Below are 57,671 nucleotides of genomic sequence, written 5' to 3'. Positions count from 1 at the left end.
TGAAGATGCCATCCATGGCGACCGCGCCCGTCTAAATCGCAGGGTGGATCCGCTTCCGGTAGACCCCCTCCGTTCCGCGACGCAGCCAGTACAGCTCTCTGAGCGGCGTCATTGGAGTCCCGGAGGGGTGTCTCTGGCCAGTCAAGGCGACGTTTTCTTGGACACCCGCTCTTGTACAGACAGAAGGTCATGCGCAGATCATCTGGCAGACGCCGGGATCCGCGGTGTGGTCATCCCGCAGACCCCGGCGCTCTCATCTCATCCGGTCGTCACTCAAAGCTGGCTGTCATACGTCAGCACTCAACCGGTGACGCTGCCCCCTCGCTTCAGACGTCCGCCCAAGCGAATGGCGGATCGTTCCTCGCGTCGTAGACCCTGATCACCTCGTCCACGAACCCGTCGAACGTCACCACCTCGTCTGGTGTTGGACGCCTCCCGAACGGCGGCTTGGGACGATCGACGTCATAGAAGTCCACCTTCCCCCGCTCAGGCCCCGAGTGCTCGTACAACGCGATGTAGAACTTCTCGAAGAGGTCCGCTGGCGCGTTGACCTGAGTCCGTCCCGCGCGGTTGCGAAAGTAGCGAACAGCCGCTCCGAAGGATGACGGGTCGTTCTTGTCTCCACAGTCGTCGGCGGCGTCGTAGGGGAGGAAGAGGACTCCGATCATGACTGCGTACGGCTGTCGCTCGTGGTAGTCCATAGCCTCGGAGCGAAGCTCGTTGTCGTTCCGGCTGTAGTTCTTGGTGTACCGCTTCGTCTTCGCGTCACGCTGGTGAATGTGTTTGAGAGAGACACCCAGTCCAAGGCCAAGCTCGGGAGTGGAGTAGTTCACATCCAGCTTCTTGAACCCCTTGGCGGTCCGGGCCCGCGACTCCTGTCCGGTCCCGTCGGCATGGGGCAGGATGCCAACGAACGTGGCCCTCAGGCGGTTGGCGAAGAGCAGTGCAAGCTTGTTGGCGAACTGTGTCGCGTACTTGGTGCGGGTGCCCTGTGCCGCGTCCTCTGCTGGACGCGGCACAGCATCCAATATGTCCGCGAAGGTTGTGAACTCTGCCGTCATGCCCTTGCCCCTCCTGATGGGATGTGGACACGACCTTATAGACGCAGTCTGACAACCCCTCACGTCCATGCGTCCCCGGGCAGGCCAACCCTCTTGCGGGGACGCCATGCGGCCCGGCTGCCGAACGTGACAGCCGGGCAGGAGACGGGATCCCCCGCCCCTGCCCGGCTGTCTTTGTGCTCAGGCTGCGTTGGTCAGGGAACGCCCGTTACCGACCGAGCTCGGCCCGTCCGTACTGAGGCCGCGCTCAGGGTCCATCCACTCAACGTGCTGCTTCATGTCGACGAGGAAGTCCTCATCGAACTTCAGCTTTGCCTTCTGAGTGCGTGAGTAGAACCCAGCGGCGGCGCGGTGGCTAAGCGGCGTGAGGCCGTTGCGCTCAACCAGATCCATGAGGTGTGTGTACGGACGATGCTGGGGCCACATGGTGGCGTAGGAGCGCCACCTCTTGCCCTTGCTGCCCCAGGCGGCCGTAGGCCACCGAGCGCTGTCCGACAGTCTGTCGGCTTCGGATTCGTCGTACTCGTCTGGGTTCAGCAGTCGCTCGCCTAGCCACTGCGAGACGCCGACCGTGACCGCGTTACCGACCAGCTTCCAGCGGTCACGCCCGCTCTTCTTGTCAGCCGTCGCGTCGGTCAAGGTCCAGTCCCTGTCGAAGCCCTGTAGCTGCTCGACGTCCGTGATCGAAGGCGTCACGATCCGGTGTCCAGCGGGATTCCCGGGAACCCAGATCCCTGGCGGTGACGGAATACTCAGGGCCGAACCGCCCTTGACCGTCGGAACTGCATCCCGTGCCCAGCCCAGGCCACGGAGGCCCTCGGTCCAATAAAATCCGTGCGTATCCTTGGCGCGGTTGCTCTCATCCGGTTCGCCGGCGTCCTCAGCAAGGAGAACAGCACGCGGATCTTCGGTGAGGCTGGCAACGAAGAGGACGCGCTGGCGGCGCTGCGGCACACCGGTGAATCGCGAGTCGACGAGTCGGTACGCCCAGGAGTAACCAAGCGCTTCAAGCTCCTGCACGAGGTGGAGCATCGCTTTGCCCTTGTCGAGCACCAGCATGTTCCGCACGTTCTCAAGGACGAGCCACCGCGGGTGATGCTTCTGGAGGAGCCGGAAGACGTGGGAAACGAGGCCAGACTGTTCGCCCTCGATGCCAGCCGTACGGCCGGCCTGCGAGAGGTCCTGGCAGGGAAAACCTGCGGTGACGACGTCCACGTCACCAGGTAGGGCCTTGAGGTGCTGTACGTCAGGCTCAAGCGGGATGTCGGGGAACTGTTTGGTGAGAACGGCCTGGGCAGGTGCCCACACCTCACAGAGCATGGCCGTTTCGAGCCCAGCCCGCTTAAGGCCGAGCTCAAGCCCGCCGATGCCCGCGAACAGACCCGCGACTCGGAGGGGCCTTTGGCTCATGTCTTTCTGACTGCTCACGGCGAGATCCTGTCATATAGGTCCGTCACAGCTGGTCCGTACGCATCGGCTCTGCAATCACAGTGCCGTCTCTACAGGCCACCCGCCTGGCGCAGGCTCAGCGAACGAGAGCGGCATCACATCGAAGACATCGCCCGCTGGCCTGACGCGGCAGCAGCCGGTCGGGCACCTACTGGCGCAGTAGGTGCCCGACCCATTTCTGTACGTAGTCATCGGGGTGGCTAGGGCCTCGGGTCGATCTTGAAGATGCCGTCCATGGCGACCGCTCCCGTCTGGATTACGGGACGGATCTGCTTCCGGTAGACCGCCTCGGTGACGGCCGTCCCGGAGTGGCCGACGAGCCGGGAGATCTCTTCGAGCGGGACCCCGTTGTCGGAGAGCAGCGAGACGAAGCTGTGCCGGAGCTCCCGCGGGGTCCACTCCTTCGCGTCGACTCCCTCGGCGCCGGTGATCGCCTGCCGGAAGGCGCGCCGGACGTTGGTGGAGTCCAGCTCATTCCCCGTCGCGGAGGAGAAGACGAGCCCGTTCTCCGTCCACTGATCACCGGCGGCGAGCCGGTCCCATCCCTGCTCTTCGAACTGCTGCCAGAGCGCGTCCACGCATCGCGCCGGCAGAGCGAGCGTCCGGCGCGACTTCTTGGTCTTGGTGTCCCCGGTGGAGCGGACCGACCGCCATACCGCGATGTGCGGCGGTACGGGCAGTACCGAGGTGGGGTCCCCCTTCAGGAAGACGTGATCCCAGGTGAGCGCCCGCATCTCCTCGGTCCGGGCACCGGTGAGGAGGGCCACCACGATGTACGCGTACGCGGACGTCCCCGCAGCCGCCTTGAGCACCGCTTCGGCCTCGGCCAGCCTGAGCGCCTTCGACGGACGGCCCGGCTGGCCGGTCGGGATGGCGCACAGCTCCACGATGTTCCGCTTCACCTTGTCCCGCACCATGGCGCGCTTAACGGCTCGGTTCAGGCACGAGTGCACCGCCTGAAGCGTCCGTGTGCTGAGCGTCTTGGCCTTCTCTGCCAGCCACTTGTCTACGTCCTCCCCACTCAGCTCACGCAGCTTTCTGGCTCCGAGGGCAGGGATGACGTGGTTCCGGCTGAGGGACGTGGCGGTGTTCACGGTGCGTGCGTCGCGTCCGGCCAACCCGTACATCAGCCAGTCGTTCACCGCGTCGGCCACTGTGTAGTTGGTGGGAGCGATGGCGAGGCCGTCCTCGTGGTCCCGCAGAACCTCCTTCAGCTTGTTCTTGGCTTCGGTCTTGGTCTGGCCACTCCCCCGACGCACGATGCGCTTGCCGCTTGCGTCGAAGCCAAGCTGCGCAGTGGCGATCCAACGCTGACGACGCTCATCCCAGTGGAGACCGCCGTCCCCTCGGCTACGCCTCTTCGTCACGGTCGAGCCACCGCTTCGCGCTCCAGAAGATCGACATATTCGGTGATCGCCGACGCGGGAACGAGCCGGGCGCGGCCCTGCGTGACGGTCCGGAGGCGTCCCGAACGAATCAGCTCGTAGACGACCGTCCGACTCAATCCCAACAGTCCAGTCGCATCAGCGACTCGATAGAGAACCGGCTGGTGCACCATCATGGTCATCGCTCCCCCTCATACTCTTCGGGCAGGTCCGCCAGCGCTTCACGGGCGGTCTCGCGGTTGTGCTGGATGTCGCGGCGGATGTTGGCGGCGAGCCAGGACTCACCGGAGGTGGAGCCGTGGCCGGCGTAGGACCAGTGGGCGATGACGAGGAGGGTGGCCTCCGGGTTGTCATCGGGGTCGGACAGGCCAAGTGAGGCGCGCTGCTGGGCCGCGCGGTAGTCGGCACGGACCTGACGCAAGGCGCCGAGGGTGGTCGAGTAGCGGCGGGACTTGGTGGAGAAGTGCCCGCGGAAGCCGAGCATGTGAGCCCAGGCCCGCAGACGCCGGTCCGGGTAGGCCCGGTCGAGGTCCATGCAGGCTTCCATGAGCCGCCGGGGGTGATCGGGCACGCCGAGGAGGAGTAGGGCTTCCTTGTTGCCCACGGGGTGGTCCACGGTCCCGGTGGTCTCAGCGGCTTTGGTGGCGTACTTGGCGACGTAGGAGGCGACCGCTTGTTCCGTCAGGTCCTCCCCATTACCGAAGGCGCCGATGGGCTGGACGTCGATCTGCTCGCCCCACTGGAGCACCCAGTCCTTCTCGAACCCGTGCTCTAGGTAGGCGGGTACGACGACGCGGACGCGGGCGGCGGCAGCCCGGATGGCGTCGGTGAGTAGGTCGAGGGTGGCCCACATAGGAGGCGGGCTGTCGGGCCCGTCCGGTCCATCGAAGCGGACCACGGCGTGGAAGTGGACGGCGCCGCGCTTTTGGTACTCGGCGACCTTGCCAAAGGAGACGCGGGACTGTTCGCGGGCGGCTTTCTGGGTGAGGCCGGCGTGGGCGGCGATCTCCCGGCGGAGGTAGATCGTGAAGTAGCGCCACAGCTCGGAGGCGTGGTTGTTCCACAGCACAGCGCCCGCGTAGTCGTACGTGGTCGGATCGAGCGGGGTGCCCAGCTCCCCGGCGTCCTCGGGGTGCCGGACGCCACACCGGCAGGGCCGGGTACCGGGGCGGTTGTGGACCGGGCCGAACGACGGGGCGGTCAGGGTGGCGAAGACGCGGGGGTGATCGCGGATCGTTTCGGGGGTGCCTTTGGCGGGGTCGCCAACCAGCCCGGCGCGGATCAGGTGGTAGGTGTCGCCGGCGTAGGTCCAGGCGCAGGCGGGGCAGCGGGAGGCGCGGCGATTACCGCAGGCGACCCGGAGGACGCCGCCGGGTTCGGTGTCGGTGTTGTAGGCGTGGATCACGGTCCGGGTGGCCGGGTCGAGGAGCTTGGTCCCGCCGGAGAGACGGATCGGGGCGGCGCATCCTCCGGTGCGGCGGATCTGTTCGTGGAGGCGGTCGAAGCCGGGGGCCCCGGCCACTCGGAGCAGATCGCTCAGGGTGGCTGGGTCCAGGCCCGCCAGGGTGGCGGCGTCAGTCACGCGGCTACCTCCAGCAGGGAGGCGTACAGCGCGCTACCGATGTACTTCGTGTAGGCCGGCGGGATGCACTCGCGGATGCCGTCCCGGCTCATCCAGGGCACGTGCATGTCGTTGCGGGCGTCCTGGACGCCAGAGAAGTTGCCGACGTAGTGGGCAAAGTGCCCTTCGGCTCGGGGGCGCCCCATCTTGGTCAGCGGCGCGGTGTGCGGCTGGTGCAGGGGCGGTGCGAGCGTGAAGCCGCCTCCTGTCTCGAAGAGCCTGTGGCGGTAGGTGCGCATCCCAAAGGTGGCGGCGCACAGCGTGACCGGGGAGTGCAGTTCGGCGACTGCCTCTTCGACGTTCTCGATCACCCAAGGGCGGCCCGTGGCTTCGAGTGCCTCACGGATGGGACCGATCAGATCGGGGTGTTCGCGGTTCTGGATGCGCTGGGCGAGGGAGTACCGCTGGCAGGGCGGTGACGCGTGGATGAAGTCAAAGTCAGCCCCGTGCTCGCGGACGACGCTGACGGCATCGGCCTGAACGAACCGGAACGGGTACCGGGGCTGCGGGGAGAGGTCGACACCGACGACATCGAACCCGGCGAGGCGGTAGCCCATGCTCGCTCCGCCCTGGCAGCAGAACAGGTCCAGGACCCTCAGCCCGTTCCAGAGCATCGTGTTCACAACCGGCCTCCCTTGCCGTGGGCGGTGCCGTGGTTGGCGTTCCAACCCGCGACCAGGGCGCCGACGTGGCTGTCTCCCGTGGCCGTAGCGGAGGCGCCGCAGTGGCAGACGGCGGAGGCCTCGGCGGGTGCGTTGGGGGACGGCTTGCTGATGTGGAGACCGGGACGGTCGGAGGAGGGGGTGAGGCTCATGCCGGTCACCGCCCGGCCGTGATCTGCGGGGTGCGCACGAGGCGGGTGCCGGTGCCGTGGCAGGCGGGGCAGTGGGCGGTGATCGTGCGGAGGAGTCCGGCACGGTCGCGGCCGCCAACGGTGACGGCAACGGAGGGGTGGCCGTCGCAGTGCGGGCATACCGGACGCAGGGCAGGCGTGTGCTGGGTCATGATGGTGCTTCCTTCCGGATCGTTTGGTTCGGGCAGGAGCACGGCGCCGGGACGGCGGAGACTTGGCGGTTTAGGCCGTCCCGGGGCCGGTCAACGGTGGTTCTGGCCGTTGAGGAGTGAGCGCAGGACGACGGCGCAGACAGCGACCGAGGCGCCCGTGATGGCGACGGCGAGCAGCATGGAGACCAGGACCGCGCCGACGACAAGGACGAGTCCGGCGCCACCGGCGACGACGGCGACGAGGCCGGCCGGGGTGAGGCGGACCGCGGGGAGCTGGACGCGGGGCTGGTCGGTCAGAGCGGCAGGCGCGTGGTTGCAGGCGCACTCCGGGAGAGCGGTGGCGCCGTAGGTGACGTCCCCCGTGGTCGGGTGGACGAGCGGGGCGACGAGGCCGGTCGGGGCAGGGTTGACCGGGACGCGGGGGCGGAGCATGGCGGGGCCTTCCTACTTGGCGAGCGGGTCGATGAGCGGGGCCATGAAGCTGTGCGCGAGCAGGTATCCGCCGAGGAGGATCACTGCGACGAGCCACAGCGGCGGGCGGATGAGCTTGTAGCCGAGGGCGCCGACGACGATCAGCGCGAGCCAGAGCGGTACGTCCATGACGCGGATCTCCTCGTGGTCAGCGCGGGTTGCAGCGGTGGGTACGGGCGGCGAGTTCGGCGGCGGCGCGGGTGAGGTAGTCGGCGGAGAAGTCGCAGCCGGGGGCGGTGCACACGGCGGTGTGGCGGGTACGGCCCCGGCCGTCGTTGTGGGTGCCGACCTGCACCGGGCCGATGCGTATGACGTTGTGGAAGCGGTTCGGTCGCACGGGTCTGCCTTCCTGTCAGGTGAGTTGGAGGGTGATCGCGTCTGCGAGCGCGGGCGGTACGCCGAGGTGGCTCCGCAGGGTGGCGGTGTCGATCGGGGCACCGGTCCGGGCCTGATGGGCGTTCGCGATCTTCTGGGCGTGGTCGAGCAGGGCGGGCGGCACCGATACCGCCGGCGCGGGCGGTGCGGCAGGTGGGGCTTCGTGCTCGGGCGCAGGTTCCGCAGGCGGCAGCTCGGGAGCCGGATCAGGTGTGCGCTCCACGGTGACGTCCGGGATGGGTTCCACCTCGGCCTGCTCTACGTGCTCGGGTACTCCCGCCGGGGCGGGCGCATGGGCCAAGAGCGTGCCGCCGAGGAAGGCGAGAGCGGGCCAGCCTGCGACGAGGATGCGCAGCCAGGGCGGTACGTCGGTCAGGTCGAGTAGGCCTGCGGTGGCGACGTTGGCCCCGAGGGATGCCACGAGGGCGATGGCGAACCACAGCCAGGCATCGCGGTTCTCCGTGTCCGTACGCATCCGGCGCCATGCGGCGACCAACAGCAGGTCGACGCTGACCGGGTAGGCCCAGGCCTTCCAGCCGTCCTGTCCGGCTGCCGCTGCCAGGTCGTGGAGATGGGCGAAGGACAGGGCTCCGGCGATGACGGCTTGGATGAGCACGGGGTCGATGCGGAGAGTGCGGGACACCGGGTTACCTCCTTTCGGGGAGACCGGCGCCGATTCCTGTGCTCCGGCACCGGCAGGTTCGGGGAAGGGTCAGGCCGTCCCGGCGCCGAGGCAGGTCGGGCACAGACCGGTCTGCGTGGCGCCGATCTCGCGGCGCTTGCGGCCGACCCGGACGGTCGTGGTGGTCTCGCCCGATCCGGCGCAGGTGCCGCACTTCTCAGGGGCCGGGGCGGGCTTGGGCGAGCGGCCCCGTCGGGTCGGGGTCTTCTGCTCGGGGGTCATGGCGGTTCCCTTCGGCTTCGGGCATGGGTCGGGTAGGGACCTGGCGCGAGGCGGTCGCGCCGACCGAGGAGAGGGAGGTACTACTCCGTGGCCGGGATCGGCTTCACGAGCGGAGCGGATCCGGTGGCCGGGACCACGGTGCGGATCACAGGCCGATACGGGGCGAGAGCGGGAAGAGCCGGGGTCAGGTGCGCGAACTGCGCGCAGATCTCGCCCGCCTCCTCGGCGCTCAACTCGGGAGTGCGGATCCGGGACCAGCCGCCGGAGGAGTCGCCGGCCACCGCGACACCGGGCCGGTCGGGCGGGATCGCCGTCACGGCCACGACCGCATCCGGGGCGATGTCACCCAAGCCCATGTCAGCGGTCTGCTTGTCGTTGACGCGGTGGACCACGCGACCGGTGAGCTGAGCGCGGAGCGTGGTGGCGCCCTTGCCGAGTTCGGAGCCGAAGCGCTGGCCGCAGATCTCCAAGTAGATGCCGGCGGCGCGAGCCATCTGCCCCAGGCGGATCAACTGCGTGACCATCCGATCCCGGCGCTCCTCATCCTTCTTGCCCGTCACGAGGAACAGCTCAGCGACCTCATCCACGAGCAGCACGATCGGCACCGGCCGCACCTCGGCGGGCAGGGCCCACAGATCGGCGACCTCGTAGTCGCTCAGCAGGTCGAAGCGGTCTTCCATCTCGTTCACGAGCGCGTCCAGGACGCCGGATGCCTCCTCCGGAGTGACGGCGAGCGCCGACAGGCGCGGCGCATACCGGCGTTGCTCGACCCCCCGTTTGCAGTCGATCCCGACCAGGGCGACCCGCAGGCGGGCGAGCCCGGCGATCAGGTTGCGCAGGTACATCGACTTGCCCGACTGGTTGGCACCGAGCGTCAATGCGTGCGGGACCTTGAGGTAGTCCCGTACGAACGCGGTGCCGTCGTCCCGGAGCGCGACCGGGACCACCATCCGACCGGACGGGCGCCGACGCGGCATCTTCACCCGGCGCAACACGTCGTAGCCGGTCATCCGCAGTTCTACGAACCCCGGCTTGATCTCGACCACGTGGACGGAGTGGACACCCCAGGCGTGCCTCAGCCGCTCAGAAGCCGCGATCACGTCGGAGGGTTCCAGCCCGGCCGGCAGGCGCAGGGTGACCCGCATCCCGGTCGAGGAACCCCGTACGCGGCGGACCTTGGGTGGAACGGGCTGGACGTCGCTTCGGCGGGCGACGTTGCGGACCAGGAACGCCCGCAGGCGGGACGGCTGCACCGTCAACCCGCACACGTCCATCGTGGCCCGGTAGGTCACCGCGAACCGCACACGCGCCACGGGCAGACCGGCCACGGTCCAGAACACGCGCGGGGCGCGGACCTTCGCGTATCCGAGACCACCGCCCGCTCCGGCGAGGGGGAGGCCGACCTCCCATAAGGTCGTCAGGTCGGCCATGGTCAGACCCCGGCCGTGAGGGCGACGGCGCGGAACGAGATGCCGTGGCGGGTCTGGCCGTTGAACGTGTTCTCCCAGTCGCGGGCCTTGAGGCCGATCACCGACACCGGCATGCCCGGCATCAGGCCCTCGGGGAGACCGGTCTCCGGGACGGTCACCTGGTAGAGGTTGCCCTCCCCCTCGTCCGAGATCAGCAGGCCCACCGTGGACAGACCGGCGCCGGTCTCCCGGTCCACCGCCCGCTCACCGGTCTGCTTGCTCACGAGCTTCGGGGTCGGAGCCGTGGCAACGAACACCACGGCGGTCGACGTGTCCACCTTGAACGACGGCATGGAAGTCTCCTTCAGAGATGCCAGCAGGAAGCTAGGTGACCAACTAGGCTAGCCAGGTTGCCCACATCTCGAAGTTAGGGGACTTGGCTAGCCATGTCAACAACATGACTGGCATGACTGTCCTGCCTCGCAGTGGTCGCCTACGATCGACCCATGACCTTCGTCCCCGAGCCCCTAGACCCAGACGACGACCGAGCCCCGTACGAGCAGGTGGCCAGCAGCCTCAGCGCGGCCATCCGCACCAGGAGGTTGGGCCCCGGTGAGAAGCTGCCGTCCCACGCCAAGCTGACGGAGCTGTACGGGTTCGCGCGTGCGACGATCCAGCGGGCGCTACGCGACCTGGAGGACGAAGGGCTCGTGGTCTCCCGCAAGGGCAGCGGGGTCTACGTCCGCAACCGGACGGAGCGGCCGGCGGGCCTGCGCCCGTACGTGGAGCAGGCCTTCGCGAAGGAGCACGTAACCATCGACTTCGCGGGCTTCTCCAGCGAGACGCTGCACGGCGCGCTTCAGGAACCGCTGGACAAGATCCGAGTTGGTCGGCTCACCCCGTCGAGCATCACCATGCGGATACTCGTCCCCGACATGTCCGTTCCGCAGGCCGCGCCAGTGCGCATGGTCGACGGAGCAGACGACGAGCGGCTCCGCGACCGCATGCACGACATCATGGTCAACTACACGCGCAGCATCCGAGATGCCATCGCGGAGTTGGGCCACCTCGGTCTCGTCCCCGAGACGCGGATCGACGTACGTGTCCACAGCGGCACGCAGTTCTTCAAGCTCTACGTGATCAACAACGAGGACTCGTTTTTCGGGTACTACCCGATCCGCCCGAACAAGGTCGTCGCCAAGGGCGAGACGATCGAGATCTACGACCTGGTGGGCAAGGACACGACGCTTTTCCACCACTCGGTCAACGACGGCGAGTCCTCCAGCGGAGCGCAGCAGGTCCAACAAGCCCGCATGTGGTTCGACAGCGTGTGGGACACCATCGGAAGGGACTACGACCTTGACTCACGATGACCGCCTCTCAGGGGTTCTCGCGAACACGCGCGTGGTTTTCTTCGACTTCGACGGGCCCATGTGCGACGTGTTCGCCGGGTTGCCTGCCCCCAAGGTCGCCGAGCAGCTCACGGCCCTGCTGTTTTCCTATGACGAAGCCGCGGGCGCCAAGGCCGCCGAGACCGACGATCCGATCGAGGTCTTGCGCATCGCCCACGAAGCGGATGCCGCCATCGGCCAGGTAGTCGAGCGCGCTCTCACGGCGGCCGAGGTCGAAGCCGTTGCTCTGGCCGGCCCGCCGACTCCGGGGGCAGCAGAAGCGCTCCAGGCGGTGCGGACATCGGGGCGGGTCGCGGTGGTGGTGAGCAACAACTCTGCCGACTGCGTCGGGCGTTTCGTGGAGTTGCACGGCTTGGGTGAGTACGTGGCGTTGGTCGTCGGGCGACCTTCCGGCCAGCCCCACCTGATGAAGCCGAACCCCTACCCGCTCATCACGGCGGCCGAGCAGGCACACATGGATGTCACGCACTGCACCCTGATCGGTGACTCACTCACGGACATCCAGGCCGCCCAGGCAGCCGGCGCAACGGTCATCGGCTACGCCAACAAGCCTCACAAGGCGGCCCTGTTCGCCGACGCGGGAGCTAACGCCGTTACCGACGATATGCACGCCATCGCCGAGGCCCTCATCACGGCGTAGCCGGAGGAGCAGCGCGGACCTGTTACAGGTTTCTCTACCTCATCAAGGCACCCGGCTGCGCTCCGCTCCGCCGGGCGGGCTTCCCGGCTCCGCTCCGCGCGACGCTCCTGCCTGCGGCCCGCTCCGCGCGCGCTGCGCCGACGCCCGCCCATGCAATGCGGGTAGGCCCAAGGGCATGAGTCGAGCCCTACGGGCCGGCAGTGCCATCACTCACCGACATGCCTCCGGCGGGGGCGCTCCGACTCCGGGATGTCTGGGGCACCGTTGGCGCGTGCCGGCCCGTGGAGGGTTGAGGCGGGGAACTCCCATCCCATCTGCCATCGACCCAGGCAAGCCGAGCAGACACGGCACCGGGCGTCCAGGTCGTTCGTCCAGTTGGGCGCTCCACCTGGACGCCCGGCACCGCGTCCGCTCCACGTACGTGTGGGCCGACGGCAGACGGGATGGGAGTTGGGGTGGCTGGTGAGCGAGGCAAGGCCCAAGCAAGACCTCCACCGCATCTCCCAGCAATGGCTACTCTTCTGCGAACTACTCCAGCGACGCTCACCGGAGAGCAGTGGAATACATAACGGCTACCTTCATCGTGAAGATCACCGACCACCCCACATCGGAGCCAGACGAGGTTTGGGTTCTCAGCCTCAGCAGCTTCCAAATGTCGGCCGACGATGTCATCAAGGAGCTTCAGGCTCTGACGTGGCTTCGTGGCGCCGAATACCCAGCCATGAGTCAGATCAGCTCTCGGCAGGGGATCACCAACTGGGGCGCGTCCTCCTCGTCCATAGAGTTTGTTCTTGAGATGAGCTCCAACGGAGCCGGAGGCGTCGCAACCGTAGTTGTCTCCGGGGCAGTCAAAGCGCTCTACGCAAAGTTTCGGGAACGCTCTCAGGGCGATCGCTGGGGAAGCATGGTCTCAGAGGAGACCGCTGCTGCTGTGGCGAAGCAGCGAATCGCGAGTCAGTACAGCGTAGAGGGCGATAGCTTGACGCTTTCTCGGTCTGAGACTGACGCGGCAACCAGAAGTTTCCACTTCGCTTTCAGCCATCCGGATGGACGATCGTTCGGCGCCGAGGTAGGCATCGTGAAAGAAGCTCCCACCTGCATGCGAATCTGGCGCCAGGTTGCGCCTGAGTGATCAGTCCCTGGACCAGACTCCACATGAGTGACTAACTGAGTGACAACCAGGGTGTACATCAGCGGACTACTGCGGACCCCGACAGCTTGTCAGCCGAGGTCAGGACACCTACCTGCTCTGGTCTACGTGGGGTCAAAGTTGCTTCGGGACGAAGAGGTCGTGGGTTCAAATCCCGCCACCCCGACTTCGTAAGACAGGAAGGGCCTGATCCGCATCGCGGATCGGGCCCTTCTTGCGTCAGCGGGTCACTGGCCGGGCGGGGGCTGCTGCATCCATGCGTCCGGGCCGGGGTCGCCGCCTTCGGCGCGGAGCGCGAGGCGGTCGACGTAGTGCTGCCAGCCCTCCGCGTGCGCCTCGCAGGCCTCGGGGGACGGCAGGCCGCTGTGGACCAGGCGGAGCAGGGTGCCCTCGGGGGTGGGTTCGAGGGTGATCTCCACCGTGGTGGAGCCGGCCGCCACGGGCATCCCGCCCTCCTCCCAACCCCAGGTGAAGACGAGCCGCTTGGGCGGGTCCATGGTGAGGAAGCGGCCTGAGGCCACGTTCTCTCCGGTGACCCGGGTGCGGTACGCGCCGCCGGGCTCGAAGGAGAACGTGCCGTCGGCGCCCATCCAGGACAGCCGCTTCTCCCGGTCGGCGAAGAAGCCGAAGACGGTTTCGGGGCGGGCCGCGATGCGGCGCTCCAGCGTGACGGTGTCCATCGGGGTCGCGGGGGTCGCGGGGCTGGTCATGGGGTGCTCTCGCTCCGTTCGGCCTCTTCGGCCAGCCGGGCCAGGGTGTCGAGCCTGGCGCTCCACATGCTCTGGAGGTACTCGGCGAGGGGGCCCGGCGCCTCCCGGTCCGCGCGGTGGAACCGCTTCGTCCCGTCCTTCCGCAGCGTAACCAGGCCGGTGTTCCTCAGCACCTTCAGATGCGGGGAGACGGCCCCGAAGGTGGCCTCGAAGCGGGCCGCGATCTCGCCCGCGGACAGCTCGTCGTCCCAGATCAGCCGCAGGATGCGCAGCCGGCCATGCGTCGGGCGCAGCACAGGGACCTGGCGGCGCTCAAGGCGGGTTCGGGTCGCTGCGACGGCTGCGGGCATGGCTGGATCCTGCAGAAGGGTGTCATTGCAGACAGGCGTTCGGGGGACGGATATTGGGGGCATGAACTCAGCTCTCGCCGGGCCCCACGTGGTCGTGTTCGCGATGTTCCCCGGTATCGACGCACTCGATGTGACCGGTCCCGCCGAAGTCTTCGCGATGACGAACCACGTGCTGGCGGGACGCCACCCCGGCTACGAGGTGCACTTCGCCGGGGAGGAGGTCGGGCCGGTCCGTACGTCCGCGGGGGTGCGGCTGCACGTGGAGGAAGCGTTCTGCGCGCAGGGGCCGATCGACACCCTGGTCGTTCCGGGCCGGATCCGGGTGGGCCCGGACGGGCCGGAGCCGCACGTCGACCCCGCGGTGGTCGCGTGGGTGGGCCGGGCGGGGGCCTCGGCCGGGCGCGTGGCCTCGGTGTGCGTGGGCGCCCATGTGACGGCGGCGGCCGGACTGCTCGACGGGCACCGCGCGACGACCCACTGGGCGACGGCCGGACGGCTCGCGGCCGATCATCCGGCCGTGGAGGTCGACCCCGATCCCATCTTCATCAGGTCGGGGCGGATGTGGACGAGCGCGGGCATCACCTCGTCCATGGACCTGGCCCTGGCGCTGGTGGCCGAGGACCACGGCGACGAAACGGCGCTGCGCGTCGCCCGCGTCATGGTCATGTACCTCCAGCGGCCCGGCAGCCAGAGCCAGTTCAGCGTTCCCTTGTCCACGCCAGCCGGCAGTCGTGAGGACCTGCGGGAGCTGCGCCGCTGGATCGGGGAGCACCTGGACTCCGATCTGTCGGTGCCCGCGCTCGCCCTGCGGATGTCGATGAGCGAGCGGCACTTCGCCCGGGTCTTCCGCGCCGAGACGGGCTCCACGCCGGGGGCCTTCGTCGAAAGCATGCGGCTGGAGGCGGCCCGGCGGCTCCTGGAGCGCACCTCGCGGCTGGCCCCCGACATCGCCCGTGCCTGCGGGTTCGGCTCCGTGGAGTCCCTGCACCGCGCCTTCCGCGACCGCCTGAACACCTCTCCCGGCGAGTACCGGAGCCGGTTCCGCACCGCCGCCTGACCATCCGGACTGCTGCACTCAACAAGGCCTTTTTCAAGCTGACTTGGAGCACCCCGTGAAGTTCACCGCCACCCACATCGGCACCGCCACCGTCCTGCTGGAGATCGGCGGGCTGCGACTGCTGACCGACCCGGCCTTCGATCCCGCGCCCGCCGAGTACCGCATGGGCCCGGTCGTCCTGCAGTCCACCGCGGGTCCGGCGGTCGCCATCGAGGACCTTCCGGAGATCGACGCGGTCCTGCTCAGCCACGACGACCACCCCGACAACCTGGACGCCACCGGGCGCACCCTGCTCCCCGGCCGCCCCGTCCTGACCACGGAGAGCGGCGCCGGCCGGCTGGGCGGGCAGGCGGTCGGGCTCGCGCCCTGGGCCACGTACGAACTGACCGTGCGCGGGACCACCCTGCGGATCACCGCCACCCCGGGGGTGCACGGCCCGGTCGGCGACGTCATCGGCTTCGTGATCGAGACGGAGGGCGAGGACGAGGCCCTCTACATCTCCGGGGACACCGTCTACACCGCCGAACTCGACGAGATAGCACGCCGGTTCACCATCGGCACCGCCCTGCTCCACCTCGGCGCCGCCCGCATCGACGCCTTCGGGGGCGGCCGGCTCATCACCATGGACGCCGACCAGGGCGCGGCCCTGACCCGCTCGCTCGGCGCCCACACCGCCGTCCCCCTCCACTACACCTCGTGGGAGCACTTCACCGAGGACCGCGACCAGGTCACCGCCGCCTTCGAAGCCGCCGGCCTCGCCGCCCACCTCCAGTGGCTGACCCCGGGGGCCCGGCGGACCCTGGGCTGATCCGGTGCGCGGGAACCGCGCCCGCACGGCCGGAGGTTGATTGGCCGGGGCGGGCGGGGGTTCCGGACAATGCGGCGGGCGCTTCCAATGAGGGCGTCGGGGCGTACTGGGATGGGGTGTGCCATGCGGGTGACCGTGGTGGGCGGTGGAGCGGTCGCGCTGATCACCGCCGTGGAGTGCGTGCTCTCCGGACACCAGGTCGCCGTCGTGGATCAGGGGCCGCTGCCCGCCGTTCGGGGGGCCTCCTCCGGGCGCCGCCGCATCACCGCCGCCCTTGATCCCGCCGACCCCGCGGCCACCTCGGACGGGGTACGGGCCCAGGAGCGGTGGGGAGTGCTCGAAGGACTCCTCGGTACGCGGTTCCACGAGCGGACGGGCGCCCTGACCCTGCTGCCGGAACCCGCGGTGGGGGCGGCCGCGCAGAGCGTCGGATCAGCCGGCGGGGCGGTACGGGCGCTCGCCGCGGACGAGCTGGCCCAGCGGTGTCCCCAGCTTCGCCTCGACGGCGGGCTGGGCGGGGTGCTGGAGGAACGCGCCGGGGTACTGCTCACCGACCGGGTGGCGGCCGCCGCCGTCGGATGGCTGCGCTGGCAGCCCGGGGTGGAACTGCACCCGTACCGTCCCGTGGCCTCCGTGGACGGCGAGAGCGCGAGCGTCCGGCTGGTCAACGGCGACGTGCTGCGCGGTGACGCCGTGCTGGTGGTCGCCGGGGCCCGGTCCCGGGGGCTGCTGCCGCCGGTGTTGAGCGAGGGGACGACCCTGCGCCGTCGGACCCTGATCTCCTGTCGCGTCCCGCGCGGCCAGGCCGCCGCCTGGGCGCGCGGCCCCGCGGTCCTCGTACCGGGCCTGGGCATCGGGCTCGTCCCGCCGGTGGCAGGCTCCGCGCTCCTGGTGGACGCCGACGGGGCTCCGGAGCGTGCGGACGGCGGGCTGCTGCCCGGGTTCGGGCCGGACTGGATCGCCGCGACGGAGTACCGCCACACCCTGTCGTTCGCCGCGCCCGGCGGGCCGGGGCCGGGGCCGGTGGAGCTGGGGGGCCGGGGGCGCGCCCTTGCCTACGCGGTCTGCGATTCCTCGGTGCTGTCCGCGCCGCTCGTCGCGCGTGAGCTGGTGGATCGGCTCGCCGGGCATGCCGGGCACTCCCGGCTCGCCGTTCCCGTTCCTGTTCCCGCTTCCGTTCCCGCTTCCGTTCCCGTTCCCGTTCTTCGCTGACTCGTCCCGCATCAGGCCGTCACCAGGCGGAGCGGGCGTTCCTGCGTACGGTCGTACCGCCGGGTGGTGAGCTTGCTCGAGCCCGTGCCCGTACCCGCTTCCCGGGGGCCCGTGCTCGCCGCCAGGGTGAAGGCGCGGACCAGGGGCGCCATGGCGTACTGGCCGGGCAGGCGGGTGCGTTCCAGGAGGCCGGTTTCGGCGAGCTGGTCGAGCTCGTCCAGTTCGTCGAACTCCTCCAGTTCTTCCAGGAGCTCCTCCAGCGACGCGTCCTGCGCCGCCGCGAAGCGGTGGAGGAGCGGGCGGGCGTGCGCGGGCAGGGCTCCGTAGGCCTCCTCGATGCGGCTGCGCATGCTCTCGTCTCCGACCCTCAGGCGCTTCAGGAGGCGGGTCGGCTCCGTGCCGGTGTCGCCGATCAGCTCGGTCACGGCCTCGTCCAGCAGCCATTCGGGGCGCCCCGCGATGCGGCGGCCCGCCAGGTTGAGGGCGAGCGGCAGGTCTCCGCAGGCCTCCGCCAGGCGCAGGGCGGCGGCCGGGGCCGCGCCGAGGCGGTCGGCGCCGATCAGCTCGGCGAGGAGTTCCACCGACTCGTCCCGGTCGAGCGCCGGGAGCCGCAGGCCGCGGGTTCCGTCCAGGCCGAGCAGCCGGGAGCGGCTGGTGAGGACGATCCGGCTCTCGGAGCCGATGTCGAGCAGTTCCCGTACCTGTCCCTCGTGGCGTACGCCGTCCAGCAGGATCAGCACCCGCCGCCGGGCCAGGACCGAGCGGTACAGCCCGAACCGCTGCCCGGCGTCCTCGGGAACGGCGTCCGCGGGGATGCCCAGCGCGCTGAGGAATCCGGCCGCGATGTCGGAGGCGCCCCGGCCCTGCGCCTCGGCCAGGGCGAAGTCGGCGTAGAGCTGCCCGTCGGGCAGGCCGGCGGCCAGTTCGTGGGCCAGGCGCAGCGCGAAGCGGGAGGCGCCCGCGCCGAGCTGCCCGCTGATCACCAGCGGGGCCACCGGGTCCGCGCCGGGTGCCGTGAGCACCCTGGCCTCCTGGAGCAGCCGGGTCCGTCCGGCCAGCGGCCTTATTTCCCGGGGGAGTTGGGTGGGTACCGGGGTCAGGGAACGGACGGCCGCCGCGTGCAGTTCGGCTTCCTGGCGCTGTGCGGCCTTGGCGGCCGTCGGCCGGGCAGGGGAAGTCTGCGGCTCGGCGCCCTCGGCTTCGGCCACCTCCCGCCAGCGGCGTTCCCAGGCGAGGCGGTCGCCGCCGCAGGCCTCCGCGAAGGCCAGGGCGACCTGGAGGGTCGGCAGGCGGTATCCGGCCGCCGCGTCGGAGAGCACGGTCGAGGAGAACAGCGCGGTTCTGGCCATCTCGCGATAGCTGGGACTGCCTGCTGCGGCCCTGAGCCGGCGTAGCTCACGGGCGAAGGCGGTCGCCGGTCCGGCATCCGGATCCAGCGGCTTTTCCGGTCTGCCCACGCTGTCCTCCTTATGCGGTGGAGAGGGAAGCTGATGTACTCCTGCACTGTGTCCGCGGCCCTTCCCGATCCCCTCCCGCCCCGGTACCGCCCACAGGGGAACGGGCTATGATCCCCGAGGGTCAAGGCTTCGACCTGGGGTTTTGCATTGGGGGCGCCGAAGTTGGCGGCGGGGAGCTAGGGGTGCAATGGGCGAAAGCATCGGAAATCATCCACGTTTCAACATCCTCGGTCCACTAGAGGGCTGGGACGAGGAAACGAGGCTTCGGCTCGGGGGGGCCATCCAGGAACGCATCCTGGGAACACTGCTGCTCGAACCGGGCAAAGTACTGACGGTTTCCCGTCTCGTGGAAGCCGCTTGGGAAGAAGACCCGCCAGCCACGGCCATGCACCAGGTGCGCAAGGCCGTGGCCGATCTGCGTAGGCGCATCCCCGACGGCGCGGCCGTCATCGTCACCGACGGGCCCGGATACCGGGTGGCCGTCTCGGACGGGCAGCTGGACCTGACGGACTTCTCGACCGGAGTGCGCGAGGCCAAGGCAGCCGCCGCCGAAGGCCGGACCGCCGAAGCCGCGGAGCTGCTGCGCTCCGCCCTCGCCCTGTGGCGCGGCCCGGTCCTGGCCGGCGCCGGCGGCCCGGTCATCGAAGCGGCGGCGGCAGCCCTGGAGGAACGCCGGCTGACGGCGGCCGAGCAGCTGTGCGAGCTGCGCCTCGCCCTGGGCGAGAGCGCCGAGCTCGTCGTCGACCTGCGCGGGCTGGTATCCCAGTACCCGCTGCGGGAAACCCTGCGCTGCCAGCTGATGCTCGCGCTGTACCGCTCGGGACGCCAGGCCGAGGCGCTGGAGGAGTACGGGAAGGTCCGCGAGCTGCTCGTCGAGGAGCTCGGAATCGATCCGGGCCCCCAGCTGACCAAGGTGTACGAGGGCATCCTGCGGGAGAGCCCCGAGCTGGCCGCACCCGCCGTGGCCGCCCCGGCTCCGGCCCCCGCACCGCCGGCCTCCGCGCCGGCCGAGCCGCCCTGCACCCTGCCGTACGACCTCTCCGACTTCACCGGCCGCGACAAGGAACTCGCCCAGCTGCTCGCATGCAGGGCCGAGACCGCCGGGCAGCGCACCCGGGTCGTGGCGATCGACGGCATGGGCGGCAGCGGTAAGACCGCGCTGGCGGTACGGGCCGCGCACCGGCTGGCCTCCGACTATCCGGACGGGCAGCTCCACATCGACCTGCGCGGGTTCACCTCCGGCGAGCAGCCCGTCACGGCGGGCACGGCCCTCGACAGCCTGCTGCGCTCGCTGGGCATCCCCGGCGAGCGGATCCCCGACGACGCCGAGGCCCGCAGCGCCCTGTGGCGGGCGACCCTCGCCAACAAACGGCTGCTGCTCCTCCTCGACAACACCGTCGACGCGGCCGAGATCAGGCCGCTGCTCCCGGCGTCACCCGGCTGCCTGGTGCTGATCACCAGCCGGGCCCGCCTCGTGGACCTGGACGGGGCCGAGTGGATCTCCATCGGCCTGATGCCGCCCGAGGAGAGCGGCCGGCTGATCGCGGAGACCCTCGGCGAGCAGCGGGTCGAGGCCGAACCGGAGGCGGCGGCCGAACTGGCCCAGCTGTGCGGCCACCTGCCGCTCGCGCTGCGGATCGCCACCGCCCGGCTGCGCAACCGGCCGCGGTGGACCCTGCAGTACCTGGTCACCCGGCTCCAGGACGAGACCCGCCGGCTCGACGAGCTGAGCGCGGGCGAGCGGAGCGTGGCCGCGACCCTGCGGCTGTCCTACCAGGTGATGGACGAGGACTGCCGCACGGCCTTCCGGGTCCTGGCCCTTTACCCGGGCACGGCCCTCGACGTGCATTCGGCGGCGGCCCTGACCGGGACGGACACCCGGGACGCCGAGGACCTGCTGGAATTCATGCTGGACATGCACCTGCTCCAGCAGCCCGAGATCGGGCTCTACGGATTCCACGACCTGGTACGGAGCTTCGCGCACAGCCTGCGCAGCCCCGACACCGAGCGGGACGACGCCTCCGCCTATGTGCGGCTGCTCGACTACTACGTGCTGGGCACCAACGCGGCGTGCTCGGTGCTGTTCGCGGGCCGCCGGGAACACGATCCCGGCTTCGTGCCCCACCCGGCCGAACTGCCGCTGCTGGACGACGCCCGGCTCGCTCGCACCTGGTTCGCACGGGAACACGCCGGGCTGCTGGGCGCCGTGTCGGCGGCGGACCGGATGCGCCTGGACCGGCACGTCGTCCATCTGACCCGCAACTTCATCTTCGCCCTGTACGAGAGCGGGCGGTTCAATGATTTCAAGGCGGTCGGACACGTGTCGGTCGGCGCCGCACGGCGGATCGGGGACCCCGTCCTGCTGGGCGTGGCGCTGTCCAACGTCGGGATCGCCTGCACCAGGCTGGGGAACTTCTGCGAGGGCGTCGAGGTCACCGAGGAGGGCCTGGAGCTCGCGGTGCGCCGCGGCGACCGGTACACCGAGGCCCACTGCGAGGGCACCCTCGGCCTGCTCAAACTGCTGCTCGGGCGCTTGCCGGAGGCCGTCGTCCACCTGGAGCGGGCGGTCGCGCTCGAACGGGAAGTGGGGGCCAAGCGGCAGGAAGCGGAGAGCCTGAGCGTACTGAGCACCGTGTTCACGGAGTGGGGCCGCTACCAGGAGGCCGTGGAGACGGGGCGCAGGGCGGTCGCGCTCAACCGCGAGGTAGGCAACCGGCATCACGAATCGGGGGCTCTGGTCGACGTGGCCTTCGGCTACGCGGGCCTCGGCGAGGGTGAACGCGCACTGGACGTACTGACCCAGGCGCGGGAGCTCTACGATCCCGATGCCGGGGCGGAGGAGCTGGCGCTGCTGCTGGCGCTCTCGGCAGAAGTCACGTACCGGCTCGGCCAGGAGGAGCGGTCCGCGCGGGACGCGGAGCAGGCGCTGGAACTGATCCACTCGACCGCCGTACCGATCCGGCAGGCGAAGACGGAGAACATCCTGGGCGCCCTGCAACGCCGCAGGCTGGCGTACGACGCGGCGATGGAGCTGCACTCGAGCGCGTACCGGATCGCGTCGGCGATCAACTACCGCGCCGAGGAGGCGCACGCCCTGTACGGAATGGCGGAGGCCGCGCAGGGACTGGGTGACAAGGATGCCGCCTTAAGGCATCGGGCGGCGGCCATCGAGCTGTTCGACGCCATGGGCCTGCCCGCCCACCGTCGCAACCGCTGAAAACGCCGCCGCCCCCGTACCGGCGTGCGGTACGGGGGGCGGCGGCGAGTCTTCGGAGCCGTGTCGGCTCAGGGGGTGGGGACCGGCGAGGGGGCGGGGCTCGGGGAGCCCGGTCCCTTGCTGTCGGCGAGGATCTGCTGAGAGACGTGGCCGTCGGCCGCGCCGTCGTCGGATCCGACCATCCCGCCCAGGCCCAGCGTCAGTGCCATCGCGAAGATCCCACCCAGTACCGCCAGCTTGCCGCGCATTTCCCGCCCCGTTCGTTCGTTTTCGTGCCGTCGTCTTGACAGGACTGACTCTGTCCGCGGCCGTTCCCGAACGGTTCCCCCCGCGTTACCGGGCTGACGGTAACGCGGGAACAACGGTGACTACCATGCGTCACGAAGCCAATTGCCGTTCGTTTCAAGCCAGTTGATGGCAGCTATGTGTCATCCAGATGGCTTGATCAAGGCGTACGTGCCACTCGGCAGGAAGTGATCTGCGGACCCCGCGGGGTCAGGACCACCCGGGTGTGCACGGTTCCCGCGTCGTGACCTGCGAGATCGAGCAGGGCCCGGACCACCGACCGCAGGAGCACCCGCTCCTCCTCGCTGGGCGGGGTGTCGGCGGCGATGCCCACGACCGTGTGCATACCGGCCTCCGTGCGGGTCTCTATCTCGTAGCCGGGCCCGTCCAGCGGCTCCGGCACGTGGTACGGCCCCGGGTGGCCGCCGTCCGCGAGGCGCTCGGCCGACGGCTCGACGGTGGACAGCTCGCGCAGCAGCCGGGACAGCTCCCGCTGGTCGTTCAGGTCCAGGTCATGGTTCACAGAAGACTCCTCAGTCGATCAACTGTGCCGAGAGTCCCGCTCCGTCCTCCCGTTCCTGTCCCGTCACGTTCCCGCGCGAGACCACAGCGCCGACCGCCGTGTCAAGGGGGCACCCCGGGCACGGCGGGCCTCCGGGCCGGCCCGGGGGTGCCCTCAGTGCTCGCGCTCCATCGCGTCCAGCACCTCGGCCACCACCGACTCCGGTACACCGGAGACCAGTTCGGCACCGTGGGGTCCGTCCAGGACGAAGGCCAGCCCGCTCGTGGCCTTCTTGTCCAGCCGCATCAGGGCGATGAGTTCCGCCGTTCCCGCCCCGGCGGGAAGCCGGTACGGGAGGTCGTAGGAACGGACGACTTCGAGGTGCTCGGCGACCCGCTCCGGACTGATCCGGCCCAGCGCCCCGGCCAGCCGGCCCGCGAACACCGTGCCGATGGCCACGCCTTCGCCGTGACGCAGGGCGAAGTCGGTCGCCCGCTCCAGGGCGTGGCCGAGGGTGTGGCCGTAGTTGAGGATGTGGCGCAGCCCGGTGTCGCGCTCGTCCGCGGCGACGATCTCGGCCTTGCGGGCCACGCTCGCCGCGATCTGCTCCTCCAGCGGCAGCCCGCGCAGGTCACCGGCGCCGATGAAGTTGGCCCGGGCGATCTCGCCGTAGCCGTTGGTCCACTCCCGCTTCGGCAGGGTGTCCAGGTAGTCGGTGTCGCAGAGCACCGCGGAAGGCTGCCAGTACTGCCCGACCAGGTTCTTGCCCTGGGGCAGGTTGACGGCCGTCTTCCCGCCGACGCTCGCGTCCACCTGCGCCAGCAGGGTCGTGGGCAGGTGGATCACCGGAAGGCCCCGGTGGTAGAGCGCGGCCGCGAGGCCCACCGAGTCGGTGGTGGTGCCTCCGCCCACGGACACGATGGCGTCCGCGCGGCTCAGGCCGAACTCCGCGAAGGCCTGGCACATCCGGTCCACGGTGGCGAGGTTCTTGTCCTCCTCACCGTCGCGCGCCTCCAGGTACAGGGTGGGCACCCCCGTCTCGGGGAGGGTGTCGCGGGGCCGGGCCGAGACCACGGCCACCCGCTGCGCCCCGATCTCGGCGATCTTCTCGGCGAGCAGGTGCCGTACGCCGGAACCGATGTGCACCGGGTACGAACGGTCGCCGAGCTCCACGTCGATCCGTCTGTGGATCCGCGTGTCCGTGGCTGTCACGGTGATTCCCTTTCCGATGGGTCAGTGGGGTCGGACCGGCTGTCAGACCGACTGGAGGACCGGAGTCCTGAGGTCCGCGGCGAACTCGGGCAGGGTGGCCCCCGCCGACAGCGCGGCGCGCAGCGCCCGGGCGCCCAGTGCGGCGGTCTCCGTCGGGATGCCGAGCCGGTCGTGGGTGAGCTGGGCGTGGTCGTACAGCAGGAAGTTGACGGGAACGCCGCTGTCCCGCTGGCCCTCGATCACGGAGCGCACGGCGGGCAGGTACTCCTCCCAGACGCCCCCGTCCACAGCGGGAAGGCCGTTGAGGAGGGTGACGGCGTACCCGTCGGCCTCGGAGGCCAGCTGGACGCGGCCGGCCGGGCTCAGCTCCTCGGTGCCGAACTGCCAGAAGTGGAACAGGAACGCGCCCCGGTCCGCGGGAGCCATCAGGGCGCACAGGTGCCACAGGTGCAGGGTCGCCAGCGTGAGGCGGTCCCGCGGGTCCAGCCCGCCCTCCTGGAGCAGCGCCAGGGCGAACTCGCTGGACTCGGTGGCGAGCCGGTCGGCCAGCCGGATGGTCTGGCTGGTGCAGTACTTGGCGGTCGGCGGGTCGTACTGGTCGGTGACGACCGGCCAGTCGTGGGCGGCGGTGTGGGTCCGCAGCCGGTGCTCCAGCTCCTTGAGGACCTCGTGGGTGGAGTGGAACCACAGACCCAGGTTGGAGCCGGCGTTCTCGTCGGGGCGACGGAACTGCCAGTTGCCTTCCGGGTCGGCCGCACGCAGGTGGCCGGCGAGATCGGCCACCGCGGCCCCGACCACCCGCGAGGAGTGGTCCTCGCTCCGGTTCCTCAGCGGATTCGGTATGCGGACGAAGAGCCAGTCACGACTCACTTCGGATCACCTCGCGGAGGGAGAATTCGAATATGCGTGGACCGCCGAGAGTAATGCGCCCGCCTCCCACTGTCCGGGGGCCTGACCAAAGAATTCGAGCCACCCGGAAGAATAGGGATGGATTAGGGGGTGGCCAGGGTGCCTGCCGACGGATCTTGGGTGAATTACCACGGACCGACCGGGAAATGGCCGAACAATGGGCCGCCCTGAGTAAATCTCGCGGAATGACGCGATACCTCGGATTGGACGTGGGTGGCACCAAGGTCGCCGTGCGCCTGGAAGGCGGGGAGGGCGACGCCGACGCTCCGTACGAGACCGCCTTCCGGTGGACCCGGGGCGCCGACGTACGGGAGGACATGGCGGCCCTCGCCGCCTGCCTGGACCGGGTACGGCTCCACGCGGGCGCCCCGGTGACCGCTGCCGGCCTCGCCCTGCCCGTCACCCTCGACCCTTCGGGAACCGTACTGGCCTGGCCCAACCGGCCCGGCTGGACCGGCCTGGACCTGCGTTCCGAACTGCACCGGATGCTGCCCGGCACCGTCATCTGCCACGCCGACGACGGAGACCTGGCCGCCCTGGCCGAGGCCCGCGCCATCGGCTGCGAGAACCTGGTCTACCTGGGCGTCGGCACCGGGATCGGCGGCGGCGTGGTCCTGGGCGGCCGGCTCTGCCCCGGCCCCGCCCGGGGCTCCTGCGAACTGGGCCACCTCGTGGTCGACCGCACCGGCGCCGTGTGCGACTGCGGCCGCCGCGGCTGCGTCCAGGCCTCGGCCTCCGGCCCCGCGATCCTGCGCCGGGCGGCCGTGCTGCGCGGTGCGCCGGTGGAGTACGCCGAACTGTGCGAAGCCTGGGCGGCGGGAACCTCCTGGGCCGAGGCCGCGGTCGACGAGGGCTGCGCCGTACTCGCCGCAGCCGCGGCCGGCACCGCCGAGCTCTTCCACCAGGAGGTCACCGTGATCGGCGGCGGCTTCGCGGAGGGCCTGCCCGGCTTCGTGGAACGCGTGGAACGCCATGCCCGCGGGCTCGTCCGCCCGGGCGGACCGCAGCCCCGGATCGCCGCTGCCCGCCCGGGCGGACTGTCCTCCCTCGACGGAGCCGTCCTGCTGGCCCGGGACTCGGCCGAGCGGGCCGACTCCGCGGTCGTCTGGTCGCGGACGGCCGCGGCCGCCTGACCAGCCCCCTGACCGAAGACCCCCCTGGACAGCCGCCCCCGCGGTCCAGGGGGGTCTTCCCACCTGAGCTCCTGCCACCTGCCACCTGCCACCTGCCACCCATCAACGCAACGCGAAGGCTGTGAAGAAGAAGATGAACACGATGCGGGCCCTGCTCCGCGCCGACGCCCCCCTGATCGCCGTCAGCTTCGGCGACACCGACAACGACCGCAACGCCCGGGAGGCGAAGGAGGCCGGCATCGACATCGCCGAGCTGCGCATCGACGGCTTCTCGCGCACCGACGAGGACCACGTCTTCACCCAGGTCCGCGCCTTCGTCTCCGTACCCCTCCTGGCCACGATCCGCTCGGCGGCCGAGGGCGGTGCGTGGGAGGGGACCGAGGAGGAGCGCCTCGCGCTCTTCCGGGCGGTGGCCCCGCACGTCCACGCGGTGGACGTGGAGCTCTCCTCCCGGGAGATCCTGGCCGAGGTCATCGCCGCGGCGCACGAGCACGACACCCTGGCCCTGGTCTCGTTCCACGACTTCGACCGCACTCCGGGGACCGCCGAGCTCGAAGCGGTGGTCGCCGACGCGAAGGCGGCCGGCGCCGACCTCGTCAAGGTGTCCACGATGGCGCGCTCCCCCGAGGACCTCAGGCGGCTCGCCGCGCTGCTGCTGACGGCGGGCGCCGACATCCCCCTGACCGTCATCGCCATGGGCACGGAGGGCAGCGCCTCGCGCGTGTTCTTCCCCGGTCTCGGTTCGCGGATCACCTACTCCTTCTTCGGCGAGAGCTTCGCCCCGGGCCAGCTCGACTTCGCCGAGACCAGCCGGCTGCTGCGCGCCTTCTCCCCCGCCTACGACCGGCGCAGGACCGCACGGGGCTGACCCCGGCGCACCACCCCCGCAAGGGGGGAACGGAAACGGGAGCGGGGCGCACCGGCCAGTCCAGGCCGGTGCGCCCCGCTCCTTCTTCGCCCTCGGTCAGGCGCCCTCGGTCAGGCGGCCTTGCGCAGGATGGTGTCGACGACGGAGTCGAAGTCGTCGGCCTTGACCAGGACGCGGAACTTCTCGTGCCCGTCCTCGACGGTCAGGCAGCGGCGGCCGACCAGCATGACCGAGCCGTTCTCCAGGGCGCGGGCGCGGATGACGGTGCGGTTGGAGACCAGCTCGCCCGCCCAGTTCCACTCGGGGCTGACCGGCACCGGCTGGGAGGGGTCGCGGTTCCACTCCGAGAGGCTGCGGGCGGTCTGCTTGAAGCGGTAGACGTGGTGCCAGTCGCTCTCGCGGGTCTTGCGCTGGAGGACCTGGTAGCCCTCGTCCTCGACGACGCGGTAGGCGCAGCCGTACTGCTCCTGGACCTCCGGGCTGACCTTGACCGGGTCGATGAACGAGGGGCCGGCGAAGCCGGTGTCGGCCAGCCAGACGTCGCCGTCGATGTTCACGCCGATGAAGAGGTGCTCCAGGTCCGGGCCGAACCCGCCGTCCGGGCCGCGCACGCCCGCCGCGAGGATGTCCACGTCGAAGCCCAGGTCCGTGAGGAGCTTGCGGAACAGGCCGCTGAGCTCGAAGCACGTACCGCCGGCGCCGCCGGTGACGATCTCGTCGAAGGACTTGTCCACGTCGATCTCGACGTAGTCCCAGATGTAGTCGCCGCGTTCGGCGTTCACGGAGTTGTCGAACGGGACCGTACGCAGGTGCGCGCTGTGCAGGCTTCGGAGGGTCTCCACGGTGGGCTCAAGGGACCCGGTGTGGCCGAGGTGCGCCAGGTATGCCTCGACGTTATACATGTGCGGCGTCCTTCATTCGTCGATTGATTCCGGCCGAGTGCGACGGCCCTTTGCCTTCGCCAGCAATATTTCCATTCACCAGCACACGGACGACACCCCGCACAACCCCCTATTCGGAAAATCCCGCACGGAATCGGAATGCAATTCGCCCCGCCGGAATACCCGGCGGGGCGAATTGCGGATCAGCGGTTTCCCACCGCGGAGGGGGTTGCGCGCGTCAGGACGCGGTGACCTTCTCCTTCTCGGGGGCGGCCGCGGCGGCGGGCTCGGCCGCTTCGGCCGGGGCGGCCTGCGTCTTGAGGAAGAAGGCCAGGAACGAACCGGCGATGGCGGCGATGCCGCCGACGAGCGCCGAGTTCTGCAGGCCGTTCAGGACGTCACCGGCCGCGTTCGAGGCACCCTCGCCGAGGTCGAGGCCCGAGTTGGCGACCGCGATCAGCGCGGCCATGCCCATGCCGCCGCCCAGCTGGGCGATGGTCTGGGTCAGGCCGGAGGCGACACCCTGCTCGTGCGGGGCGGCGTTGGAACCGGCCGCCATGAAGATCGCCGGGTAGAGCATGCCCGCGAACAGGCCCCAGATCAGGACGCCGGGGAGCAGCGGCCAGAAGCTGGTGCTCTCGGACATCGTGAAGGCCAGCACGATCATGGAAGCACCGAGGCCGGAGAGGCCGCCGAACAGGGCGTAGCGCACGCCCCACTTCTGGACGACGAACGGCAGCAGCTTGCCCGAGCCGAGCATCGCGACGGCGCTCATCGGCAGGAAGGCGAGACCCGCCTGGAGCGGGGAGTAGCCGATGACGGTCTGCAGGTGCACGAAGAAGAGGTAGTTCAGGGTGTTGATGACGCCCTGGAAGACGAAGACGACCAGGATCGCGGTCACCAGGCCGCGGTAGCTCCACATGTGCGCGGGGGCCAGCGGGTCCTTGGTCTTGGCCTCGACGAGGAAGAACAGGACGCCGAGCGCGGCGCCGACGCCGAGCGTGGTGATGGTGCTGGCGGAGGTCCAGCCGGCCTCGGGGCCGCTGATGAGGCCGTAGACGAGCAGGGTCGAGGCACCGGTGGCGATGAGCGCGCCGGGGATGTCGAACTTGCCGCCGTCACCGGAGCGGACGTCGGGGGCGACGAAGGCGAAGATGCCGACGATCGCGAGGACGCAGAGCGGGATGTTCACGTAGAACACGGAGGCCCAGCCGAGGTAGTCGGTGAGCACGCCGCCGGCCAGGGAGCCGATGATCGAGCCGGAGGCGCCGGCCGAACCCCACAGGGCGTAGGCCTTGTTGCGCTCGGCGCCTTCCTTGAAGGAGCTGTTGATCAGCGACAGGGTCGCGGGGAAGAGCAGCGCGCCGCCCAGGCCCTGGACCACGCGCATCGCGATGAGCAGACCGGGGCTGCCGGCGAGGCCGCCGACCGCGGAGGCGCCGCCGTACAGGGCGAGCGCGAGGACGAGCATGACGCGGGCGCCGAGGCGGTCAACGGCGCGGCCGCCGAAGAGGATCGCACCGCCGAGGCCGACGGCGTAGGCGCTGACGACCCACTGGAGCGACTGGGCGGTGAAGCCGAGGTCCTTGCCGATCTCCGGCAGGGCCACGTAGACGATGTTGTAGTCGATCGAGAAGATCAGCATGCAGAACGCGATGAGGGCCATCGCGATCCCAGGCCGTCCGGTGGACGCCTGGGGAGAGGTGGAAGTCACTTCCATACCCATTTCTGTGTAACTGGCGGGGGTTGGTGCACGGGGGGTGCGTGCGCGGGGTCGAGCCGGCGCCCGGGGAACTACTGGCCGAGGCTGCCGATGCTGCGGGGGTGGCGGAAGAAGTTGTTCGGGTCGTAGGCCTTCTTCACCTTCTTCAGGCGGAGGTAGTTGTCGCCGTAGTACTGCGTCGCCCAGTCCGGAAGGCTGGAGCCGGGGAAGTTGACGTAGGCGCCGTTGCTGATCGGGTTGAGGACGTCCGCACCGGTCTGCACGAAGGCCGAGGCGGCGGCCTCGGACTCCGGGGTCGGCGCGTCGAGCTGGCCGACGTAGCCGATGACGAAGTTGGCCTGGCGGTGTACGTACGCGGTCGCCGTCGGGGAGACGTTGTTCGCGTTGCCGCCCACCGCCATGCAGTGCACGACGCGGCGCTGGCCGGCCACCCGGTTGGAGTCCAGGGTGCTGAGCACGGTGGAGATCTGGGAGGGCGTGAAGGGCTGGTTGAACATGCGGTACGCGTCGCGCTGGAAGGCCGTGCGGTGCAGGTGCGCCTCGGCGCCGGTGCCCTCGCGGTGGCACTGCTCCTGGGTGAGGTCGCCGCAGCCGTACGCGGTCTTCATGGCGTCCGCGTAGGGCAGGTCGCTCGCGAAGGTGCTCGTCGGCTGCGCGCCGACCAGCGAGGTCAGCTGCGCGAGCGCGGCCTGGGCCTCGGACTCGGGGCCGTGGTAGCCGCCGGTGATGATCACCATCGGGACGTTGCCGGGAGCGGCGTCGGGCAGGTTGTAGATCAGCGCGGAGCCGAGGTTGACGGAAGCGTTGAGCTGCCAGGTCTGCCAGGCCGCAAAGACCTGCTCGGCCTTGTCCCAGGCCCACATGGTGGAGAAGAAGACCATGCGCGGCGCGTCGATCGGGGCGACCTCGAACTCGGTGACGACGCCGAAGTTGCCGCCGCCGCTGCCCCGCAGGGCCCAGAACAGGTCGGAGTACGAGGTCTCCGAGGCGCGGATCAGCCGGCCGTCGGCCAGGACGATCTGAGCCGAGCGCAGCCGGTCGCTGCCCAGGCCGAACTTCCTCGTCTGGAAGCCGATGCCACCGCCGGAGATGAACCCGCCGGGGGCCACCGTCGGGCAGGTGCCCGCGATGACCTGCTTGTTGTACGGGGCCAGGGCGTGCAGCGCGTCGATGGACTGCAGACCCGGACCGATCTTGACGGTGGAGGTGCCGACCGTGGCGTGGTTGAGACGGGAGGTGTCGATGACGAGGCCCTCGCCGGTGGACCAGCCGTTGAAGTTGTGGCCACCGCTGCGGACCCGCACGGAGATGCCGTTGGTACGGGCGTAGTTCACCAGCGCCTGGACGTCCTGGGGCGTCTCGGGGTAGGCGATGGCCTGCGGGTGGACCGCGTCGAATGCCGCGATCTGCAGTTCCTTCGCCGCGTTGTAGCCGGAGTCGACGGGGAGCACGATGTCACCCTGGATCCGCGCCGCGAGGCCGGCCCATCCGGTACCGGAACCGGTGGCGTCGGCAAATACCGGCAGAGTGCCGACGCCCACGGCCGTTGCCGTGAGTGCCAGTCCTGCACCGGCACGGAGGATGGTTCGCCTGCTCTGCATGTGGGCACTCCCAAGTAGCCAACGGTGACGGCGGATACCGCGCCCCCGATTAACTCAGCGACCGGTAATCGTCCGCCCATCGCGCGGTATGCGGGCGATGGGTATGCGGGCCATTGGCGTGCGGGCCGCGGGAGCGCCGGTCCGGCGCATTACCCGACCGGCTGCGCCACACATTCCTTGGCGACCGTGCGGCGAATGATGTCCAGGACCTCGTTCTGGTGCCGGGTCAGATAGAAGTGGCCGCCCTTGAAGGTGTGCAGGGAGAAGTCCACGGAGGTGTGCGCGGACCAGGCCTGCGCCTCGTCCGCCGTCACCTGGGGGTCGTCGTCCCCGGTGAGGACCACGAGCGGGGTGGACAGCGGCGGGCGCGGGCGGTGCCGGTAGGTCTCGATGGCCTCGTAGTCGCTGCGCAGCGCCGGAAGGATCATCTCGAGCAGCTCCTCGTCCATGAGCATCCCGGAATCGGTGCCGTCCAGGAGCTTCAGCTCCGCGATCACCCCGGCGTCCGAGCGCAGGTGGACGGATTCCTCGCGGTGGCGGGAGGGCGCCCGGCGCGCGGAGGCGAACAGGGCGGCCGGGGCGGTGCCCGCGTCCTCCAGCCGGGCCGCGACCTCGTAGCCGAGGAGTCCGCCCATGCTGTGGCCGAACAGGGCGAGCGGGCGGTCGGCCCAGGGCAGCAGGGCTTCGGTGATCCGGTCGGCGAGCTCGTCGAGCCGGGTGATGCCCGGCTCGTGCCGGCGGTCCTGGCGGCCGGGGTACTGGACGGCCAGTACGTCCATCGCGGGCGCGAGCGCGCGGGCGACGGGGAAGTAGAAGCTCGCCGAACCGCCTGCGTGCGGGAGGCAGACCAGCCGGACGGGCGCCTCGGGGGCGGGCTGGAACCTGCGGAGCCAGGGGTCTTCGTGCGTCATCGGGGGCCTCGATCCATTCTCTGGTCATCGGACGGGAATTCGTTCCGGCTTTTTCGCGGCCTTTTCGCGTCGTGCGGCGGACCGCCCTCGGAGTGCGGTTCCGCAACGGCAGCGCATTTACCGGGAAAGCTACAACACTCTTCCAACGGCCTTGGGGGCAAGCCTTTATGGGGCTTTCCGCAAGGGCTCTATAGGGGGATCCATAGGGGGATGACGCTCCCGCCGTCAGCCAGTAAATTTCCGCCCAGCATTTGACTCACAGGGAGCAGAGAAAAATGAGCCAGCTTTCCCGGCAGACTCCGGACTTCCCCGTTTGGCCCCAATTCGGGGACGAGGAGCGCACCGGACTGATCCGTGCCCTCGAGCAGGGTCAGTGGTGGCGCATGGGTGGCAGCGAGGTCACCACCTTCGAGCGCGAGTTCGGCGACTACCACGGCGCCGAGTACGCCCTGGCGGTGACGAACGGCACCCACGCGCTGGAGCTCGCCCTCCAGGTGCTCGGCGTCGGCCCGGGCACCGAGGTCATCGTGCCCGCGTTCACCTTCATCTCGTCCTCGCAGGCGGCGCAGCGGCTCGGTGCCGTGGCCGTCCCCGTCGACGTGGACCCCTTCACCTACAACATCGACCCGGCCGCCGTCGCCGCCGCGATCACCCCGCGCACCGCGGCGATCATGCCGGTGCACATGGCCGGTCAGATCGCGGACATGGACGCGCTGGGCAAGCTGTCCGCGGACAGCGGTGTCCCGCTGATCCAGGACGCCGCGCACGGGCACGGCGCCGAGTGGGACGGCAAGAAGGTCGGCGAGTTCGGCGCCGTCGCGGCGTTCAGCTTCCAGAACGGCAAGCTGATGACCGCGGGCGAGGGCGGCCTGGTCACCTTCAACGACGCGGAGCAGTTCGAGACCGCGTTCCTGCGCCACAGCTGCGGCCGTCCGCACAGTGACCGCTACTACTTCCACAAGACGTCCGGCTCCAACTTCCGGATGAACGAGTTCTCGGCGGGCGTGCTCCGCGCCCAGCTGGCCCGCCTCGGCGGCCAGATCGACACCCGCGAGCACAACTGGCCGATCCTGTCCGGGCTGCTCTCGGAGATCCCCGGCGTGGTGCCGCAGCACATCGACCCGCGCATCACCCGCAACCCGCACTACATGGCGATGTTCCGCCTCCCGGGCTGGACCGCCGAGCGCCGCAATGCGCTCGTCGACCGTCTGATCGCCCGCGGTCTGCCGGCCTTCGCCGCCTTCCGCGCGATCTACCGCTCGGACGGCTTCTGGGAGACCGGCGCCCCCGCGGAGACGGTCGACCAGATCGCCGCCCGCTGCCCCAACACCGAGGCGATCTACGCGGACGCCATCTGGCTGCACCACCGCACCCTGCTCGGCACCGAGGCGCAGATGCACGAGATCGCGAACATCCTCTCCGACGAACTGGCCGCCGAGTGAGCTCCCCGCTCCGGGTGGCCGTGGTGGGCCTCGGCTGGGCGGGACGGTCCATCTGGCTGTCCCGCCTGGCCGCCCACCCGGCGTTCGAGGTGACCGCGGTGGTGGACCCCTCCCCCATCGCGGCGGAGATCGCCGCCGAGACCGGTCCGGGCGTGCTCGCCCTGTCCGACATCGACGAGCTGACCCCCGCCCTTGCGGACCTCGCGGTCGTCGCCGTCCCCAACCACCTGCACGCCAAGGTGGCCTGCCGGCTGCTGGAGCGCGGCATCCCGGTCTTCCTGGAGAAGCCGGTCTGCCTGAACTCGGCCGAGGCGGACGAACTCGCCGCCGCCGAACTCGCCGGCGGAGCCGTCCTGCTGGCCGGCAGTGCGGCCCGCTACCGCGCCGACGTGATGGCGCTGCGCGAGGCCGCGGCCGGGCTGGGGCCGCTGCGGCACATCGACATCTCCTGGGTCCGCGCCCGGGGCGTCCCGGACGCCGGCGGCTGGTTCACCCAGAGCCAGTTGTCGGGCGGCGGCGCCCTGGTCGACCTCGGCTGGCACCTGCTGGACACGGTGTCGCCGCTGATCGGCCCGGCCGAGTACGAGGAGGTCGTCGGGTCCGTCTCCGACGACTTCATCGCGGCCGCCTCGCACGGCGCCTCCTGGCGGCACGAGGACGCGAAGTCCACGTCCGGCGGCGACGTGGAGGACACCGCGCGCGGTTTCCTGGTCACCGAGGACGGGGTCTCCGTCTCGCTGCGCGCGAGCTGGGCCTCCCACGAGGCCCTCGACAGCACGGTGATCAAGGTGGAGGGCGCTTCGGGCACGGCCTCGCTGCGGTGCACCTTCGGATTCAGCCCCAACCGGGCCGGCGGCAGCGAGCTGTCCTCGACCAGGGCGGGCGAGAGCACGCCGATCGCGTTCGACGAAGAGCCGATCGGGGCGGAGTACGACCGCCAGCTCGACGCACTGCCGGCCCTGCTCGCCGATCCCGCGTCCCGGGGCAAGGCCGTCGAGGACACCCGCCGGACCATCGCCGTGATCGAGCGGATCTACACCTCGGCACGTCGCGCGCGGTCCCGCAGGCAGGAACTCGCGTCCGCGCGCTGAGCGGCGCCCGTACTCCTCGCACCCCTCTCCACCCCGCACACACCGTCTTCTGGGAGATCCCCGTGAACACTGGTACAGCCCTGCACGCCTCTGCCCGCACCCTCGCGTTCGAACACCCCAAGAGCGTGATCGTCTTCGATCTCGACGGAGTGATCGTGGACAGCTTCCCGGTCATGCGCGAGGCCTTCAACCTCGCCTACGCCGAGGTCGTCGGTGACGGAAAGGCTCCGTTCGAGGAGTACGAGCGCCACCTCGGGCGATATTTTCCCGACATCATGAAGATCATGGGCCTGCCGCTGGCGATGGAGGGCCCCTTCGTCCGGGAGAGTTATCGCCTCGCACATCTGGTCCCCCTCTTCCCCGGCGTCCGCGAGGTCCTGGAGGAGCTGCGCGCCCGCGGCTTCCGGACCGCGATAGCCACCGGCAAGGCCGGTGACCGGGCCCGGCACCTGCTGACCCAGCTGGACGTCATCCACCTCTTCGACCACGTCATCGGCTCGGACGAGGTGGCCCGCGCCAAGCCCGCCCCGGACATCGTCCTGCACGCCCTGGACCTGCTCGGGGCCCGCCCCGAGGAGTCGCTGATGCTCGGTGACGCCGTCACCGACATCGCCGCCGCCCGCGGCGCCGGCATCGCCGCCGTGGCCGCGCTGTGGGGCGAGTCCGACTCGGCCGACCTGCTGGCCACCTTCCCGGACGCCGCCCTCGACGCCCCGGCGGAGCTGCTGGCCCTGCTCCCGTCGGTGGTCACCAGCTGACCACTCCCGTGCCGCCCCTCACTCCCCCGGGGACACGGCCCGTTCAGCGCCCGGCACCCGGTCCGGCCCTCCGCATCCCGAGGGCCGGACCGATGTGTTCGGCGCGGTGGATACACGGTTCCCGGTCAGTGACACGCCCTCCCCGATAGTGGCGCCGCGGCCGGTGGACGGTCATCACCATTGGGGGAGCAATGCTTGTCGAGCGGGACGAACACCTAGGCCGTCTGCACCTGATCCAGGAAGCGGCCCGGTCCGGCAAGGGCCGGATGGTGCTGCTCGAAGGCCCGTCCGCGACGGGCAAGACCGAACTGCTGCACGTGTTCGCCGACCGCGCCGAAGCCGCCGGATTCCGGCTGCTGCACGCCGTCTGCTCCCGGTCCGACCAGGACCTCCCCTTCGGCGCCGCCAAACAGCTCTTCCGCGCCGCCGGCCTGTCCACCGAAGACCTCCCCGCCACCCCCACGGCCGCCGAAGCCGCCCCCGTCGGCGAACTCACGCACACCGTCGACGAGTTGTGCGTGGCCCTGCTCGAACGGGCCACCGCCGAACCGCTGCTGCTCGCCGTGGACGACGCCCAGTACGCCGACGCCCACTCGCTGCGCGTCCTGCTGCACCTCGCACGCCGGCTGCGCTCGGCCAAGGTCGCCGTGCTGCTCGTGGAGAACACCGACATCGCCTCCCCCCACCGGCTCCTCCAGGCCGAGCTGCTGCGCAACCCCCACCTGTCCCGGATCCGGGTCGCCCCGCTCACCGAGGACGGCTCCACCGCGTTCCTCGCCGAACGCCTGGGACCCCACCGGGGCCACCCGCACGCGGCCGCCCTGCACTCCTTCAGCGGCGGCAACCCGCTGCTGCTCGGAGCCCTCGCCGACGACCTGGACGCCGGGCACGAAGACGCCCGCGGCTACGGACTCGCCCTGCTCAGCTGCCTGCACCGCGGGGAGCCCGCCACCCTGGCCGTGGCCCGCGCCGTGGCCGTGCTCGACACCCACGCGACCCCCGACGGGCTGGCCGTCCTCGCCGCCACCGACCGGGAGACCCTCGAAGCGACCCGGCGGGCCATGGCCGTCGCCGGGCTGCTCACCGACGAGGGCGAACTGCGCCACCCCCGCGCCCGCGCCGCCGTACTCGAGGACATCGAGCCCCGGGAGCGCTCCGCACTGCACCAGCGGGCCGCCCGGCTGCTCTACGAGGGCGGCGCGGAAGCGGGCCGGGTCGCCCGGCACCTGCTCGAGGCGGGCCGCGCCGACCAGCCGTGGGCCGTCCAGGTACTGCTCGACGCCGCCGAGCACGAGCGGCTCGCCGACCGCCCCGACACCGCGACGGCCTGCCTGGAACTCGCCCACCGCTCCAGCGGCGACAAGCAGGAACGGGCCACGGCCCTGGCCCGGCTCACCCACACCGCCTTCCAGCGCGACCCCTCGGCGGCCGTCCGCCACCTGGCCTCGCTGCTCGCCGCCGAACAGGCCGGCTACCTCGGCTTCCACGAATCCACCCTGCTGCTGCGGCAGTTGCTGTGGCACGGCCGCACCCAGGAGTCGGCCGAGCTGCTGGAGCGGCTGCGGACCGCCACCACCGACCGGCCCACCGGGCCCGGCTCCGAACTGGCCGACCTGGAACAGTGGCTGTCGTGGGCCCACCCCTCGCTGGCCCGGCCCGTCGGCACGGCCAACGCCGCCAGTGCGGCGGCCCAGCGGGGCGCCACCGTCGTGACCCTGCGCAGCGACCCGTGGCTCGGCCGCGCCGCCGCCCTCGCCGACCAGCTGGCCCGCAACCGGCCCGGAGCCGCCGAACGCGCCGAGCAGGTGCTGTGGGACCTGCGGCTGAGCCGGGGCGCGAGCTGGGCCGACGAGACCGCGATGCTCGCGCTGCTGACCCTGCTGCGCTACGGCAGCGCCGACAACGCCGCCGACTGGTGCGAGCGGCTCGTCATCGACGCCCAGGAACGCTCCGCGACCACCTGGCAGGCCGTGTTCACCGGCATCCGGGCCGAGATCGCGGTCCGCCAGGGCGATCTGACCTCGGCCGTGGAACGGGCCCAGGAGGCCCTGGCCCTGCTGCCCGTCAAATCCTGGGGCGTACTGGCGGGACTGCCGCTGGGCAGCCTGATCGTCGCCCACACCCGGCTGGGCCAGTACGAGGAGGCCTCCCGCCAGCTGGGCCAGTCCGTGCCGGACAGCATGTACGAGAGCTGGTTCGGGCTGTCCTACCTGGAGGCCCGCGGCGTCCTGCACCTGTCCACCCACCACCATCACGCGGCGCTGGCCGACTTCCTGTCCTGCGGCGAACTCCAGCGCAGCTGGGGCGTCGACGCGGTGGGCCCGGTGCCCTGGCGGGTCGGCGCGGCCGAGGCGTGCGTACGCCTGGGCAATACGGACCGGGCCCGCCAGCTGGTCCACGAGCAGCTCGCGCGGCCCGGCGCCGGCAACGCCCGCACCCGCGGCCTGGCGCTGCGCCTCTACGCGGCGACCAGCCAGCCGGGCCGCGGCCTCCAGCAGCTCACCGAGGCGCTGGAGCTCCTCGAGTCCACCGGCGACCGGTACGAACAGGCCCGGGTGCTGGCCGACATGAGCCGGACCTACTACGCGCTCGGCGAGCACCGCAGGGCCCGTACCCTCTTCCGCCAGGGCCTGCACGTGGCCAACGCCTGCAAGGCGCAGCCGCTGGCCCAGGAACTGCTGTCGGGCTCCGCCGAGCAGCCCGCGACGATGTCCGCCGCCGAGGGCGGCCAGAGCACCGAGGGCTTCGAACTCAGCGACTCCGAGAAGCGGGTGGCCTCCCTCGCGGTGATGGGCTACACCAACCGGGAGATCGCCACGAAGCTCTACATCACGGCGAGCACCGTGGAGCAGCACCTCACCCGCGTCTACCGCAAGCTGCGGGTCAAGCGGCGCCAGGACCTGCCGGCCGACCTCTGGATGAACGCCACGCGGGCCGGCTGAGGCCGGCAGCGGCGCGAAGCCCCGTACCCCTGCCGGGAGTACGGGGCTTCGTGCGTTCACACCCCGGCCGGGACCCGGGCCTCGGAGAGGGCCTCGCGGACCGCTGCGACCAGTTCGGCGGTGTTGGCCCGGCCCGCGGCGGCCCCGTAGACGTAGAAGTCGGGGCGGATCAGCACCGAGGTGGCGCCTGACTCGGCGAGGAACGGCAGGTAGACCTCGTCCAGGTCCACCACCGCGTGCGGGCCCGCCTCCGCGGCCGGGGTGCCGGCCGCGACGACCCGGACCACGTGCGCGCCCAGCTCGTCCAGGAAGGCCCGGTCGGCGGGGTCGAGCAGCTGCTCGGGGTCCTCGGTGGTGAGGAGGACGAAGCCCAGTCCGACGACGCCGTCGAACAGTCCCGTCTCCCCCGCCCGCTCCACCCGGGCCTGCGGCGAGAGGACGCCCGCCGGGCGGATCGGCCGGCCCTTCTCGTTGAGCTTGACGAAGCCGCGGGCCAGCGGCTGCAGCGGGGAGCGCTGCTGGGAGGGGATGCCCGAGGCGGCCGCCCGCTCGGCTGCGGCGAGCATCACCATGTCGCGGTCGGCCGCGGCCTTGGGGTCCGTCTGGCAGATGATCTTGCCGAGGTTCACGGACATTCCGATGGCGTGCTTGATGTGCGTGCGGCGCTCCTCCTGGTAGTCGTCCAGGAGCTCCCTGCCGCCGCGCCCGTCGAGCAGCGCCGCCAGCCGCCAGGCCAGCGCGCCCGCGTCGCGGAAACCGGAGGACATGCCCTGCCCGGCGAAGGGGGGCATGACGTGCGCGGCGTCCCCGGCCAGCACCAGCGGGCCCTCGTGCCAGGTCTCGGCGGCGCCCGCCCGGAAGCTGTAGACGTGGTGGCGGCGCAGCGTGGCGTTCTCCGGGTTGATGTCGAAGAGCTTCAGCAGCCGCCACGCGCTCTCGCGGGTGTTGAGCCCCTCCACGGTCTCCCCGGCCGTCCGCATGAACTCGTAGCGCCGGTTGCCCGGTCCGGCCGACACGGAGGTGCGCGGCTGCGCCGGGTCGCAGATCTGCAGGTTGTTCGGGTGGAACTCGCGGCCGTCGTGGTGGACCACGTCGCAGACCAGCCAGTCATGGGAGAAGTTGACGTCCGAGAACCCGGCGTCCATCTTCGAGCGCACGAAGCTGTTGGCGCCGTCGCAGCCCACCACCCAGCGGGCCGAGAAGGTCCGCTCGGTGCCGTCCTCGCCGACCGCCGTCACCTCGGCCCCGTCGGGCCGCGTGGTCAGCCCGACGACCTGGTGGCCCCGGTGGACGGTGATGTTGTCCAGGGTGGCGGCGCGGGCCTGGAGCTCCTCCTCCAGCGCCGGCTGGTACATGGAGGTGGACTCGGGCCAGCCGCAGAGCTTGCGCTCGGAGCCGTCGATGTCCAGGAGGATCCGGCCGTCCGCGTTCTTCCACTGGTAGGAGCCCGAGGGCTCACCGATGCGTCCGATGAGCCCGCCGATGCCCGCGGCGGTGAGGGTGCGCGCAGCCTCGCCGTCGAAGGCGACCGCGCGGGGCATCGGGTAGGCCTGCGGCCACTTCTCCACGACCGTGACGTTCTTGCCTCGGTCGGCGAGCAGCAGGGCGAGCAGCTGGCCCACGGGGCCGTATCCGACGATCAGGACGTCGGCCTCGGTCGGTGCGTCGAACATCAGGGTGCCTTTCAAAGGGTGTGGTGGTGGTCGCGGGCAGGCAGTTCAGACGGCTCGGGCGGCTCAGGCGGCTTCGGCCGCCAGGAGCTCCAGCAGGTGCTCGGCGATGAAGGTCGGCGTCGGGAAGTCGAAGAGCAGCATCGGGCTGAGCGCCAGACCGGTCACCTCGACGAGGCGGTTGCGCAGCTCGACGGCGCTGAGGGAGTTGAAGCCGACCTCGAAGAAGGGGCTGTCGCCGTCGAGTTCGTCCTCGAAGGGCTCGTCGGTGGCGAGCTCCTCGCGGGCCGCCTCGGACTCGGCGACGATCAGGTCGATGAGGATCCCGGTCTGCTCGGCCTCCGGGAGGCCGGCCAGCTTGGCCAGCAGGGCCTGCTTGGTGGCCTCGGCCGGGTCCAGGGCCGCCACGGCTTCGGTGGTCTCGTCCGTCTCGGTCAGTGTCGTCGTCGTCGCTGTCATGGGGGTTCCGGCCTCCAGCCAGTAGTTGCGGCGCTGGAAGGCGTACGTCGGGAGTTCCACCCGGCGTCCGCCCTCGAACAGGGCCGACCAGTCGATGGTGATGCCCCGGGTGAAGAGTTCGCCGAGTGCGGTCACGGCGGTCTGCGCTTCGGGGGCGTCGTTGCGCAGTACGGGGACGAAGGCGAGGTTGGCGGTGTCGCCGGTCAGGCAGGCCGGGCCCATCGAGGTGAGGACCCCGCCGGGGCCGAGCTCCAGGAAGGTGACCGCGCCGCGCTCCTGGAGGGTGCGGATCCCGTCGGCGAAGCGGACGGCGTCGCGGACGTGGCGGACCCAGTAGTCGGGAGTCGCCAGTTCGGCGGGCTCGGCGACCTTTCCGGTGAGGTTGGAGACCACCGGGATGCGCGGGGCGCCGTAGGTCAGGCTCGCGGCGACCTTGCGGAACTCCTCGAGCATCGGGTCCATCAGGACCGAGTGGAAGGCGTGGCTGACGACCAGTCGCTTGGTCCGCCGGCCGAGGCCGGAGAAGTGCGCGGCCAGGGCCTCGGCGGCGTCCTCGCGGCCGGAGACGACCACCGAGTTCGGGCCGTTGATCGCGGCGATGCCGACGCCTTCGCCGAGGAGCGGGAGGATCTCGGCCTCGGTGGCCTGCACGGCGAACATGGCGCCGCCCGAGGGCAGGGCCTGCATCAGACGGCCACGAGCCGCCACAAGACGCGCCGCATCCGCAAGATCCCACACACCCGCAACATGCGCAGCCGCCAGTTCACCGATCGAATGCCCGGCCAGGAGGTCGGCGTGGACGCCCCACGCCTCGACGAGCCGGAACAGCGCCACCTCGACCGCGAAGAGCGCGGGCTGCGTGAACTCCGTGCGGTTGAGGGCGACTTCGTCGTCCCCGAAGAGCACCGACTTCAGCGGCTGCGCCAGGTGCTGGTCCAGCTCGGCCGCCACGGCGTCGAAGGCCTCGGCGAAGACCGGGTAGGTCCCGTACAGCTCGCGGCCCATGCCCAGGCGCTGCGAGCCCTGACCGGTGAAGAGCACCGCGAGGCGGCCCCGGGTCCGGCTGCCGCGCACCACGCCGGGCGAGGTCGCGGCGGTCGCGCCCTCGGCGACGGCCAGCAGCCGCTGCCGCAGGGTGTCGCGGTCCTCCCCGACGAGGACGGCGCGCTTCTCGAAGGCGCTGCGGGTCCGGGCGAGGGAGTGGCCGATGTCGTACGCGGACGCCTCCCGACCCTCCTGCTCCTCGTCGAGGAAGGCGTCGAGCCGCTCGGCCTGGGCGCGCAGCGCCTGCTCGGACTTGGCGGAGAGCACCCAGGGCAGCGGGCCGCGGGCGACGGCGGCCGGGGCGACCGCGGTCCTCTCGGGCACGGCCTCCTCGGCCGCGGGGGCCGGGGCGGCCTCCTCGACGATGACGTGGGCGTTGGTGCCGCTGATCCCGAAGGAGGAGACCGCCGCACGGCGGGTACGGCCTTCCTCGCGCGGCCAGGACTTCGCCTCGGTGAGCAGCTCCACCGCGCCCGAGGTCCACTCGACCTTGGCGGTGGGCTCCTCCACGTGCAGGGTCTTGGGGAGCACCTCGTTGCGCAGGGCCATGACCATCTTGATCACGCCTGCGACTCCGGCCGCGGCCTGGGCGTGGCCGATGTTGGACTTCAGGGAGCCCAGCTGGAGCGGCCGGTCGGCGGAGCGGCCCCGGCCGTACGTGGCCAGGATCGCCTGGGCCTCGATCGGGTCGCCCAGCACGGTGCCCGTGCCGTGCGCCTCGACCGCGTCCACATCGGCGGTGGTCAGGCGGGCGTTGGCCAGCGCGGCCTTGATGACGCGTTCCTGGGCGGGGCCGTTGGGGGCGGTGAGGCCGTTGGAGGCGCCGTCCTGGTTGACGGCGGTGCCGCGGACCACGGCGAGGACCTGGTGGCCGTTGCGGCGGGCGTCGGAGAGGCGCTCCAGCAGCAGGAAGCCCGCGCCCTCGGCCCAGTTCGTGCCGTCCGAGGTGGAGGAGAAGGCCTTGATCCGGCCGTCCGGGGCCAGTGCGCGCTGGCTGGAGAAGCCGACGAACGCGTCCGGGGTGGCCATCACGGCCACGCCGCCGGCCAGCGCCATCGAGCACTCGCCGGAGCGCAGCGCCTGCACGGCCAGGTGCAGGGTGACCAGGGAGGAGGAGCAGGCGGTGTCCACCGTCACCGAAGGGCCGGTGAGGTCGTACAGGTACGAGACGCGGCCGGAGAGCACGCTGCCGGACTTGCCCAGCCCCAGGAACCCGCTGACCCCTTCGGGCAGCTCCTGGGCTCCGTTGGCGTAGTCGTGGTACATGTGGCCCGCGAAGACGCCGGTGTCGCTGCCGCGCACCGAGTGCGGGTCGATCCCGGCCCGCTCGAAGGCCTCCCAGGCCAGCTCCAGCATCAGCCGCTGCTGCGGGTCGGTGCCCAGCGCCTCTCGGTCGGAGATCCCGAAGAAGGAGGCGTCGAACTCGCCCGCACCGTGCAGGAGTCCGGCTTCCTTGACGTACGTGGTGCCCTGGTGGTCGATGTCCGGGTGGTACACGGAGTCCAGGTCCCAGCCGCGGTCCTTGGGGAAGTCCGAGACCCCGTCGGTGCCGGTGGCCACGAGCTGCCACAGCTCCTCGGGCGAGGTGACCTCGCCCGGCAGCCGGCAGGACATGCCCACGATCGCGATGGGCTCGCAGGCGGCCCCGGTGATACGGGCGTTCTCCTGCTTCAGGCGCTCGTTCTCGGTGAGGGACGCGCGCAGGGCAGCGACAAGCTTTTCGTCGGAAACTGTCATGATCTTCTCTCCCGGTTCCAGACCGAATCAGTTGCTCGTGCTGGCAAGTGCGCGCGCCACGAGGCTTTCCACATCCATGTCGGCGATCAGTTCGCCGTCCTGCTCCGCTTCCTGCTCCTGTACCGGCTCCGGCTGCGCCGCCTCGAGAGCGGTCCCGTCGCCGTCCGCGAGCAGTTCGCTCTGGATGCGGCGGGCCAGGGCCTGCGGCGTCGGGAAGTCGAAGACGAGGGTGACCGGCAGCCGGATGCCCGTCGCCAGGGCCAGCTGGTTGCGCAGCTCGACCGCGGTGAGCGAGTCGAAGCCGAGCTCCTTGAAGGCCTGGTCCGGTCCCACGCCGTTCGCGTCGGCCATGCCCAGCGCCGCCGCCGCCTGCTCGCTGACCAGGTCCAGGACGGCCTGCTCGCGCTCCCTCGGGGACAGGGCGGTCAGCCGCTGGACCAGGGAGTCGCCGGTGGGGGCGGCCGCCTGGGCGGCCCGGCGGGCGGGACGCACCAGCCCGCGCAGGACCGACGGCACCGGGGCGCCTCCGGACCGGCTGGACAGGGCGGCGAGGTCCAGCTTCACCGGGGCCAGGACGGGGTGCTCCGAGCGGAGTCCGGCGTCGAAGAGGGCCATGCCGGTCTCGGCCGTCAGGGGCCGCATGCCGCTACGGGCCATGCGCTCCAGGTCGCTCTGCGCCAGCGTGTCCTGCATGCCGCCGGCCTGCTCCCAGACGCCCCAGGCGAGCGAGGTGGCCGGCAGCCCGGCCCGGTCGCGGTGCTGGGCCAGGGCGTCCAAGTAGGCGTTGGCCGCCGCGTAGTTGCCCTGGCCGGCGCTGCCGACCGTACCGGCGATCGAGGAGTACAGGACGAAGGCGGTCAGGCCCAGGTCCCGGGTGAGCTCGTGCAGGTTCCAGGCCGCGTCCACCTTGGGCCTCAGCACCGCGTCGAGCCGCTCGGGGGTCAGGGCCGAGATCACGCCGTCGTCCAGGACGCCGGCCGTGTGGACCACCGCGGTCAGCGGGTGCTCCGCCGGGACGGTCTCCAGCAGCGCGGCCAGTGCCTCGCGGTCGGCCGCGTCGCAGGCCTCGATCCGTACGGAGGCTCCGAGCCCGGCCAGCTCCTCGCGGAGCTCGACCGCACCCTCTGCCGCCGCACCGCGACGGCTGGTGATGATCAGGTTCCGGATGCCGTGCTCGGCCACCAGGTGGCGGGCGGCCAGCTTGCCCAGGGTTCCCGTACCGCCGGTGATCAGCGCGGTACCGGCCCGGTCCAGGGACTCGCCCTGACCGGCCGCCGGGGGGACCTCCCGTACGAGGCGGGGCGCCGTCGCCACACCGGCGCGGATCGCCAGCTGCGGTTCGCCCGAAGCCAGTACGGCCCAGACGGCGTCCCGCGGCTCGGTGTCCTCGTCCACGTCGAGGAGGACGAACTGCTCCGGGTTCTCCGACTGCGCCGAGCGCACCAGGCCCCAGACGGCCGCTGCGGCCGGGTCGGTGACTCCGCAGACCGCGCCCTGGGTCAGGACCACGAGCCGCGAGGACTCCAGCTCGGGGGCGGCGGCCCAGGCCTGCATCAGCTCCAGCGCACGGGCGGTCAGCTGGCGGACCCGGTCCGGTCCCTCCTCGGAGGGCGCCCGGGTGAAGTCGGCCAGCACCGCCGGCGGAACCGGAGTACCCGAACGGACGGCCGCGATCAGCGACTTCAGGCCGGAGTGGTCGGTGCCGAGCAGGACCGGGTCCACGGGGGCCCCGGTCACGGTCTCGACGGAAACCTGGACCGGCACCCAGTCGGGCCGGAACAGCGCGTCGGCGAGGGCGGCCCGGCCGGCGTCGAAGGACTCGGGCGAGAACGGCCGGGTGACGAGCGAGCCGATGGTGGCGACCGGAACCCCGGCCTGGTCGGCGAGGCGCAGGGTCAGCGCGTCCGTACCGGCCCCGGCGGCGTGCACCCGCAGCGCGTTCGCGCCGGAGGCGTGCAGGGTGACCTGGTTCCAGGCGAACGGCAGCCGCAGCGCCGCGCCCTCCTCCTCGGTGGCGCCGCCGTCCGGGACGGCGAAGGAGCTGGCCTGAAGGGCGGCGTCCAGCAGGGCCGGGTGCAGTCCGAAGCCCTCCGGGGTCGCCCCCTCGGGCAGGGCCACCTCGGCGTAGACCTCGCCGTCCTTGGTCCACACGGACCGCAGCCCCTGGAAGAGCGGGCCGTACTCCAGCCCGGCCTCGGCCCGGTCGGCGTAGTGGCCGCTCAGATCGGCCTGCTCGGCGCCCGCGGGCGGCCAGCTGCCGAAGTCGAAGGAACCGGCCGGCTCCTCCTTGAGCAGGAAACCGCTGACGTGCCGGGTCCAGGGGGCTTCGGAGCTGGCGTCCAGGTCGGTCGAATGGACCGACACCGGGCGGCGGCCCAGCTCGTCGAGGGTGCCGACCGCGACCTGGATGCGGACGCCGCCGCCCTCGGGCAGGACCAGCGGCGCCTCGATGACCAGTTCCTCGACGGTCCCGGTGCCGACCTCGTCGCCGGCCCGGATCACCAGGTCCACGAGGGCCGCGCCGGGCACCAGCACGGTGCCCGCGACCGAGTGGTCGGCGAGCCACGGGTGGGTGCGGACCGAGAGCACCCCGGTCCCCTGCACTCCGCCGTCCGCCTGCGGCAGGAAGGCGCCGAGCAGGGAGTGACCGGCCGGGGTCAGCCCCAGGGAAGCGGCGTCGGCGCCGGATTCCAGCGGCTGGAGCCAGTAGAACTCGCGCTGGAAGGCGTACGTGGGCAGTTCCACGCGGCGCCCGCCGGGGGCCAGTGCGAGGAGGTCCGCAGGCAGTCCGGCGGTGTGCAGCCGGCCCAGCGCGGTGACCGCCGAGCGCACTTCGGAGACTCCGGTGCGCAGCTTGGGCACGAACAGGGCGTCGGCGTCTTCGGCGACGCAGTCCTGGCCCATCGCGGTGAGGACTCCGCCGGGGCCGAGCTCCAGGAAAACGTTGACGGCCTGGTCCTGGAGGGCTCCGATGCAGTCGGCGAAGCGGACCGCATCACGGACGTGGGCGACCCAGTAGTCCGGGCTGGCCAGCTCGGCGGCTTCCGCGACCTTGCCGGTGACGTTGGAGACCACCGGGATCCGCGGAGCACCGTAGGTCAGACCCGCGGCCACCTCACGGAACTCGGCCAGCATCGGATCCATCAGGACCGAGTGGAAGGCATGGCTCACGGTCAGCTGCTTGGTCTTGCGACCCAGCTCCGACAGCTTCGCCTTGACCTCCAGGCACTCCGCCTCACGACCCGAAATCACCACCGAGGTAGGCCCGTTGATGGCGGCGATCCCGACGCCCTCACCGAGGTACGGGAGGACTTCCGCCTCGGTGGCCTGGATCGCGACCATCGCACCGCCCGAAGGCAGCGCCTGCATCAGGCGACCACGAGCCGCCACCAGACGCGCCGCATCCGCCAGCGACCACACACCCGCCACATGCGCCGCAGCAAGCTCACCGATCGAATGCCCGGCCACGAAGTCCGGACGCACACCCCACGACTCCACCAGCCGGAACAACGCCACCTCCATCGCGAACAACGCCGGCTGCGTGAACTCCGTACGGTGGATCGCGTCTTCGTCGTCCCCGAAGAGCACCGACTTCAGCGGCTGCGACAGGTGCCGGTCCAGCTCGGCCGCCACCGCGTCGAAGGCCTCCGCGAACACCGGGTAGGTGGCGTGCAGTTCACGGCCCATGCCCAGGCGCTGCGCGCCCTGCCCGGTGAAGAGGACCGCCAGGCGGCCGCCCGTCGCCACGCCCGAGGCGACGCCCGGGGCCGGGCGGCCCGCGGCCACGGCGCGCAGGGCCTCGATCGCCTCGGCCCGGTCGGCGGCGGCCACCACCGCGCGGTGTTCCAGCGCCGCACGGGTGGTGACCAGCGAGTACGCCACGTCCAGCACCGCGGGCGAGGACTCGGATTCCAGCAGGTCGGCCAGGCGCCCGGCCTGGGCCTTGAGGCCCTGCGCGGACTTCGCCGACACCGTGAAGGCCAGATCGCCAGGGAACTCCCGTATCCCGTCGGAGGGTTCGGGCTCCTCGGCCGGGGCCTCCTCGATGACCACGTGGGCGTTGGTGCCGCTCACGCCGAAGGAGGAGACACCCGCGCGGCGCGGCCGGTCCTCGTCGCGGGCCCAGGGGCGGGCCTCGGTGAGCAGCTCGACGGCCCCCGCCGACCAGTCCACCTTCGGCGTGCGCTCCTCGGCGTGCAGGGTCTTCGGCAGCACCTCGTGGCGCATCGCCTCGACCATCTTGATGACGCCCGCCACACCGGCCGCCGACTGGGCGTGGCCGATGTTGGACTTCAGGGAGCCGAGCCACAGCGGCCGGTCCTCGGGCCGGTCCTGCCCGTAGGTGGCCAGGATGGCCTGGGCCTCGATCGGGTCGCCGAGCGCGGTACCGGTGCCGTGCGCCTCGACGGTGTCCACGTCTGCCGTGGTCAGGCGGGCGTTGGCCAGCGCCGCCTTGATGACGCGCTGCTGGGCGGGGCCGTTGGGGGCGGTGAGGCCGTTGGAGGCGCCGTCCTGGTTGACGGCCGTACCGCGGATCACGCCGACCACCGGGTGGCCGTTGCGGCGGGCGTCGGAGAGCCGCTCCAGGAGGAGCAGGCCGGCGCCCTCGGACCAGTTGGTGCCGTCGGCCGCGGCCGAGAAGGCCTTGGCGCGGCCGTTCTCGGCGAGACCGCGCTGCCGGGAGAACTCGACGAACCCGTCCGGGGTGGCCATCACGGCCACGCCGCCGGCCAGCGCCATGGTGCACTCGCCCTGCCGCAGGGACTGCGTGGCCAGGTGGATGGCGACCAGGGAGGAGGAGCAGGCCGTCTCGATGGTCACCGCGGGGCCTTCGAGGCCCAGCGTGTACGAGACGCGGCCCGAGGTGGCGCTGCCCGAGTTGCCGATGCCGAGCATGCCCTCGACGGAGGCCGGGATCCGCTGCCCCATCGGGGCGTAGTCGTGGTGCATGACACCGGCGAAGATGCCGACGCTGCTGCCCTGGAGTCCGGTCGGGTCGATGCCGGCCCGCTCGAAGGTCTCCCAGGAGGTCTCCAGCAGCAGCCGCTGCTGGGGGTTCATCGACAGGGCCTCGCGGGGCGAGATCCCGAAGAAGGCGGCGTCGAACTCCCCCGCGTCGTGCAGGAATCCGCCGTGCCGGGCGTACGAGGTACCGGTGTGGTCCGGGTCCGGGTGGTACAGCTTCTCCAGGTCCCAGCCGCGGTTGTCGGGGAACTCGGTGATGGCGTCCGTACCCGAATCGACCAGCTGCCACAATTCCTCGGGAGAGCTCACCCCGCCCGGGAGCCGGCAGCCCATGGCCACGATCGCGATCGGCTCGGACTTCTCGGCCTCCACCTCGCGCAGGCGCCCGTTGGCCTTCTGCAGATCGGTCAGTGCGCGCTTGAGGTAGTCGCGCAGTTTCGCCTCGTTGGTGCCGACCGCGCCGGCGCCGTTCTCGTTGCTCATCTGTGTGTCCGTCCGTCTCTGTTCTGGGTGCACCGGCCGGTCAGAGACCGAGTTCGCTGTCCATGAGGGCGAAGACCTCGTCGTCCGTCGCCGCGTCCAGGTCGAAGCCGTCGATTCCGCCGAAGGCTCCGTTGGCGCTCTCCCACTGGCCGGTGAGGGCCTGGAGCCGCTGGGCGACTTGGGATTTGACGTCCTCGCACATCGCCGAGCCGTTCAGGGCCGCCTCCAGGCGGTCCAGCTCGTCCAGCACGGACAGGTTCTGCGTCGGCGCCTCCTCGGCCTTGAGCTCCTCCTGGAGGAGACGGACGAGGGCGGTCGGGGTCGGGTAGTCGAAGACGAGGGTGGCGGGCAGCCGGACCCCGGTGGCTTCGGTGAGCTTGTTGCGGAACTCGACCGCCGTGAGGGAGTCGAAGCCCGCGTCCTTGAAGGCCCGGGTCGCGTCGATGGTGGCCGGGTTGGAGACACCCAGGACGCCTGCGACGTGACCGCGCACCAGGTCGAGCAGGAGCTGTCCGCGCTCTTCGGTGGACTTGCCCGCGAGCCGCTGGGCCAGGCTCTCGCCCTTGGCCGCGGTGGCGGCCTTGGCGGCCCGCCGGGCCGGGCGGATCAGGCCGTGCAGGATGGCCTGGAGGGAACCGCCCGCCGCCTGGGCGCGCAGTTCTCCGAGGTCGAGGCGGGCCGGCATCAGGGTCGCTTCGGACGACAGCAGGGCCGCGTCGAAGAGGGCCAGGCCCTCGTCGTTCGGGAGCCCCAGCATGCCGCCCCGCTTGCCGCGCTGGAGATCGGCGTCCCCGAGGTGCGCGGTCATTCCGGTGGCCTCGGCCCACAGGCCCCAGGCGAGGGAGACGGCGCTGAGGCCGCGCTCGCGCCGGTACTGGGCGAGACCGTCCAGGTAGGCGTTGGCCGCCGCGTAGTTGCCCTGGCCCGGCGTACCGAACACCCCGGCCGCCGAGGAGTAGAGGACGAAGGCGGCGAGGCCCAGGTCCCGGGTCAGTTCGTGCAGGTTCCAGGCCGCGTCCACCTTGGGCTTGAGGACCGCCTCGAGCCGCTCGGGGGTGAGGGCCGAGATGATCCCGTCGTCCAGGACGCCGGCCGTGTGGACCACCGCGGTCAGCGGGTGCTCCGCCGGGATGCCGGCCAGCAGCGCGGCCAGTGCCTCGCGGTCCGCGGCGTCGCAGGCCTCGATCCGTACGGAGGCCCCGAGCCCGGCCAGCTCCTCGCGGAGCTCGACCGCACCCTCTGCCGCGGCGCCGCGCCGGCCCGCCAGCACCAGGTGCCGTACGCCGTACTCGGTGACGAGGTGGCGGGCGACGAGCTTGCCCAGGGTGCCGGTGCCGCCCGTGACCAGGACCGTGCCGGCCGGGTCGAGGGAGGCGAGGTACGTGTCCCCGACGCGCGGTTCACGGCCCAGTCGGGGCGCCGTGGCCACACCGGCGCGGATCGCCAGCTGCGGTTCCCCGGAGCCGGCCGCCGAGGCGATCAGCTCCCGGGTACGAGGGTCTTCCGTACCGGTGTCCAGGTCGACCAGGACGATCCGGTCGGGGTGCTCCGCCTGGGCCGAGCGCACCAGCCCCCACACCGCCGTACCGGCCGGGTCGGTGACTCCGGAGACAGCGCCGCGGGTCGTGACGACCAGCTGCGTGCCGTCCAGGGCCGACTCGGCGGACCAGGCCTGGAGTGCGCCGAGCACCCGGGCCGTGACGGCGTGGGCCCGCCCGGCACCGGCCGCCTCGGCGGCTTCGGTGGTGTCGAGCAGCAGGATCCCGGGCGCCGTCGTGGCAGCGGCAGCCGCCCGGACCCCGGCGGCGTCGGTGACCGTGGTCAGCTGCGTCCGCTCGGCGCGGGGCAGGGAGACCCGGGTCCACTCGATCCGGTAGAGCGATTCGTGGACCGGAGCGGAGGCCGCGCCCAGTCCGGCGGTGGAGACCGCCCGCATGACGAGGGCTCCGATGCTGGCGACGGGGACGCCGGTCTGGTCGGCGATGCTCAGCGACAGGCCGTCTCCGGCGGTGCGGACCGCCCGGACCCGCAGCGCGGTGGCTCCGGCGGCGTGCAGGGCCACCTGGTTCCAGGCGAACGGGAGCCTGGTGGTGCCCTCTTCGGCCTCGGCGGCGCCCAGGAAGCTGGTGGTCTGGAGGGCGGCGTCGAGCAGGGCCGGGTGGAGGCCGTACCGTTCGGGCGCCTGGCCCTCGGGCAGGGCCACCTCGGCGTAGACCTCGTCGCCCTTGGTCCAGACGGCCTGGACCCCCTGGAAGACGGGGCCGTACGTGTAGCCCGCGGCGAGCTGGCGGTCGTAGAAGTCGCTGACGTCGGTGGCCTGGGCGCCGGCCGGCGGCCAGATTCCGAAGTCGAAGCCCGCGGGCTCCTGTGCCGCGGTGAGGAAGCCGCTGACGTGGCGGGTCCAGGCCGCCTCGGGGCCTTCGTCGGGGGCCGCCGAGTACACGGCGACCGGACGGCGGCCGAGCTCGTCGAGTGCGGCCACGGAGACCTGGACGCGGACCCCGCCCTTCGCGGGCAGGACCAGCGGGGCTTCGATGACCAGCTCGTCGATGGTGCCCGCGCCGGCCTCGTCACCGGCCCGGACGGCCAGTTCGACCAGGGCCGCGCCGGGCACCAGCACGGTGCCGGAGACCACGTGGTCGGCCAGCCAGGGCTGGGTACGGGTCGAGAGCATCCCGGTGCCGAGCACTCCGCCCGTCTCGGGGAGGTGGAGCCAGGCGCCGATCAGCGGGTGGTCGGCGCCGACCAGGCCGAGCGAGCCCGCGTCACCCGCGGCGGCCGCGTCCTCCGGCCAGTACCGCTCGCGCTGGAAGGCGTACGTGGGCAGGTCGACCCGGTGGGCACCGGCGTCGGCGAAGACCGCCTGCCAGTCCACCGCGCGGCCCGTGGAGAACAGCACCCCGATCGCCGCGAGCAGCGTCTCGGTCTCCGGGCGGCCGCGGCGCTGGAGCGCGGCGAGCCGCAGCCCCTCGGCTCCGTCGACCCCGTCGAGGATCTCCTGGGCCAGGGCCGTGAGCACCCCGTCGGGGCCGGCCTCCAGGAAGGTGGTGACGCCCAGCTGGTGCAGGGTGCGGACCCCGTCGGCGAAGCGGACGGCTTCGCGGACGTGGGCGACCCAGTAGTCGGGGCTGGCCAGCTCGGCGGCTTCCGCGACCTTGCCGGTGACGTTGGAGACCACCGGGATCCGCGGAGCACCGTAGGTCAGACCGGCCGCGACCTCACGGAACTCGGCCAGCATCGGGTCCATCAGGACCGAGTGGAAGGCGTGGCTCACGGTCAGCTGCTTGGTCTTGCGACCCAGCTCCGACAGCTTCGCCTTGACCTCCAGGCACTCCGCCTCACGACCCGAAATCACCACCGAATTCGGCCCGTTGATCGCGGCGATCCCGACGCCCTCACCGAGGTACGGGAGGACTTCCGCCTCGGTGGCCTGGATCGCGACCATCGCACCGCCCGAAGGCAGCGCCTGCATCAGGCGACCACGAGCCGCCACCAGACGCGCCGCATCCGCCAGCGACCACACACCCGCCACATGCGCCGCAGCAAGCTCACCGATCGAATGCCCGGCCACGAAGTCCGGACGCACACCCCACGACTCCACCAGCCGGAACAACGCCACCTCGACCGCGAACAACGCCGGCTGCGTGAACTCCGTACGGTTCACGGACTCTTCGTCGTCCTCGAACAGAACCGACTTGAGCGAACGGCCCAGGTGCTGGTCCAGCTCCGCCGCCGCCGCGTCGAAGGCATCGGCGAAGACGGGGTAGGACTCGTGCAGCTCACGGCCCATTCCGAGGCGCTGGGCGCCCTGGCCGGTGAAGAGGACCGCCAGGCGGCCGCCCGTCACGGACTGTCCGGCCGTCTGGCCGGCGGCCAGCGAGCGCAGGGCCAGGGCCGCGCCCTCGCGGTCGGCGGCCACCACCACCGCGCGGTGCTCCAGGGAGGCGCGTGACGTGGCGAGGGAGTAGGCGACGTCCACCGCGGAGAGCGAGGCGTCCGCCTCGACCCGGTCGGCGATCCGGCCGGCCTGCGCCCGCAGCGCGTCGGCGGACTTCGCCGACACCACGAACGGGACGGGCCGGTCGACCGGCGCCACCTGCTCTACGAGGGTCTCCTCGGCCGGGGCCTCCTCGATGATCACGTGGGCGTTGGTACCGCTCACGCCGAAGGAGGAGACACCGGCCCGGCGGGCACGCTCGCCGCGGACCCACGGGCGGGCCTCGGTCAGCAGCTCGACGGCCCCCGCCGACCAGTCCACCTTGGGGGTGGGCTCGTCCACGTGCAGGGTCTTGGGCAGGACCTCGTTCTGGAGGGCCATGACCACCTTGATGATGCTCGCGACACCCGCGGCGCCCTGGGCGTGGCCGATGTTCGACTTGAGCGAGCCCAGCCACAGCGGCTGGTCGTCGTGGCGGTCCTGGCCGTACGTGGCCAGGATGGCCTGGGCCTCGATCGGGTCGCCGAGCGCGGTGCCCGTGCCGTGCGCCTCGACCGCGTCCACGTCCTGCGCGGTGATCCCGCCGTTGGCCAGGGCCTGCTGGATGACGCGCTGCTGGGACGGGCCGTTGGGGGCGGTCAGACCGTTGGACGCGCCGTCCTGGTTGACGGCCGTACCGCGGATCACCGCGAGGACCGGGTGGCCCTTGCGGCGGGCGTCGGAGAGGCGCTCGACGAGGAGCACTCCGACGGCCTCGGCCCAGGCGGTGCCGTCCGCCGAGGCGGAGAAGGCCTTCACCAGGCCGTCCGCGGCCAGGCCGCGCTGGCGGGAGAACTCCACGAAGGTGTCCGGGGTGGCCATCACCATCGCGCCGCCGGCCAGGGCCATCGAGCACTCGCCGGAGCGGATCGCCTGGACGGCCATGTGCAGGGCGACCAGGGAGGAGGAGCAGGCGGTGTCGACGGAGAGGGACGGGCCCTCGAGGCCGAGCGTGTAGGAGACGCGGCCCGAGGCGACGCTGCCCGCCGTACCGGTCAGGCGCATGCCTTCCAGTTCGGCCTGCGAGGTCTGGAGCTTGACGGTGTAGTCGTGGCTGATCAGACCGGTGAAGACGGCGGTGTCGGTGCCCCGCAGTTCGGCCGGGTCGATGCCGGCCCGCTCGATGGCCTCCCACGAGGTCTCCAGCAGCAGCCGCTGCTGGGGGTCCATCGCGGTGGCCTCGCGCGGGGAGATCCCGAAGAACGCGGCGTCGAAGTCGGCCACGTCGTGCAGGAACGCGCCCCGGTCGACGTAGGACTTGCCGAGCGCCTCCGGGTCCGGGTCGAAGAGGCCGTCGAGGTCCCAGCCGCGGTTCTCGGGGAAGCCGCCCATGACGTCGGCTCCGTCGGCGACCAGCTGCCACAGCGCCTCGGGGGTGTGGATGCCCGCCGGGAAGCGGCAGCCCATGGAGACGATGGCGATCGGGTCGTCCTCGTCGGCTCCGGCGCCCGACACGGCCTTGGCGGCCTGGGCCCGGACCGCGGCCGGCTGGTCGCCGACGCCCAGCTCGGTGAGCAGGTGGCGGGCCAGGGCGACCGGGGTCGGGTAGTCGAAGACGACGGTCGCGGCGAGGCGGACGCCCGAGGCGGAGCTGAGCCTGTTGCGCAGTTCCACGGAGGTCAGCGAGTCGAAACCGGCGTCCTTGAAGGCGCGTTCGCCGTCCACGGTGTGTGCGGCGGAGTGGCCGAGCACGCTCGCGGCCTGCTCGCGGACCAGCTCCAGCAGCACCCGCTGCTGCTCTTCTTTAGAGAGTCCGGCCAGGTCCTGGGCCAGCGAACCGGCCCCGGCAGCAGCCGACTTGGCTGCCTGGCGGCCCTGGCGGACCAGACCCCGCAGCAGTACCGGTACGGGCTCGCCGGCGGAGCGGGAGCGCAGGCCCGGGATGTCGAGCCGGGCCGGGACGAGGGCGCCTTCGGCCGAGCGGATCCCGGCGTCGAAGAGGGCCATGCCGATCTCGGCGGTGAGGCCGAGCATGCCGTCGCGCTTGTTGCGCTGGAGGGCCGCGCCGTCGAGGTTCTCCGTCATGGCGCTGCTCTCGGACCAGAAGCCCCAGGCCATCGAGACGGCGGGCAGTCCGAGGGTCCGGCGGTGGCGGGCGAGGCCGTCGAGGTAGCCGTTGGCCGCCGCATAGTTGCCCTGGCCCGGGTTGCCGAAGACGTTCGACGCCGAGGAGTAGAGGACGAAGGCGGCGAGGTCCAGGCCCTGGGTGAGCTCGTGGAGGTTCCAGGCCGCGTCCACCTTCGGGCGCAGCACGGTGTCCACGCGCTCGGGGGTGAGCGCGGAGATCACGCCGTCGTCCAGGACGCCGGCCGTGTGGACCACGGCGGTCAGCGGGTGCTCCGCCGGGATGGACTCCAGCAGCGAGGCCAGCGCGCCCCGGTCCGCGGCGTCGCAGGCCTCGATCCGTACGGAGGCCCCGAGTTCGACCAGCTCCTCGCGGAGCTGTGCCGCGCCTTCGGCGGCGGCGCCCCGGCGGCTGGTGATGATCAGGTTCTCGATGCCGTGCTCGGTGACCAGGTGGCGGGCGGCCAGCTTGCCCAGGGTTCCCGTACCGCCGGTGATCAGCGCGGTACCGGACCGGTCGAGCTCGCGCGGGACGCTCAGGGCGACCTTGCCGATGTGCCGGGCCTGGCTCAGGAAGCGGAAGGCCTCGGGGGCCTTGCGGACGTCCCAGACCTTGACGGGCAGGGGCTGCAGGGAGCCCTGCTCGAAGAGGTCGACCAGCTCGCGCAGGATCTCCTGCACCCGGTCGGGGCCCGCCTCGACCAGGTCGAACGCCTGGTAGGCGACGCCCGGGTAGGCGGCCGCGACCTCCTGCGGATCACGGATGTCGGTCTTGCCCATCTCGAGGAACCGGCCGCCGCGCGGCAGGAGTTCGAGCGAGGCGTCGACGAACTCGTGGGCGAGGGCGTCGAGTACGAGGTCCACACCGCGCTGTCCGGTGGCCTGGAGGAACCGCTCCTTGAACTCCAGGGTGCGGGAGTTGCCGATGTGCGCCTCGTCCAGGCCGTTGGCCCTGAGGGTGTCCCACTTGCCGGGGCTGGCGGTGCCGAAGACCTCGGCGCCGAAGTGGCGGGCGATCTGTACGGCCGCCATGCCCACGCCGCCGGCCGCGGCGTGGATCAGCACCGATTCGCCGGAGGTCAGGCCGGCCCGGTCCTTGAGGCCGTAGTAGGCGGTGGTGAAGACGATCGGAACGGTGGCGGCCTGCTCGTACGTCCAGCCGGTCGGCATCCGCACCAGGTTGCGGTGGTCGGCGAGCGCCTGCGGCCCGAAGCCGTCGCGCAGCAGACCCATGACCCGGTCGCCGGGGGCGAGGGAGGTGACCCCGGGGCCGACCTCCAGGACGACGCCGGCGCCCTCGCCGCCGAAGGAGGCGCGGCCCGGGTACATCCCGAGGGCGATGAGCACGTCGCGGAAGTTCAGACCGGCGGCGCGGACGCCGACCCGGACCTGGCCCTCGGCCAGCGGCTCCAGTACCTCGGGGCTGGGCAGCAGTGCCAGGTTCTCGAGCGTGCCGGTGGCGGTGACGTCCAGGTGCCAGGCATCGGTGCCGGCCGGGACCGCGAGGGTCTCGGAGGAGGCGATGTGGGCGAGGCGCGGGGCGGTGGCACGGCCCTCGCGGATCGCGAGCTGGGGTTCGCCGGTGGCGACGGCCGCGGCCAGGGCCGTACGGGACTTCGGGTCCTCGTCGAGGGCTACGAGGACGATGCGGTCGGGGTTCTCGTTCTGCGCGGAGCGCACCAGGCCCCAGACCGCCGAGGCGGCCATGTCGCGCTGCGGGTCGCGGGTGACGACGACGAGCTGCTCGTCCTGCGCCGAGGCTTCGGCGGACCAGGTCTGGAGCGTGCCGAGCACCTGGGCGAGCAGGGCGCGGACACCGGCCGGGGCCTCGTCGCGGGCGCCCTTGGTGAAGTCGGCGAAGGTGAACGCGGACTCCGCGGCGGGCTCCCCGTCCGTCTCGGCCGTCTCGGCCGTCTCGACCGGGGACCAGGCGACGTGGAAGAGGGCGTCGTGCAGGGGCGTCCGGGCGGCGCCGAGCTGGTCGGCTGCGACCGGGCGCAGCACCATCGACCCGATGGTGGCCACGGGGGCACCCGTCTGGTCGGCGAGTTCCAGGGCGACTCCGTCGCTGCCTTCGGCGACGGCCCGCACCCGCAGGGCGGTGGCCCCGGAGGCGTGCAGGGCGACCTGGTTCCAGGCGAACGGCAGCCGCGTCTGCTCGGCGTCGGCCTCCTGCCCGGGGCAGAAGGTGCTGGACTGGAGGGCGGCGTCGAGCAGGGCCGGGTGCAGGCCGAAGCGGTCGGCGTCGGCGCCCTGCGGGAGCTGGATCTCGGCGAAGACCTCGGAGCCTCGCCGCCAGACCTTCTGGATGCCCTGGAAGACCGGGCCGTAGTGCAGGCCGGCGGCCGCGCGGTCCTCGTAGAACGTGTCGGTGTCGATCTTCTCGACCCCGGCGGGCGGCCAGGCGGTGAAGTCGAAGGCGGTGGCGGTGGACCGGCTCCGCTCGGCCAGGAAGCCGCTGACGTGCCGGGTCCAGGCGGCCTCGGGGCCGTCCTCCGGGGAGGAGGAGTAGAGGCTGACGGCGCGCAGGCCGTCCTCGGCTCCGGCGACGACGACCTGGACGCGGACGCCGCCCTTCTCGGGCAGGACCAGCGGGGCCTCGATGATCATTTCGTCGACGACTCCGCTGCCGACCTCGTCGCCGGCCCGGATCACCAGGTCGACGAGGGCCGCGCCGGGCACCAGGATCGTGCCCGCGACGGAGTGGTCGGCGAGCCACGGGTGGGTGCGGACCGAGAGCAGACCGGTGGCCAGGACTCCGCCGGAGCCCGGGAGGTGGGTGACCGCTCCGAGCAGCGGGTGCTCGGCGCCGGCCAGGCCCGCGCCGGTGACGTCACCGGCGGCCGAGGTGCCTTCGAGCCAGAACCGCTCGCGCTGGAAGGCGTAGGTGGGCAGGTCGACCCGGCGGGCGCCGGTGCCGGCGAAGACCGCCTCCCAGTCGACCGCACGGCCGGTGGAGAAGAGCACTCCGAGGGCCGCGAGCAGGGTTTCGGTCTCCGGGCGGCCGCGGCGCGAGAGGGCCGCGAGCCGCAGCCCCTCGGCGCCCTCGGCCCCGTCGAGGATCTCCTGGGTGAGGGCCGTCAGGATCCCGTCGGGACCGGCCTCCAGGAAGGCCGTGACACCCATCCGGTGCAGGGTGCGCACCCCGTCGGCGAAGCGGACGGCTTCGCGGACGTGGCGGACCCAGTAGTCGGGGTCGGCCAGTTCGTCGGCGCCGGCGACCTTGCCGGTGACGTTGGAGACCACGGGGATGCGCGGGGCGTCGTAGGTCAGGCTCTCGGCGATCTGCCGGAACTCCTCCAGCATCGGGTCCATCAGGACC

42 protein-coding genes and 1 pseudogene (1 of these 43 cut by a window edge) are annotated in these 57,671 nt (G+C 71.5%); 13 read left to right on the top strand and 30 right to left on the bottom strand.

What is annotated here, in order from left to right; genetic code table 11:
• Positions 1-326: 326 nt before the first annotated feature.
• The 15 genes from OG490_RS20605 to OG490_RS20535 form a co-directional block, all read right to left on the bottom strand.
• Positions 327-1,061, bottom strand: a complete 735-nt coding sequence (locus tag OG490_RS20605) for a hypothetical protein (RefSeq protein WP_330297772.1) — start codon at positions 1,059-1,061, stop codon at positions 327-329.
• Between the two features lie 180 nt (positions 1,062-1,241).
• Positions 1,242-2,489 carry a DNA cytosine methyltransferase gene (locus OG490_RS20600; protein ID WP_330297771.1) on the bottom strand — a complete coding sequence of 416 codons (1,248 nt, stop codon included), beginning with the start codon at positions 2,487-2,489 and terminating at the stop codon, positions 1,242-1,244.
• 221 nt (positions 2,490-2,710) lie between these two features.
• A complete protein-coding gene (locus tag OG490_RS20595) occupies positions 2,711-3,877 on the bottom strand; it encodes a tyrosine-type recombinase/integrase (protein ID WP_330297770.1) in 1,167 nt (388 codons plus the stop codon).
• The gene (locus tag OG490_RS20590; RefSeq protein ID WP_330297769.1) at positions 3,874-4,077 is read right to left on the bottom strand and encodes a helix-turn-helix domain-containing protein; all 204 of its coding nucleotides are present in this window, start codon (positions 4,075-4,077) and stop codon (positions 3,874-3,876) included. The genes OG490_RS20595 and OG490_RS20590 overlap by 4 nt, the downstream gene beginning before the upstream one ends.
• The gene (repSA, locus tag OG490_RS20585) at positions 4,074-5,477 is read right to left on the bottom strand and encodes a replication initiator protein RepSA (protein ID WP_330297768.1); all 1,404 of its coding nucleotides are present in this window, start codon (positions 5,475-5,477) and stop codon (positions 4,074-4,076) included. Before repSA ends, OG490_RS20590 begins: the two co-directional genes overlap by 4 nt.
• Positions 5,474-6,130 (bottom strand): DNA cytosine methyltransferase, encoded by a 657-nt coding sequence (locus OG490_RS20580; RefSeq protein WP_330300991.1) that lies wholly within the window; start codon positions 6,128-6,130, stop codon positions 5,474-5,476. The genes repSA and OG490_RS20580 overlap by 4 nt, the downstream gene beginning before the upstream one ends.
• Positions 6,131-6,135: 5 nt before the next feature.
• Positions 6,136-6,330, bottom strand: a complete 195-nt coding sequence (locus tag OG490_RS20575) for a hypothetical protein (RefSeq protein ID WP_330297767.1) — start codon at positions 6,328-6,330, stop codon at positions 6,136-6,138.
• Positions 6,331-6,335: 5 nt separating this feature from the next.
• On the bottom strand, positions 6,336-6,521 hold the full coding sequence (locus tag OG490_RS20570) for a hypothetical protein (RefSeq protein WP_330297766.1): 186 nt from the start codon (positions 6,519-6,521) through the stop codon (positions 6,336-6,338).
• Positions 6,522-6,611: 90 nt separating this feature from the next.
• Entirely contained in the window at positions 6,612-6,953 is a 342-nt protein-coding gene (locus OG490_RS20565; RefSeq protein WP_330297765.1) for a SpdD-like protein, read from the bottom strand.
• 12 nt (positions 6,954-6,965) lie between these two features.
• Positions 6,966-7,121: a hypothetical protein gene (locus tag OG490_RS20560; RefSeq protein ID WP_266786455.1), complete on the bottom strand. Its 156-nt coding sequence runs from the start codon at positions 7,119-7,121 to the stop codon at positions 6,966-6,968.
• A 19-nt stretch (positions 7,122-7,140) separates the two neighbouring features.
• Entirely contained in the window at positions 7,141-7,329 is a 189-nt protein-coding gene (locus OG490_RS20555; protein WP_266786457.1) for a mobile element transfer protein, read from the bottom strand.
• Positions 7,330-7,344: 15 nt separating this feature from the next.
• Complete coding sequence (locus OG490_RS20550; protein WP_330297764.1) at positions 7,345-8,010, bottom strand: DUF2637 domain-containing protein; 666 nt, start codon at positions 8,008-8,010, stop codon at positions 7,345-7,347.
• 69 nt (positions 8,011-8,079) lie between these two features.
• The gene (locus OG490_RS20545) at positions 8,080-8,271 is read right to left on the bottom strand and encodes a hypothetical protein (protein ID WP_330297763.1); all 192 of its coding nucleotides are present in this window, start codon (positions 8,269-8,271) and stop codon (positions 8,080-8,082) included.
• An 80-nt stretch (positions 8,272-8,351) separates the two neighbouring features.
• Positions 8,352-9,701, bottom strand: a complete 1,350-nt coding sequence (locus OG490_RS20540) for an FtsK/SpoIIIE domain-containing protein (RefSeq protein WP_330297762.1) — start codon at positions 9,699-9,701, stop codon at positions 8,352-8,354.
• A gap of 2 nt (positions 9,702-9,703) precedes the next feature.
• Positions 9,704-10,033: an SCO3933 family regulatory protein gene (locus OG490_RS20535; RefSeq protein ID WP_330297761.1), complete on the bottom strand. Its 330-nt coding sequence runs from the start codon at positions 10,031-10,033 to the stop codon at positions 9,704-9,706.
• A 153-nt stretch (positions 10,034-10,186) separates the two neighbouring features.
• Here OG490_RS20535 and OG490_RS20530 point away from each other — a divergent pair, with 153 nt between their 5' ends.
• From OG490_RS20530 to OG490_RS20520, 3 genes are all read left to right on the top strand, one after another.
• Positions 10,187-11,053: a winged helix-turn-helix domain-containing protein gene (locus OG490_RS20530; RefSeq protein ID WP_330297760.1), complete on the top strand. Its 867-nt coding sequence runs from the start codon at positions 10,187-10,189 to the stop codon at positions 11,051-11,053.
• Positions 11,040-11,732: an HAD family hydrolase gene (locus tag OG490_RS20525; protein WP_330297759.1), complete on the top strand. Its 693-nt coding sequence runs from the start codon at positions 11,040-11,042 to the stop codon at positions 11,730-11,732. The genes OG490_RS20530 and OG490_RS20525 overlap by 14 nt, the downstream gene beginning before the upstream one ends.
• A gap of 583 nt (positions 11,733-12,315) precedes the next feature.
• Complete coding sequence (locus OG490_RS20520; RefSeq protein WP_330297758.1) at positions 12,316-12,864, top strand: hypothetical protein; 549 nt, start codon at positions 12,316-12,318, stop codon at positions 12,862-12,864.
• A gap of 245 nt (positions 12,865-13,109) precedes the next feature.
• On the opposite strand, the gene OG490_RS20515 is transcribed toward OG490_RS20520, so the two are convergent.
• Entirely contained in the window at positions 13,110-13,592 is a 483-nt protein-coding gene (locus OG490_RS20515; RefSeq protein ID WP_330297757.1) for an SRPBCC family protein, read from the bottom strand.
• A complete protein-coding gene (locus tag OG490_RS20510) occupies positions 13,589-13,942 on the bottom strand; it encodes an ArsR/SmtB family transcription factor (RefSeq protein WP_330297756.1) in 354 nt (117 codons plus the stop codon). The genes OG490_RS20515 and OG490_RS20510 overlap by 4 nt, the downstream gene beginning before the upstream one ends.
• A 61-nt stretch (positions 13,943-14,003) precedes the next feature.
• On the opposite strand from OG490_RS20510, the gene OG490_RS20505 reads away from it, so the two are divergent.
• From OG490_RS20505 to OG490_RS20495, 3 genes are all read left to right on the top strand, one after another.
• Positions 14,004-14,999, top strand: a complete 996-nt coding sequence (locus tag OG490_RS20505; protein ID WP_330297755.1) for a GlxA family transcriptional regulator — start codon at positions 14,004-14,006, stop codon at positions 14,997-14,999.
• Between the two features lie 55 nt (positions 15,000-15,054).
• Complete coding sequence (locus OG490_RS20500) at positions 15,055-15,807, top strand: MBL fold metallo-hydrolase (RefSeq protein WP_330297754.1); 753 nt, start codon at positions 15,055-15,057, stop codon at positions 15,805-15,807.
• A gap of 123 nt (positions 15,808-15,930) precedes the next feature.
• Complete coding sequence (locus OG490_RS20495) at positions 15,931-17,019, top strand: NAD(P)/FAD-dependent oxidoreductase (RefSeq protein WP_330297753.1); 1,089 nt, start codon at positions 15,931-15,933, stop codon at positions 17,017-17,019.
• 11 nt (positions 17,020-17,030) lie between these two features.
• Here OG490_RS20495 and OG490_RS20490 read toward each other — a convergent pair whose 3' ends face one another.
• Complete coding sequence (locus tag OG490_RS20490; RefSeq protein WP_330297752.1) at positions 17,031-18,476, bottom strand: NB-ARC domain-containing protein; 1,446 nt, start codon at positions 18,474-18,476, stop codon at positions 17,031-17,033.
• A 187-nt stretch (positions 18,477-18,663) separates the two neighbouring features.
• Between OG490_RS20490 and OG490_RS20485 the strand changes: the two genes are divergently transcribed.
• Positions 18,664-21,693 carry an AfsR/SARP family transcriptional regulator gene (locus tag OG490_RS20485; RefSeq protein ID WP_330297751.1) on the top strand — a complete coding sequence of 1,010 codons (3,030 nt, stop codon included), beginning with the start codon at positions 18,664-18,666 and terminating at the stop codon, positions 21,691-21,693.
• Positions 21,694-21,761: 68 nt separating this feature from the next.
• Here OG490_RS20485 and OG490_RS20480 read toward each other — a convergent pair whose 3' ends face one another.
• From OG490_RS20480 to OG490_RS20465, 4 genes are all read right to left on the bottom strand, one after another.
• On the bottom strand, positions 21,762-21,941 hold the full coding sequence (locus OG490_RS20480) for a hypothetical protein (RefSeq protein ID WP_330297750.1): 180 nt from the start codon (positions 21,939-21,941) through the stop codon (positions 21,762-21,764).
• Between the two features lie 197 nt (positions 21,942-22,138).
• Entirely contained in the window at positions 22,139-22,501 is a 363-nt protein-coding gene (locus OG490_RS20475; protein WP_330297749.1) for a hypothetical protein, read from the bottom strand.
• 153 nt (positions 22,502-22,654) lie between these two features.
• On the bottom strand, positions 22,655-23,692 hold the full coding sequence (locus tag OG490_RS20470) for a 3-dehydroquinate synthase family protein (protein WP_330297748.1): 1,038 nt from the start codon (positions 23,690-23,692) through the stop codon (positions 22,655-22,657).
• A 42-nt stretch (positions 23,693-23,734) separates the two neighbouring features.
• Positions 23,735-24,562: a lantibiotic dehydratase C-terminal domain-containing protein gene (locus tag OG490_RS20465; protein WP_330297747.1), complete on the bottom strand. Its 828-nt coding sequence runs from the start codon at positions 24,560-24,562 to the stop codon at positions 23,735-23,737.
• Positions 24,563-24,786: 224 nt separating this feature from the next.
• Between OG490_RS20465 and OG490_RS20460 the strand changes: the two genes are divergently transcribed.
• A complete protein-coding gene (locus tag OG490_RS20460; RefSeq protein ID WP_330297746.1) occupies positions 24,787-25,734 on the top strand; it encodes an ROK family protein in 948 nt (315 codons plus the stop codon).
• Positions 25,735-25,855: 121 nt separating this feature from the next.
• Complete coding sequence (gene aroD, locus OG490_RS20455; RefSeq protein ID WP_330297745.1) at positions 25,856-26,602, top strand: type I 3-dehydroquinate dehydratase; 747 nt, start codon at positions 25,856-25,858, stop codon at positions 26,600-26,602.
• Between the two features lie 110 nt (positions 26,603-26,712).
• Here the strand turns inward: aroD and OG490_RS20450 are convergent, their stop codons facing one another.
• The 4 genes from OG490_RS20450 to OG490_RS20435 all read right to left on the bottom strand — a co-directional run bounded on the left by OG490_RS20450 (position 26,713) and on the right by OG490_RS20435 (position 31,718).
• Positions 26,713-27,504, bottom strand: coding sequence for an arylamine N-acetyltransferase family protein (locus OG490_RS20450; protein WP_330297744.1), 792 nt, complete (start codon positions 27,502-27,504; stop codon positions 26,713-26,715).
• 217 nt (positions 27,505-27,721) lie between these two features.
• The gene (locus tag OG490_RS20445; RefSeq protein WP_330297743.1) at positions 27,722-29,149 is read right to left on the bottom strand and encodes an MFS transporter; all 1,428 of its coding nucleotides are present in this window, start codon (positions 29,147-29,149) and stop codon (positions 27,722-27,724) included.
• 128 nt (positions 29,150-29,277) lie between these two features.
• Entirely contained in the window at positions 29,278-30,807 is a 1,530-nt protein-coding gene (locus OG490_RS20440; RefSeq protein ID WP_330297742.1) for an FAD-binding oxidoreductase, read from the bottom strand.
• Positions 30,808-30,956: 149 nt separating this feature from the next.
• Complete coding sequence (locus tag OG490_RS20435) at positions 30,957-31,718, bottom strand: thioesterase II family protein (RefSeq protein WP_330297741.1); 762 nt, start codon at positions 31,716-31,718, stop codon at positions 30,957-30,959.
• Positions 31,719-31,993: 275 nt separating this feature from the next.
• On the opposite strand from OG490_RS20435, the gene OG490_RS20430 reads away from it, so the two are divergent.
• The 4 genes from OG490_RS20430 to OG490_RS20415 all read left to right on the top strand — a co-directional run bounded on the left by OG490_RS20430 (position 31,994) and on the right by OG490_RS20415 (position 37,951).
• Positions 31,994-33,160 (top strand): DegT/DnrJ/EryC1/StrS family aminotransferase, encoded by a 1,167-nt coding sequence (locus OG490_RS20430; RefSeq protein ID WP_330297740.1) that lies wholly within the window; start codon positions 31,994-31,996, stop codon positions 33,158-33,160.
• On the top strand, positions 33,157-34,251 hold the full coding sequence (locus OG490_RS20425) for a Gfo/Idh/MocA family protein (RefSeq protein ID WP_330297739.1): 1,095 nt from the start codon (positions 33,157-33,159) through the stop codon (positions 34,249-34,251). The genes OG490_RS20430 and OG490_RS20425 overlap by 4 nt, the downstream gene beginning before the upstream one ends.
• Positions 34,252-34,313: 62 nt before the next feature.
• Positions 34,314-35,009, top strand: a complete 696-nt coding sequence (locus OG490_RS20420; protein WP_330297738.1) for an HAD-IA family hydrolase — start codon at positions 34,314-34,316, stop codon at positions 35,007-35,009.
• Positions 35,010-35,200: 191 nt separating this feature from the next.
• Entirely contained in the window at positions 35,201-37,951 is a 2,751-nt protein-coding gene (locus tag OG490_RS20415; RefSeq protein ID WP_330297737.1) for a helix-turn-helix transcriptional regulator, read from the top strand.
• A 56-nt stretch (positions 37,952-38,007) separates the two neighbouring features.
• On the opposite strand, the gene mhpA is transcribed toward OG490_RS20415, so the two are convergent.
• The 4 genes and pseudogenes from mhpA to OG490_RS20395 form a co-directional block, all read right to left on the bottom strand.
• Entirely contained in the window at positions 38,008-39,624 is a 1,617-nt protein-coding gene (gene mhpA, locus OG490_RS20410; protein WP_330297736.1) for a bifunctional 3-(3-hydroxy-phenyl)propionate/3-hydroxycinnamic acid hydroxylase MhpA, read from the bottom strand.
• A 93-nt stretch (positions 39,625-39,717) separates the two neighbouring features.
• Positions 39,718-42,864, bottom strand: a pseudogene (locus OG490_RS20405) (type I polyketide synthase); the annotation flags it as partial.
• A 24-nt stretch (positions 42,865-42,888) separates the two neighbouring features.
• Positions 42,889-48,342 (bottom strand): type I polyketide synthase, encoded by a 5,454-nt coding sequence (locus OG490_RS20400; RefSeq protein ID WP_443065846.1) that lies wholly within the window; start codon positions 48,340-48,342, stop codon positions 42,889-42,891.
• A gap of 7 nt (positions 48,343-48,349) precedes the next feature.
• Positions 48,350-57,671 carry the 3' portion of an SDR family NAD(P)-dependent oxidoreductase gene (locus tag OG490_RS20395; protein WP_330297733.1) on the bottom strand. 5,474 nt of this gene lie beyond the right edge of the window, so 9,322 of the gene's 14,796 nt are visible here — the last part of the coding sequence; its start codon lies off the right edge, out of view; its stop codon occupies positions 48,350-48,352.

The organism is Streptomyces sp. NBC_00503 (genome assembly GCF_036346895.1).
In the GTDB taxonomy this organism is placed as follows: Bacteria; Actinomycetota; Actinomycetes; order Streptomycetales; family Streptomycetaceae; genus Streptomyces.
Note: the sequence above shows the minus strand (reverse complement) of the source record. Positions and strands in the feature narration are given on the sequence as shown.

Excerpts from the sequence above, each read along its gene's own strand:
- OG490_RS20605 (WP_330297772.1), bottom strand. The coding sequence starts at position 1,061 with ATGACGGCAGAGTTCACAACCTTCGCGGACATATTGGATGCTGTGCCG.
- OG490_RS20590 (WP_330297769.1), bottom strand. The coding sequence starts at position 4,077 with ATGACCATGATGGTGCACCAGCCGGTTCTCTATCGAGTCGCTGATGCG.
- OG490_RS20580 (WP_330300991.1), bottom strand. The coding sequence starts at position 6,130 with ATGCTCTGGAACGGGCTGAGGGTCCTGGACCTGTTCTGCTGCCAGGGC.
- OG490_RS20575 (WP_330297767.1), bottom strand. The coding sequence starts at position 6,330 with ATGAGCCTCACCCCCTCCTCCGACCGTCCCGGTCTCCACATCAGCAAG.
- OG490_RS20570 (WP_330297766.1), bottom strand. The coding sequence starts at position 6,521 with ATGACCCAGCACACGCCTGCCCTGCGTCCGGTATGCCCGCACTGCGAC.
- OG490_RS20565 (WP_330297765.1), bottom strand. The coding sequence starts at position 6,953 with ATGCTCCGCCCCCGCGTCCCGGTCAACCCTGCCCCGACCGGCCTCGTC.
- OG490_RS20560 (WP_266786455.1), bottom strand. The coding sequence starts at position 7,121 with ATGGACGTACCGCTCTGGCTCGCGCTGATCGTCGTCGGCGCCCTCGGC.
- OG490_RS20545 (WP_330297763.1), bottom strand. The coding sequence starts at position 8,271 with ATGACCCCCGAGCAGAAGACCCCGACCCGACGGGGCCGCTCGCCCAAG.
- OG490_RS20540 (WP_330297762.1), bottom strand. The coding sequence starts at position 9,701 with ATGGCCGACCTGACGACCTTATGGGAGGTCGGCCTCCCCCTCGCCGGA.
- OG490_RS20535 (WP_330297761.1), bottom strand. The coding sequence starts at position 10,033 with ATGCCGTCGTTCAAGGTGGACACGTCGACCGCCGTGGTGTTCGTTGCC.
- OG490_RS20530 (WP_330297760.1), top strand. The coding sequence starts at position 10,187 with ATGACCTTCGTCCCCGAGCCCCTAGACCCAGACGACGACCGAGCCCCG.
- OG490_RS20515 (WP_330297757.1), bottom strand. The coding sequence starts at position 13,592 with ATGACCAGCCCCGCGACCCCCGCGACCCCGATGGACACCGTCACGCTG.
- OG490_RS20510 (WP_330297756.1), bottom strand. The coding sequence starts at position 13,942 with ATGCCCGCAGCCGTCGCAGCGACCCGAACCCGCCTTGAGCGCCGCCAG.
- OG490_RS20505 (WP_330297755.1), top strand. The coding sequence starts at position 14,004 with ATGAACTCAGCTCTCGCCGGGCCCCACGTGGTCGTGTTCGCGATGTTC.
- OG490_RS20495 (WP_330297753.1), top strand. The coding sequence starts at position 15,931 with ATGCGGGTGACCGTGGTGGGCGGTGGAGCGGTCGCGCTGATCACCGCC.
- OG490_RS20485 (WP_330297751.1), top strand. The coding sequence starts at position 18,664 with ATGGGCGAAAGCATCGGAAATCATCCACGTTTCAACATCCTCGGTCCA.
- OG490_RS20480 (WP_330297750.1), bottom strand. The coding sequence starts at position 21,941 with ATGCGCGGCAAGCTGGCGGTACTGGGTGGGATCTTCGCGATGGCACTG.
- OG490_RS20460 (WP_330297746.1), top strand. The coding sequence starts at position 24,787 with ATGACGCGATACCTCGGATTGGACGTGGGTGGCACCAAGGTCGCCGTG.
- OG490_RS20450 (WP_330297744.1), bottom strand. The coding sequence starts at position 27,504 with ATGTATAACGTCGAGGCATACCTGGCGCACCTCGGCCACACCGGGTCC.
- OG490_RS20445 (WP_330297743.1), bottom strand. The coding sequence starts at position 29,149 with ATGGCCCTCATCGCGTTCTGCATGCTGATCTTCTCGATCGACTACAAC.
- OG490_RS20440 (WP_330297742.1), bottom strand. The coding sequence starts at position 30,807 with ATGCAGAGCAGGCGAACCATCCTCCGTGCCGGTGCAGGACTGGCACTC.
- OG490_RS20435 (WP_330297741.1), bottom strand. The coding sequence starts at position 31,718 with ATGACGCACGAAGACCCCTGGCTCCGCAGGTTCCAGCCCGCCCCCGAG.
- OG490_RS20430 (WP_330297740.1), top strand. The coding sequence starts at position 31,994 with ATGAGCCAGCTTTCCCGGCAGACTCCGGACTTCCCCGTTTGGCCCCAA.
- OG490_RS20415 (WP_330297737.1), top strand. The coding sequence starts at position 35,201 with ATGCTTGTCGAGCGGGACGAACACCTAGGCCGTCTGCACCTGATCCAG.
- mhpA (WP_330297736.1), bottom strand. The coding sequence starts at position 39,624 with ATGTTCGACGCACCGACCGAGGCCGACGTCCTGATCGTCGGATACGGC.